The sequence below is a fragment of the Erwinia sp. PME.40.26/001 genome, from assembly GCF_055556675.1.
The window spans coordinates 57,446-107,163 of record NZ_JBVHNP010000012.1; the positions used below are offsets into that span (position 1 = coordinate 57,446).

A 49,718-nucleotide genomic window follows, 5' to 3' on the forward strand; every position below is an offset into this window, starting at 1 on the left:
GGCACCGTTAAACAGCGGCTCAACCCAGAAATCGCCGCCAAACTGCTGGATACCGGCAATCCCGATGGCGAGAATAGCAATGCCCACCACGGTGCCCCAGACGTTCACGCGGCCCGGGCGGATAGTGGTACTGCCGAGGAACGCCCCGACCAGCGCAGGCAGCAGGTAATCCATACCGACGCTCGCCTGGCCGACGCCCTGCTCGGCGGCGATCAGTACGCCGCTGAAACCGGTAAGCACGCTGGAGGCGATAAACGCGCCGATGGTAAATTTATTAACGGCAATGCCGTTCAGTCTTGCTGCCGCCGGGTTACCGCCCACCGCATACATGCAGCGGCCAAGCGGAGTGTGTTCGGTGATCAGCCACAGGACGATGGCCACGGCCAGTACGTAGAATGCGCCAATCGGAATGCCGAAGATTTCGGTGTGGTGCAGGGCGATAAAGGCATCGGGCAGGTCGCCGACGATCTGGCGGCCCCCGGAGTGCCACAGCGCGACGGCGTACAGCACGGTGCCGGAGCCGAGGGTGGCCACGAAGCTGTCAATATCCGCCAGTGCCACCAGAATCCCGTTGAGCAGGCCGTAAACGGCGGAGATCGCCAGTACCGTCAGCACCGCCATCTGCCAGGAGAAGCCATACTCGACCTGTAAGGTGATGGCGAGGATATGCCACAGCACGATGCCAAAGCCGACGTTCAGGTCGATTTTGCCGACGATCATGGGAATGGTGGCGGCCAGCGCCAGCAGGGCAATTTTGGCCTTACTGGCGAGGATCGCCTGTAGTGTCAGCATGCTGGCGAACGAGGGCGACAGCAGTGAGAACAGGACGGTGAGCAGGACGCACAGCAGCAGCAGGCCGTAGCGGGTGACGATCTGCATCAGCCACGCGGCGGCACCGTGCTCGCCGAGGCTGACCCGCTGCTCCAGCGCGGTAGACTTCACGGATGTTTTGGACATAACAGCTTCTCCTGCCACCGTCTGACGGTGGCGTTAATGATTCAGACGGTAGCGACCGGCGTTTCCTGGCTGGCTGAAGCCAGTTCAAGCAGGTTGGCGAAGGTGACGCGTTCATTTTTCAGTTCGCCCACCACCTGACCGCGGTTAAACACTAGTGCGCGGTTGCAGATATGGGCGATCTCTTCGAAATCGTTGGAGATCACCAGCACCGCGATGCCGTCGGCCAGCGCCTTGTTCAGCAGGTGATAGATCTCTTCCCGCGCGCCGACGTCGACGCCCGCCGTGGGATCTTCAAGGATCAGCAGCGGGGCGTTGAGGTGCATCCAGCGTGCCATTACCACTTTTTGCTGATTGCCGCCTGACAGCGCACTGATGTCCAGATTGACGTCCTTAGGGCGAACATCGAACAGCTGCACCTTCCACCAGCTGGCCCCAATCTCGGCGCGGCGGCCGTAGCGTGACAGCAGGCGGTGGCCGCTGGCACAGGGATTGATAAACAGGTTTTCCCGCACGCTCATCGACATCACCAGGCTTTCCCCGGTGCGGTCACCCGCCACCAGTGAAACGCCTGCCGCCATCGCCTGCTGCGGCGACCCGGCGTGATAGGCGTTATCACGGAACTGAATGCTGCCGCCGCTGCGCTCACGCAGGCCAAACAGCAGGCGGCCAATTTCCTCCTGGCCCGCCCCGCGCAACCCGGCCAGCGCCAGCATTTCGCCGGGTTGCAGGCTGAATGAGACCGGGCCGACTTCACCGGTGCATAGCCGGTCAAGGGCCAGCACCGGGGGGCGGGCTTCCGGCAGCGGCTCGCGCCGATCGCCTTCAATGGCCTCCCCGACAATCATCTCCACCAGATCGCGCAGCTTGTACTGCGCCGTCATCCCCCCGGCCACGCGTTTACCGTCGCGCATCACGCAGACGCGGTCCGCAATCTCGATCACTTCGTCCAGGCGGTGGGTGACGTAAATCATGCCCACCTTTTTACTTTTCAGGCGGTTGATCACGCTGAACAGGTGGCGGACGTCGTTGGCGGGCAGGGACGCGGTGGGTTCATCCAGCACCAGCACCTCGGCGTTTACCGCCACGGCGCGGGCAATGGCCAGCAGGGATTTTTCGGTACGCGACAGTTCAAAGACGCGGGCATCCGGATCCAGCGCGATGCCCACCTCATCCAGGGCGGCGCGGGAACGTTCGCGCACCGCCCGCCAGTCAATCAGCCCCAGGCGGCGGGTAAATCCCATCACCAGCGCCATATTTTCCGCGACGGTCATCCACTCAATCAGCCCGAGATCCTGATGAATAAAGGCGATCGGCTGTTGCCGGGCGGTTTTTAAACTGGCGGCGGAGGCGATGCTGGCCTCGCGGAAGCGAATATCGCCTTCGTCGCGGCTGTAAACCCCGGCGAGCACTTTAATCAGCGTGGATTTTCCGGCGCCGTTTTCCCCTAACAGGGCGACCACTTCGCCCGGAAAAACGTCCAGGCTGACATCGTTGACGGCGATATTGCCGCCAAAGCGTTTGGTGATGTGGCTCAGCGTAAGAACCGGTGTACCGGGTGTATGCTGCATGGCAGCCTCCTGCAACTCCTGGTGAGCATCAACAGCGGTGAAGCCAGAAAAATCACCGCAATATTTCAATATGCGAAATCAAGTTTCAAAAATACTATTCTCACTTGGAGCGGAAAGCAAAGGAGCGAGGGTTTTATTTATCATTTAAAAACAATAAGTTATTTTTGTTGTTATGGAATTGTGATGGACAGCTCACTTCTGTCTCGTGGCGTTTCGGGCGATTTAAGCCGCAGAAATTACACTGAAACATCGTTCCATATTCACAGTGCGGGAAGCATGGGGTAACATCGGGCACCGCCCCGCGAGGGGGCGAAGGAAACCAAGAGGAAGCGTGGATGAGCGTAAAAGCGGATAGCGTGAAGGACGATAAGAAAGACAAACCGCTGGGGACGCAGAGCCTGTTCCGTGGCCTTCAGTTGATTGAACTCTTAAGCAACTACCCGAACGGTTGCCCGCTGGCCCATCTGTCTGAACTGTCCGGGATGAACAAAAGTACGGTGCACCGTCTGCTGCAGGGGCTTCACAGCAGCGGCTATGTTACCCAGGCACCGTCACCGGGCAGCTACCGTCTGACCACGAAATTTATCTCCGTCGGGCAGAAGGCGCTCTCATCGCTGAACGTGATCCACGTGGCGGCACCGCATCTGGAGAAGCTGAATCTGGAGGTGGGGGAGACGGTCAACTTTTCCAGCCGGGAAGATGACCATGTGATCCTGATCTACAAGCTGGAACCGACCACCGGCATGATGCGTACCCGCGCTTACATCGGCCAGCATATGCCACTGTACTGCTCCGCCATGGGTAAAATCTTTATGGCCTGGGGCAGCGAAGAGTACCCGGCGCAGTACTGGCAGAGCCATCAGGAGACCATCCAGCCCCTGACCAAAAATACCATCACCACGCTGCCGGAAATGCTGGAAGAGTTGAAGAGCATTCGCCAGCAGCGTACCGCCATGGATCGGGAAGAGAACGAACTGGGCGTCTCCTGCATTGCTGCCCCGGTGTTTGATATTCAGCAGCGGGTGCCGTATGCGGTATCCGTGTCACTGCCAACGGCGAAACTCCAGCAGATTGGGGTGAAAAAGCTGATGGCCCCTGTGGTAGCCACCGCCAAAGCGATCTCCGCCGAGCTGGGTTTTCACGGGTAACCTGCGGGCTGACCGAACAGGAAGGTCAGCCGCGTCAGTTTTTCAGCGGCTCCGTGGGGTGGCTTTGCACCGGGGCGATCATCTTTTGCGATTGCCTCACTCATCCAATCCTCAACGTCTCCAGCGCACTCAACAGCGCATCGACCTTCGGCGTGAGCTGCTTTCTGCGCGGCCAGACCACGTACAGCGGCAGGCCCGGCACCGTCAGTTCCGGCAGGAAGGGCACCAGTTCACCGCGTGTCAGCTGTTCTTCCATCAGCCATGTCGCCATCTGTGCCACACCCAGCCCGGCCATGACTGCGGAGCGCTGCGCTTCGCCATCCCCCAGCGCCATCCGGTGCGGTACGGTACGCGTGGTGATGCGGCCATCCGGCGAGGTGACATGCCACGGGCTGGTGCTGCCGTCGATGCGGTCATAGACAATCGCCCGGTGCTGTTCCAGCGCCGCTAACGACTGCGGGATGCCGTGCTGTGCCAGGTAGTCAGGTGAGGCGCAGAAGATCAGCTGTTCGCAGCCGAGATAGCGCACCGCCAGAGAAGGGGGATAGCTGCCTGGCCCACCGATGCGCACCGCAACGTCGATGCCCTCTTCAAACAGATCGACAAAGCGGTCCGAGAACGACAGATTAAGCTGCATATCCGGGTGCTGCCGGCAGAACTGATTGAGCAGCGGCATCACATGCAGGCGACCAAAGGTATGGGGGACGGCCACGCGCAGGCGGCCGACCGGAATGGTGCGCTGGGCCGCCAGCACCGATTCCGCTTCGCTCAGCTCCCCCAGCACGCGGGTGCAGGTGTCGTAATAGGCCTGCCCGGCATCGGTCAGTGCCAGACTGCGGGTGGTGCGCTCAAACAGCCGTGATCCGAGGCGTGCTTCCAGTCGCGCCATGCTTTTACTCACGGCAGAGCTGGTCAGATGCAGCCGTTCGGCGGCGGCGGTAAAGCTGCCGCTCTCCACTGTAGCGACAAAGGCAGTGATCCCTTTCAGACGATCTTCAGAGACGGCCATTCATTCCTCCTGTTCATTAATACTGTGAATTTATACCTGAGATGGGAATTTAATTCTCTATTAAGCTGAAGGAATTCACTGAACAGGAGAGAAATTATGCAGCAACGAGCTTTGATTGTGGGCGTCAGCGGCGTCACCGGAAGTGCCCTGGCCGAACGCCTGCTGGCAGAAGGCTGGCAGGTTAATGGCCTGTCACGCGGACGTACCCCGGTGATCGGCGGAGTGACATCGCTGACTGCCGACCTGACCGATGCGGAATCTGTACAGGCCGCCCTGAAGGATGTGGTGGTGGATAAGGTGTTCTTCAGCGCCTGGGCTCGCCAGGAAAACGAAAAAGAGAACATCCGCGTCAACGGAGCGATGGTGCGTAACGTACTGGACGCGCTGGGAGACTCGCTGAAAGGGGGCCACGTGGCGCTGATCACCGGCCTGAAGCACTACCTTGGCCCGTTTGACGCCTACGGCAAGGGCGCGGTGCCGGTCACGCCGTTTCGCGAAGAGCAGGGCCGCCAGCCAGTAGAGAATTTCTACTATGCCCAGGAAGACGAAGTGTTTGCCGCCGCAAAAAAATATGGCTGTACCTGGAGCGTGCATCGCCCGCATACGGTGATTGGCTTCGCCGTCGGTAACGCGATGAACATGGGGCAGACGCTGGCGGTGTACGCCACGCTGTGCAAACAGACCGGGCAGCCGTTTGTCTTCCCGGGATCCAAAGCACAGTGGGAAGGGGTGACCGACATGACCGACGCCCGCCTGCTGGCCGACCAGCTGCTCTGGGCCGCCACCACGCCTTCTGCGCAAAACCAGGATTACAACGTGGTCAACGGTGACGTGTTCCGCTGGCAGTGGATGTGGGGCGAAATTGCCGCGTACTTCGGCATTGAAGCGGCCCCTTTCGCTGGCGAGCAGCCGCTGGAAGGGCGGATGAACGATGCCGCGCAGCAGTGGCAGAAGATTGCCAGTGAAGCCGGCCTCAAAGAGCCGGATGTCAGCAAGCTGGCGTCATGGTGGCACACCGATGCTGACCTCGGTCGTCCGATGGAAGTGTTTACCGACGTCAGTAAAAGCCGGAAAGCCGGATTTACGGGCTATCAGCCGACGCGTGAGGCCTTTTTTGAGCTGTTTGACCGCTTAAAAGCAGCACAGTTAATCCCGCGCTGACCGGCAACGGTTGTTTCCTGTGGGAAACAATCGTGGCTTTATAGTGTTTATTGTTGCGCTAAAAACTGGCTGTGGCAGGATGGTTTCAACGGGTGATGACCCACTTTACTTTGAACCGAATCCGAACGAAAGGTGCTGCTATGAACGATAAAGTTGTTAACTGGAATGGTGGCTTACAGCCAGAAGCCGTGAAGATCCTGTCTGCGGAAGGCGGCATGATCGTCTGCCCGACCAAAGTGGGCTACATCATCATGACGTCTGACGCCAAAGGTCTGGAGCGCAAGTTTGACGCCAAGCAGCGTAACCGTAACAAGCCGGGCGTAGTGCTGTGCGGTTCTCTGGAACAGCTGAAAGAGCTGGCCCAGCTGAACCCGGAAATTGAAGCGCTGTATCAGCAGCACTGGGACAAAGACGTGCTGCTGGGCTGCATCCTGCCGTGGAAAGAAGAGGCGGTAGCGCGTATCCCGGATGACGGCTCTAAAGAGCTGATGATGGACCGCCGTCAGACCAGCTGTTTCGTCATCAAATTTGGCGTACCCGGTGAGAACCTGGCGAAAGAGCTGTGGGAAAACCACGGTAAGTTCTCCTTCGCCAGCTCGGCTAACCCGTCAGGCAAAGGCAACCGTGGCCTGGTCGAAGGTATCGGCGACCGTATTGAACAGCACGCAGATCTGATTATTGCCGCTAACGACTATGTGAAGTCTATCCAGCCAAACGAGTCAGAAAAGACCCGTTACGAGCAGGGTGTAATGGTAGCGATGGTTGACGATAACGGTAAGCTGGTGCCCGAGCAGAAAGGCGAACGTAATATCACGCCGTGCCCGGTGCTGATCCGTAAAGGCCTGGATGTTGATAAGATTATGTCGATGATGTCGGATATCTTTACGACCTGGGATTACCGTCACGGCAACTACTATTAATTTTACCCGTCATACTTGACGCTACAACGGCGTTGGCTTCATGTGCTCACCCCGGTCACTTACTCAGGTAAGCTCCCGGGGATTCACCCCTTTGCCGCCTTGCTGTAACGCCCATTATTTAGGGTAATTTTACCCGTCATACTTGACGCGACAACGGCGTTGGCTTCATGTGCTCACCCCGGTCACTTACTCAGGTAAGCTCCCGGGGATTCACTCCTTTGCCGCCTATGCTGTAACGCCCATTATTTAGGGTGAAATCGTTTCCGCGCTAAACCGTAGTGGCCGACCTTATATTCCCTGTCGGCCAGTTCTTACCTTTTCTCCATTCCCTTTCCGGTCGCCAGGGTTATTTTTTTAACGCCTTCTGCAACTCTTCAATAAATAACCGTACGCGCGGTGAAATGAAATTATCACTTTTCACCAGAACGTAGGATTTATAAATGTCCATTTCCCATTCTGGGAGGATCTGTACCAGATCCCCGCGAGTCACCGCCTCCTGAGCAATATAATTCGGCAGATAGGCAATACCGGTCTGTGCTACGGCCGAATTTAACAGGGCAATACTGTTGTTGGCGCGGAAGCGGCTGCGGACTTCAATATCCTTTTTCTGTTTCTCTTTACGGAACGGTAATGAAATGGTGTGGGCCGGGCCGCGAAACAGAATATAGTCCTGGCGCGGCAGGTCATCCGGGCTGGCTATCGCACCGATGTTGTGCATATACGCCGGGGCGGCATACAGCCCCCAGGCGATATCGGACAGCGGACGATAGTGGCGGTGTTCCGGCAGTTCGCGGGTAATGGCGATGGCGATATCAAAGCCATCCTCTTCCAGATTGACCGCGCGATCGGTCAGATCCAGATCGACGCTGACGTGGATATTGCTGGCGACAAAGCGGTTAAGCACCGGAACAATACACTGGCAGCCAAAGGAAACCGGTGCCACCACACGCAGGCTGCCGGTAGGCTCTTCGTGAAACTGGCGGATAAACAGGTCGGCACTTTTCACCTCATGCAGTATCCGGTAACAGTAGTGGTAATAGGTCATCCCGACTTCTGTCACCTGAATGCGCCGGGTGGTGCGCTGCAGCAGTTTTGCCCCCAGGCGCACTTCCAGCGCCGTGATCTCTTTACTCACCGAGGATTTTGCCAGCCCGAGTGCCTTCGCCGCTTCGGTATAGCTCAGGGTTTCCACCACTTTGGCAAAAATAATCATGCCGTGCAGGTTTTCAAAATCGCTCATTATGATCCCGGATTGTTTTTAGAGGGAAACAATCCACGATATTAGCATATTCCGCGTTTACCCGGCAGTGAAAAGCGGTAAGGTAAATAAAGTTTATTCACTTCATTGGCCGGAATAATACACAGAGATAAATAAATATGGGTCAGACAATCAGTCAGAAAATACTCGCGCGTGCCAGCGGGAGGGATACCGTCATGCCTGGAGAAATAGTCTGGGCGAAAGTGGATATATTAATGTCGCACGACCCCTGTACGCCTGGCGTCGCCAGCGTATTTAAAAAAGAGTTTGGTGCGCAGGCAAAAGTCTGGGACGCCGGACGTTTTATTATGATCCCGGACCATTTTGTCTATTCTGCCGACCCTCAGGCCAATCAGAATATCCGTGTTATGCGGGAGTTTGCCAAAGAGCAGAAGATTACCTATTTCTATGACGTGGGCACACCACAGTATAAAGGCGTCTGCCATATCGGCCTGGCCGAAGGCGGCCATACCCGGCCCGGAGAGGTGCTGCTGGGCACTGACTCTCATACCGTCACCGCCGGGGCCTTTGGTTGTTTCGCGATTGGCTTAGGCATCACGGATGCGGCCTACGCGCTGGGGACGGGGGAAATCCCGCTGAAAGTTCCGACCACTATCCGCGTCAATTATCACGGCATTCTGCCCACTCATGTCCAGGCCAAAGATTTGATTCTGCTGCTGCTGGCGGAGCTGACGGTCGAGGGGGCAACCTATGAAGCGATTGAGTTTGGTGGCAGCGTGATTGACGCCCTGTCGGTCGAAGAGCGTATGACGATATGCAATATGGTGGTGGAGTGCGGGGCGAAGAACGGCATTATGGTGCCGAACCAGGCCACGCTTGACTACCTGGCGGCACGCACCGATGTGCCGTTCAGCCTGGTGACCGCAGATGCCGATGCGGTCTATAGCCGCGTGGTCGATTTTGACGTCACGGGGATGCAGCCGCAGGTGGCAAAACCTCACTCGCCCGATAATGTGGTGGCCATTGATACCCTGAAAAATGTCGCCATCTCGCAGGCCTATATCGGTTCCTGCACCGGGGGTAAGCTGGCCGACTTTATTGCCGCCGCACAGGTGATGAAAGGGCGCAAAGTCACCATCCCCACCTTCGCCGTTCCGGCCACCAAAGAGGTGTTTCACCACCTTATCACCACACAAATCGGGGGCGTATCGGTCTATCAAATCCTGACCGATGCGGGCGTACAGCTATCGTCAGAAGCAGGCTGTGCTGCCTGCTGCGGTGGCCCGCCAGATACCTTTGGCCGTGTGCATCAGCCGATATCGGTGATCGCCACCACCAACCGCAATTTTGTTGGCCGTATGGGACATAAGCGCGCCAGCATTTATCTGGCATCGCCTTATGCGGTCGCGGCCGCGGCGATCACCGGCATGATAACCAATCCTGCAGAACTCGGAGTATGAGTATGGAACCGATCATCAGCGGCACGGTGTACGTGCTGGGCGACAACATTGATACTGACCAGATCCTCACCGCAGAGTATCTCAAGGTGAATCCTTCCCTGCCGGAGGGTTACGCCCAGCTGGCTTCCCTGGCGATGTGTGGTTTACCGGAAGGGGCACTGCCGTTTATTGATGCTGGCAGCGGACGTGCGGCTTACCCGATTATTGTGGCGGGTAAAAACTTTGGCTGCGGATCCTCGCGGGAGCATGCTGTGATGGCGCTGGGGGCATCCGGGGTAAAAGCGGTGCTGGCCCCGTCATTTGCGCGTATTTTCTTCCGCAACTGCGTGGCGACCGGGGAACTGCTGCCGGTGATCTGCTCTGGCGCACTGCATCAGCGGCTGCGTACCGGGGATTATGTGACGATAGATCCCCGCAGCCAGACGGTAACACTGCTGGAAACGGGGGAAATACTGAAGACCGACCCGGTGGGCGAGCTGGCGAGGATAATCGAGGCCGGAGGGCTGTTTGCTTATGCGCGCGCCAGCGGGCGCATAAGCCAGGCCGGATAGCTTATTTGGCTGAAACCGCCAGCGCACCGCCGGCGAAGACAAACAGGCTGCCGGTGGAGCGGTTCAGAATGCGCAGGCGGCGGGCATTAGAGAAAACCCCCGACAGGCGGCGTCCGGCGCAGGCATAGCTGAACATAATGCTGAGATCCAGGACTGCCCAGGTGATGGCCAGCGTGGCAAACTGCATGGCGTGCGGCTGGCTGGCATCGACAAAGTTCGGGAACAGCGCCGCGAAGAACAGCAGATCTTTCGGGTTGCTGATGCCGACCGTAAAGCCTTTACGGAACAGGCGCCAGGCTCCGGGCGTGTCTCCGGCCTCGACGGTATTCACGGCGGTGGGTTCGCTGTTATCTCGCCAGGCGGCAATCCCCAGCCAGATCAGGTACGCCGCACCGACCACTTTCAGTACGGTAAAGGCAGTGGTCGAAGCGGCAAGGATCGCCCCCAGGCCAAGCGCGGAGGCCGTCATCAGCATCATCGCGGCCAGTACGCCACCGGTCACCGTCGCCAGGGCCTGTTTGCGGCCGTAGCGCAGGCCGTGGGTCATGCTGATCAGGGCCGACGGGCCGGGTATGGCAATCAGGGCGGCAATCACGCCGGTATAAGCCAGCCAGAGTTGAAGCGTCATACATCATCCTTTCTGCTCCCCCTCAGCCTGAGGGGAAAATCTGTTTGATTCGGTTCGTTGAGTCACGAAGGGGCCGTAGTTTATTTTCCCAACAGTGAGAAGTAAATCACAGTGGGCAAATATTCTTCCTTATGCCCGGTATCTGCCACCGGCGTTCTCCCCCTGAGGGTATCGTTGGCGATCCCCGGCGATAAAAATGGCCCGCTGCGGTCTCAGTATTGTCCGAATCAGGGGGGCGGCGGCCTCTTTTTTACCCTTGCCTCCTTCTGCAGCAGCAGGGCTTTTTCCCTGCCATTCCCCCTTACAGGCTTCCGTCACCGGCTGAAACTGGCTAACCACTTGTTAGCAATAAAAAATACTGGATAAGAATGACAATAATGCGGCATTTAGCCTTTTTCTGATTATTCAGGCTAAGATGCTGTAATTCATTAATAAAATAACCGTTTTATTTAAAGAGGTTCGTAGTTTATTCTGTCGGCATACCTCCCTGTATTTTTATTTATGTCAGTAAATTTGGCTTATTTTTCCTGTCGTTTATTTTTTGAAATATTCAGTCATTAAGCGTAATGGAAACATCGGGTTGCACGTTGAGACTGGGGTACTATAATAAGCCCCTTATTACTTAAAAATATTTTTCACCAGACGACTTTGCCAACGTATTTTTTCGGCATCAGGAGGTTCTTATCACTTTTAACCAAAACGAAGCGATGATTGACGTCAACCCTGCTGAATATGAAGCCTGGTATAACGATTATGAGGCTGGCCCGGAATCGGCAGTTGAGCCACAGCCGGAGCCAATCCGCGGCCTGCCTGCGCCCGATATCCTCACGCCATCAGACCGCTATCAGGATCTGTTTGAAGCCGTGCAGATGTCGCGCATTTTTTCCGACAGTAAAACCTTCGCCGACTGTGCGCCAAAGTTTGAGCCAGAGCGTATTCTCTACCGCTATTATCTGGCCCGTGAGCGGGACGATTTCAACCTGCTGGAATTTGTGCTGGAAAACTTTGAGCTGCCGCACGTCCACGACAGCCGTTATGTCGCCGATCCGAACAACAGCATTGAGCAGCATATTGATGCGCTATGGCCGGTATTAACCCGCCAGCCGGAAAAGCACTGCGAATTTTCCTCACTGCTGCCACTGCCTAAACCCTACGTGGTGCCGGGCGGCCGTTTCGGTGAAACCTATTACTGGGACTCTTATTTCAGCATGCTGGGCTTTGCCTCCGCTGGCCGCTGTGACCTGATGCGGAATATGGCCGACAACTTTGCGTGGATGATCGATAAGTACGGCCATATCCCCAATGGTAACCGGACGTATTACCTCAGCCGTTCGCAGCCGCCGGTGTTTGCGATGATGGTCGAGCTGTTTGAAAAAAATGATATTCATGAAGCGCAGCACTATCTGCCGCAGCTGAAAAGTGAATACGAATTCTGGATGGACGGGCAGGGGGAGCTCTCCCCGAATCAGGCGTATCGCCACGTGGTCATGCTGCCAGACGGATCGGTGCTTAACCGCTACTGGGATGACCGCGACACGCCGCGTGACGAATCGTACCTGGAAGACGTGGAAACGGCACGCGACTCTGCGCGTCCGTCAAGCGAAGTGTACCGCGACCTGCGTGCAGGGGCTGCCTCCGGCTGGGACTTTACCTCCCGCTGGCTGGCCGAGCCTGGCCGGCTGGCGAGTATCCAGACCACCAGCATTGTGCCGATAGACCTGAATGCGTTCCTCTACAAGCTGGAAACCACCATTGCCCGCCTGTCGGCCAGCAAAGGTGAGCAGGAAGTTGCTGACCGCTTCCAGCAGCTGGCGCTGCGCCGCCGTGAGGTGGTCGACAAGTATCTGTGGGAAGAGGAAACTGGCCTGTACCGCGATTACAACTGGCGGGAAGGGGAAAAAGCCCTGTTCAGCGCTGCAGCGGTCACCCCGGTGTATGTCGGTATGGCCAGCCTGGATCAGGCCACGCGCACGGCAAAAGCCGTACGTGACTACCTTCTTGCGCCGGGCGGTATGCTCTGCACGATGGAAGTCACCGGCGAGCAGTGGGACAGCCCGAACGGCTGGGCACCGATGCAGTGGCTGGCGGTCAAAGGCTTTAACAGCTACGGCGATGAGCTGCTGGCGCAGGAGATCGCCCGGCGCTGGCTGAATACGGTCGACAGCACCTGGCAGCAGCACCATAAGCTGGTGGAAAAATATAACATCAGCGGCGATGCCGCCCTGCTCGGTGGTGGCGGGGAATATCCGCTGCAGGATGGTTTTGGCTGGACCAACGGCGTGACGCGCCGTCTGCTGGAAATGTACCCCTCGCGTTAATCCTCCAGGAGGTGGCCGCCCGGCCACCTCTGAGACCAGACTCCGCATTATAAAAATGGCTTATTAATCCCCGCCTGCCATAAGACAAAAGCCTTATTTCTCCATGAAAAATCATGCTATTACTTGATGCTAACCCGCATGATGATTCGGAGTACGTGAGATGAAAAAACTGACCCTGACCGCGCTGGCGTTGCTGGCGGGGTTTAGCGCTTCCGCCCTGGCGGCAGAAGAGCTGCGCTTCGGCGTTGACCCGACGTTTCCGCCGTTCGAATCCAAAGCCGCCGATGGCTCACTCCAGGGCTTTGATATTGATATGGGCAACGCTATCTGTCAGCAGATGCAGGTCAAATGCGTCTGGGTGCAGACCGGCTATGACGGCATCATCCCGGCCTTACACGCGCGTAAGTTTGATGCCATCCTCTCGGCGATGGCGATGACCGACAAGCGCCGCCAGCAGGTGGCGTTTACCGATATGCTCTATAACACCCCCAGCGCGCTGCTGACGCGTAAAGACAGCAAACTGCTGCCGGAGCTGGCCTCGCTGAAAGGCAAAACGATCGGCGTGGCGCAGGGCACGACCCAGGAGGGCTTTGCTCAGACCCTGTGGGGTAGCAAGGGCGTTCAGGTCGTGAGCTATCCCAACCAGTCAGAAATTTACCCGGACCTGGCGTCAGGCCGCCTGGATGCGACCTTTACCAATGCCGCTGCGGCGGAATCGGGCTTCCTGAAAACGCCGCAGGGCGCGGATTACCATATTGCCGGGAAACCGCTGTATGACCCGAAATACTTCGGTGAGGGCGTGGGTATTGGCCTGCGTAAAGACGACGGTGCCCGCATCGCCAGGATTAACGAGGCGATGGCGGAACTGCATAAAAACGGCACTTACGACAGGCTGGCGAAGCAATACTTCAGCTTTGATGTTTATCACCGCCCGGAGTAAGTCATGACGGAGATCACACTGCCTGATTTTCAAACCCAGCGCGCCCGCTTTCTCGCGGCGGCTGGCAAGCGGGGTGGCGCGGTCACCTGCTATCCGCACCCGCTGAGCGGCCCGCAGGGCGAAGCGCTCTTCACCGATGTGGCGGTAATAGGGCGTGCCGATGCGCCGCAGGTGATGCTGGTGGTGTCCGGCACCCACGGCGTTGAGGGCTACTACGGTTCCGACAGCCAGATCGCCTGGCTGGAGGAGCTGGATGGCAGTACGCTGCCGCAGGATGTGGCGCTGGTGCTGGTCCATCTGATTAACCCGTGGGGCACGGCGCATCTGCGGCGGGTGAATGAAGACAATGCCGATCTGAATCGTAACTTCGTTGATTTCAGCGCTGAAGTGCCGCACAACGCCGCCTACCCGGCGCTGCACAGTCTTTACACCTGTCGCGATCTTGACGGGGTAGAGCGGGCAGAGGCCGATGTGCAGATGGCGCTGAAGTGTGCCGACATCGGCTGGAACGGCGTGAAGCGTATCGTAGAAGCCGGACAGTATCAGTTTGCCGATGGCATTTTCTATGGCGGCAGTCAGGCCAGCTGGTCACAGCAGATCCTGCGGCAGATTATCGCCAATCATCTGCAAATGGCGCGGCGAATGATCAGCTTTGACCTGCATACCGGGGCCGGTGCCTGGGGCCATCCGATGCTGCTGGCGATTGCCGAACGTGCTTACCCGGCGCTGGATGAGGCGAAACGCCTGTTTGGCGAATGGCTGACGGTGATTATTACCGGGGCCAGCAGCGAGAGTGATACCGGCGTGACGGCCACGGCCACGGGCTACCTGTCGCAGTTTATGCTGGACCAGCTGCCTGAAACCGACCTGATCCAGCTGGTGGTAGAGTGTGGAACGTATGACGGCCGCGAGATGCACCGCCGCGTGCGTGACGACCACTGGCTGCACCTCTACGGTGACCTGAACAGCGAACAGGCGCTGCGCGTGAAACAGCAGCTGTTTGAGGGTTTCTACCCGGCCGATCCGGACTGGCGGGCGCTGACGGCGCTGCGCACCCGGCAGGTTTTCCAGCGCGGCTGGGAGGCGCTACAGCAGTCGCTTTACAGGCGTCCGTAGAAGGTCATGCGGGCGCTTTCTGACAGCGCGACATCCGGCTGAGCATTGTACGCCAGCACCACCAGCATCCGGGTGATCTCCCCTTCCGTCGGCGTGACGCGGTGCAGGGCATTACGCCCGCGAAACAGCACCAGGTCCCCTGGCTCAATCGCCAGTTTTTCCACCGCACGCTCACCGTCCAGCACGGCTGCCACGCCGCTGTAGTTCATCTCACCTGCTTCGGCATTGCGCAGATGGCTGACGTATTCAAAAACACCGCCCGCCTGCGGCTTCTGGATCAGCAGCGTGATGGCGAACGACGAGTTATCAAAATGCCAGCCCAGCTCCTGGCCGGTGTGCGCGTAGTGCAGGTTGATCGACGACAGGCGGTCGGCATAGGGAAACAGCTGCTGTTCATCCAGTACACCGCAGAGAAACGCTTTAAAGGTGGCTGAATCATACAGGGCGCGCAGGGCAGAGTCGGCGGGGATCTCTTCATCGGTAATACAGCCTTTCGATGAGAGCACCTGACGGTTACGCGGATGGTCGGCGGCAAAAGCCGCGTCGGTTTTTTGCAGATAGACGTTGTGCCGACTGCTGGCATAAAAGGCCAGATGCTGGTTGTCCTCGCCTTCCTGCTTAATGGCGGCCAGGGCGGCAGCGGTTAAAAAACCGCGCAGCACCAGGGCACCCTGCGCGGCAAGCGCCTGCTGACAGCGTGCAGTGTAAGCGGCATCGGTAATCGGGTGAGCACTCAGGTTCAGCAGCGAGGCAAGCGGGTTCATTCGGTTCTCACGGGCAGAAGGGCAGGTGATCCACTGTACGACGGCGTCCCTCCGTGCGCTACTGATTTTGCACGCTTTTTAACCATTGCACAGGCTAAAAAAGCACCGGGCGCTGCCGCCGGGTGCTTTTTTGATGTTCCGACCCTCGCGGGAGCGACAGGGAAGGTTTCCCGGTGGGAAGCGGCCGTTAAGGCGGCGTACTCAGTGCCACCAGATCGACCTGTGTCAGCAGCGATTTCAGCGGAGCGAACAGCGGCTGCGGCAGCGCAGCCGGATCGCACCAGTGCCAGCCCTCACACTTTTCCGGCTCACAGCGCTGCGGCGTGCCGCTGGCGTGATACGCCAGCATAAACAGCGTGACGTAATGCTGCTGTTCGGCCTGGAAAATATCGTTGGTAAACGGCCCGGCGATACAGTCGCCGGTCACCATGCCGCACTCTTCCAGCGCTTCACGTGCTGCACACTGCTGGGGGGTTTCCCCAAACTCCAGATGCCCGCCGGGGGCCGACCAGTCGCCGGCACCGTGGCTGCCCTGGCGTTTCCCCAGTAACAGCTTACCGTCACGGAAAATAAGAACGCCGACCCCAATACGTGGTGATGACATCATCTCTCTCTTATGACCGGATTAACGGAACAGTTTCTGCACGAATTCAGCATAGGCGGGCCGCCAGACATCCATCTCGTGGCCCAGCTTCGGCCAGGCGTGATAGTCAAACTTCACGCCTTTTTCCTCCAGGGTCTGCTTCAGCCCGGCGATATCTTTTCCGGTCACGATGTCATTTTCGCCCACCACCACGGTAAAGTTTTTCAGCTGACGGTTAATCTGCTGCGGTTTTTCCAGCTGCGCCGCCACCCGTGCGTCAGGGACGGTCGTGGTGCTGACGCCGCTCAGGGTCGCCAGCGCGCTGAAATAATCCAGGTGGCTGAGGCCGGACACCAGGGCTTGGTAACCCCCCTGTGACAGGCCCGCCAGAGCACGGCCCTCTGCATCATGACGCACGTTAAAGCGCTGGTTGATCAGCGGAATAATATCGTGGATCAGTTCGCGGTCGGCGGCCTGCGCATTACGTGGATAGAACAGTTTGCGGCGTTCCTGCGGCACATAATCTTCCGGCGTGGTGGTGGCGGTATCGGTTTCCGTATCCGGGATCACCACCAGCATCGGCTTGATTTTGCCTTCCGCCAGCAGGTTATCCATCATTTCCGGCACGCGCCCCTGGTCGATGGCCGAACGCAGGCTGTCACCGAAGCCATGATAGAAATAGAGCACTGGCAGCGGCGCGCCTTTACCGTCATAGCCCGGCGGCGTCCATACTGCCACCTGACGCTCCCGCTTCAGCTGCGGCGAGTGATAGGTCAGCGTGCGTACGTCACCGTGCGGCACGTTGCGCACATCGAGAATACTGCCCGGTACCAGGATCAGGCTGGTGTTCACCTGACGCTGCGGCTTGGCATACGCTGTTCCGGTATCAATACTGCGGAAGCCATCGACGCTAAAGAAATATTCATACAGATTAGGGGCCTGTACCGCTGAGCGGAAGCTCCAGATGCCGCTGGCATCTTTCACCATCGGGTGTGACACGTAGCTTTCCGGCGTGGCCCCGGTAAACACCGAGACCTTTTTCGCCTGTGGTGCATACAGCCGGAAGGTAATGCTGCGATCCGCGTTCACCTGGGTTACGTACTGGTTTACCGGCCGGTCCTGGGGAGGGAAGGGCGGAAAATCAGCAGGCAGCGTGGCGGAAAAGGCCGGGAGCGTAGCGCCCAGCAACAGGCCGGACAGCAGCAGTGCAACAGCAGATTTCTTCATCGGTTACGTCCTTATCGGTTAAGCACATCAGGGGCAGATTACCACCAGACTTCGGCCTGTACGCCCAGCGAAAGCTGATCGTTTTTACTGTCCTGGAAGCGGTAATCTGACAGTCCGTTGTCCAGCACGTGCAGGTACGTGCCGTAGAAACGGATCTCCGGGCGCGAGTTAAGAATGCTGGTATCCACTTTCAGCGCGTGATACAGCGTGGTTTTATAGCCGGACTCTTTCAGCGTGTCACCTGACTGGGTTTTATTGCTCTGGGTAAACCAGCCCAGCTCCACACCGGTCTGATTATAGCTGTCCCAGATCCAGGCCGGGCGTACCACGGTACGCAGGCTCTCAAAATCACTGTGTGAACCACTCTCGTAGCTGTACACATCGTTACCGCGCGAGTAGACCAGCGCATTGGCCATGATGATCTTATCGCTCAGGTACATTTCACCCTGTGAGATGGCGCGGAATGCCGTGCCGTTGGTGTGGTCGCCATAATAGTACCCGTTGTAGCTGACATTGGAACTGGCCCCGTTGTAATTGGCAAAACTGCTGGCGAAAGAGTTGTTCCCGGCCTGCAGGCTGAAGTCGTTGAAACCCTTGTTGCTCAGCTGCTGCCGCACGATGGCCGTGGCCAGCCAGGCGTCTTTCAGCGTGTAGAAGCGGTCACTGCCTTCATTGCTTTTCTGCTCATCCGTTTTATTGGCCATGGAATATTTACCCATCACCGTCAGGGTGGCGCTGTCCCACAGCGGCAGGTCTTTATAGCGTGCCTCGACGGAGTTGGTGTTCATCTGGGTTTTATTGTTGAGATCGCGCGAGTAAACGTCGATATCTTCACGCGTCAGTGACAGATCTACCTTACCCGGCCCGGCCGCCAGATTTTCGATGCCAATACCGCCGCCGACGTCCGTACGCACGCTTTTCCAGTCCAGCATCTGGATCTCATAGACCGGCAGGGTGTGTTTACCGACCCAGAAGTCCGCCTCTGGCGCGAAGGGCAGGAAGCCTTGGGTGGTCAGATAGATATCAGAAAATTGCAGCAGGTTTTCATTGCCGTTGTTATCACCAAACCAGCCGGAGCCGTACTGCTGACTGACGTTACCATCCAGTTTAACGATAGCTTCGGCACTTTTACCGTTCTGCTGATAGACCCGCTGCTTCAGCAGTAAGTCGAACCAGCCGCTGTGCTCGTTACCAAAGCGCCCGACGGAGCCGATCGCATAGGACTGCGGAGAGCCATTATTGCCGGTTGCCCAGCCGCTGCGCAGGTAGCCGGAATAGGTGAAGCCGATCTCATCTTTGACATACTGGCTGATCTCTTTCAGCGTGACTGGCTGGCTGCTTTCGCCAGCGGCTGAGGTGCTGGCCACCTCCACCGTTGAGCGGGCACTGACCGTGGCAGGCGTCGTGTCGGCCTCTGGCGTGCTGACCGCTGTCGCACGTTTTGCTATAGCCGGCTGTTCGTGCCGGGCTTTATATTCCTGAAATTCTGTTTGCGTGCGCTGCAACTCTTTTTCCAGCAATTCCAGCCGCTGCTCCAGCGTTAATTTAGCGGCAAGAAGAGGGGCCGGAAACAGAGCAGAAGTAATAAGAACGGCTATTATTGTTAATGACGATTTTTTCACTTTTTAGCTTCCCAGGTGTGGCATGATAAATAAAAGACATGCGGTTTCCCTGCCAGTCTTACCGCTAACGGGCATAAAATGGAGAGCGGGTGCGAATGCAGACGACGCTCTTTTAAATCAGAGGGTTATTTTTATCGTTTTATTTCTTTTCTCTTCATTCTCCTTATTCATTTCTGCGAAACACTTTTCTCAAAGCAAAAAAAAACCTGAATAGCTTTTCTTACCGCTTAATCAGGGTAAGAAAAACGCTTCAGGTTTTGCCTGTCACCAGTCGGCTGGTAAACAGTAACAATCCAGAGTGTCGGTTAACGAAAATTCACTTTGAAATATTTCGTAATAGAATGATTTTGTCTCAGTTGCCGACGCGGCTGCAATGATATTTTCATTCTCAGTTTACAATCTGTGATGAAACTAACACTTAGCCTTCACCGGCATGGCTATCCTCCCTGTGGGAACATCAACAGCACCTTTCAGGAGATCTGCAATGAGTCACCGTTTTATCAGCGAAGACCAGATCCGCGACCGTTTCTCTAAAGCGATGTCAGCGATGTATCAGAAGGAAGTTCCGCAATATGGCACGTTGCTGCAACTGGTGCGCGAGGTAAATCAGCAGGTACTGGCCAAAAGCCCGGATGCGCTGGATGCCGCACAGTGGCCGCAGGAGGTCAACCGCCTGAGCGTGGAGCGCCACGGCGCTATCCGCGTAGGGACGGCACAGGAGCTGTCGACCCTGCGTGAACTGTTTGCGGTGATGGGGATGTCCGCCGTGGGTTATTACGACCTTTCCACGGCCGGGGTGCCGGTACACTCCACCGCGTTCCGTCCGGTATCGGAGGCTTCATTACAGGTTAACCCGTTCCGGGTCTTTACCTCACTGCTGCGGCTGGAGCTGATTGAGGACCCGGCGCTGCGCGACAGGGTCAGTGAACTACTGGCCCGGCGCGATATTTTTACCCCCCGTCTGCGCGAACTGCTGGCTATCCACCAGCAGCAGGGGGGGCTGACGGATGAACAGGCGGACGAATTTGTGCGGGAGGCGCTGGACACCTTCCGCTGGCATCATCAGGCCTCGGTTGATCTCGGTACCTATAATGCGCTGCTGGCCCAGCATCGCCTGATTGCCGATGTGGCGTGCTTTCGCGGGCCGCATATCAACCATCTGACGCCGCGCACGCTGGATATCGATCGCGTACAGCAGCTGATGCCGGAGTATGGCATTACGCCGAAAGAGACTATTGAAGGGCCGCCGGCCAGGCGCTGCCCGATCCTGCTGCGTCAGACAAGCTTCAAGGCGCTGAATGAGGCGATCGATTTTACCGACCAGACGGCCGGCACACATACCGCGCGCTTTGGCGAAATTGAGCAGCGCGGCGTGGCGCTGACGCGCAAAGGGCGGGAGCTGTACGACCGGCTGCTGCGTGAGGCCTCGGCCGCGAAACACGGGGACAACACCAGTCACCAGCGCCACCTGAGCGCGGTGTTTGCTGCGTTCCCTGATGACGCTGACCAGCTGCGCCAGCAGCAGCTGGCGTTTTACCGTTACCGCCGCGATCCGCAGCACGCTATTACCCCAGGTGAGGATCTGGAGAGCCAGATCGCCCGGGGCGCGGTAATTGCCGAACCGATTATCTACGAAGATTTCCTGCCGGTCAGTGCGGCAGGTATTTTCCAGTCGAATCTGGGCGGCGACACGCAGCGGGTGAGCAGTGGAAACCCCAGCCAGGCAGCCTTTGAGCAGGCGCTCGGCTGCCCGGTCATTGATGAGTTTGCGCTGTATCAGCAGCGACAGCAGGACTCCCTCGATCGTCTGTTTCTGTAGAGGCTAAACTTCTGGTTCCGCAGGGGCTGACCTTTTGTTCTGGTCAGCCCGCCAGCGGTAGAATTCCCCGGTACGGGGCGGCCTTAACCCTCAAACGGCGCGCGACCGGTCAGCACGCGCTCGATCACATTCAGCGCCCCTTCCTGGTTATTGCTCTCGGTATGATAACGTGCGACCTGCTTCACGGCAGGCTGCGCGTTGGCCATGGCAAAGCCAAATCCGGCCTGGGCAACCATCTCAATATCGTTGCCACTGTCGCCGATGGCGACCACTTCATGGTCGGCAATCTGCCACTGACGCTGGAGCAGGGACAGCCCGTGGGCCTTATGGACGCCGGGGATGATCAGGTCAACAAAGCCAAAGCCGCTGGATACCGGGGCGACGATACCATCCAGAGCATGGCCAATGTGCGCCATCAGCTCCGGGATCTTCTCATCGGCCAGGTTTAGCGAGAATTTGAAGATGGTGTCATCCAGCGCGGTAAAGTCGTCGCGCAGTTCCAGACGATGATAGTGCTTCGCCATCAGCGCCCGCAGCGAGTCGGGGGCGCTCTTAAGCATATAAGCGCTGCGCGGCCCGCAGACCACGGTGTGGGCATAGGGGAGTGCGCTCAGCACCGTCAGCACTTTCTTCAGATGGTCATCGCTTAACTCACCGCAGAACAGTGTCCTGCCTGCGTCGACAATATTTGCGCCGTTTTCAGAGACAAAAGCAATCTCATCGCGGATGTCCGGGAAAAAGCTGATCAGCTGGTAGTACTGGTTGCCGCTGGCCACGACAAACTTAATATTTTTTTCTTTAAGTTGCTGATATTGCGCTAAGAATCGCGCTTTGTTATAGGTTTTATGGTCATCGAGGAAGGTGCCGTCCATATCGACAGCAATCATTTTAATCATCAGGTCCCCTGAATAAAAAGTAAAAACAGGGCCCATCATCGTTGGAATCGGTGATGGAAAAAAGAGGCAGCTTTTGCACAGGGCTTCCCCTTTTAACGGCGTTACGCCAGTGCTACGGCCCGGCAGGCAGCGCGGACTGCGCCCGAAGCCCGGTTACTGGCGTGCAGTATGGCGGAAAATAGCCGTATGCGGAAAAACCGACCTGAAAAAGAGGCACTGTTTTCCGGGGTGGCGATTGTTATCTGTCGGCGGCTTACTTAATATGAAAATGAAACGTTACGAATGAAAGCCCCTGTGGCGACAGAAGGTCACGATGAAACAACGACACCGGCGAATTCTCGATCGGGTAGAAGAGAAAGGGAAGGTCAGTATTAACGAACTGGCGCAGATCGCCGGTGTGTCTGGCGTGACGATCCGTAAAGATCTGAATGCGCTGGAAAGCCTGCACTATCTCACCCGGGCGCATGGCTATGCGGTATCGCTTAACGATCTCTCCGAGCGCGTGAGCAGTAACTTCTCCACCAAAGAGGCGATGGCAAAACGGGCGCTGTCACTGCTGTCAGAAGGCGATACGCTGTTTATCGAAGCCGGCAGCAGCAATGCGCACTTTGCCAGGGAGATCGGCCGATCCGGCCTGGATGTTACCGTGGTGACACCCTGTGTGTACGTGGCCAACGAACTGAAAAACTGCTATCAGGACGTGGTGCTCATCGGTGGCGTGCTGCAAAAACGCAGTGAGTGCCTGGTGGGACCGCTGACGCATCTGTGCATTAACAATATTAATTTCAACAAGGTCTTTATCGGCATTGACGGTTACAGCCCGGAGCAGGGGTTTACCGGGCGGGATGTCATGCGGGCGGAGAATATCCGGCTGGCCATTGAGAAGCGGGTAGAGAACTATGTGATTGCCGAGTCGGGTAAGTTTGGCAAGCTGTTCCCTTACAACGTGGCGAAACACAGCGATATTAATACCGTGATCACCGATGCCGGACTGCTGCTGACGATGGAAGATGCGCTACAGCAACAGGGGATCACGGTACTGAAAGCCTGATCCACGCCCTGGCCGCTTTCATCTGGCGGTTGTTTTGCTTCACAATCCCTCTTCGGGTGAAAGGCCTCTTTCACTCTTTATAACCCTGTCGGTGATTTTTTTATTATCTTTCTGTTTTATATGGTTTTTATTTCCTCGATTGGCATGTTTTCCCTGCGTAATTAAGCGTGATGACGATCAACTTTCAGCCGGGGGATCTCCATTATTGTTATGCGAAAGCAATGAATGTTTCATATGAAACACAGACAGGCCCTTTCCCGGAGAAAATGATGGAATTTTATTTAGATACGGCTGATGTCGCAGTAGTGAAACGCCTGGCCGCGGTGCTGCCGGTGAAAGGGGTGACCACCAACCCGAGTATTGTCGCGCGCAGCCAGCGGCCACTCAGCAGCGTGCTCCAGGAAATGGTGTCGATTCTTCCTGCTGACGCGACCCTGTTTGCCCAGGTCCTGGCGCATGAGGCGGCGGCGATGGTGGATGAAGCCTTACAGCTGCGTGAAATTGTGCCCTCGCTGGTGGTCAAGGTGCCGGTGACCCATCAGGGCCTGACGGCGATAAAGGCCCTGACTCAACAGAATATCCCCACGCTGGGGACGGCGGTGTACGGTGCGGGGCAGGGGTTTTATGCTGCGCTGGCCGGTGCCGGCTATATCGCGCCTTACGTTAACCGGGTCGATGCCCAGGGCGGTGACGGCATTGCGCTGGTGCGTGAATTGCAAACCCTGCTCGATCTGCATTGTCCGCACAGCAAAGTGCTGGCCGCCAGCTTCCGTACGCCGCGCCAGGTGCTGGACTGTATGCTCGCTGGCTGCCGGGCGATCACCGTCGATCCTGACGTCGCGGAGCTGTTCCTGCTCGATCCGGCAGTAGACAGCGCCCTGCAGCGCTTTGACCAGGACTGGTCACAGGCCTATGGCAATCTGACGCTGTCATAGCGCTGAATTTTCCAGCGTTCGCCTCATCTTTTACGTAAAGGATCCTTACCCTTTGCCGATAAATTACGCTACCAACGTGATAACCGTAGAGGGCTTTATGGGTGTGATCAGTGGAGTAACCGACAGCGTGGCAGGGAGATATGTTGCCACTACCGCAGGTGCCGCCAGCGCTGCGCCTGCAACAGAAAGCATTACCGGGAAAACCTTGCCCGCCAGCATGGTGGCGATCTCCCCGGAGGGCCGCGCGCGGCTGGCGCAGGCGACGGCCGAACCGCTGACGGCGGAGCAGCAGGAAGACAATCTGAAGGGTCTGCATGCCGGTAAATCCTCCAGCCAGACGGCGGTGATTAACCTTGGCTATGACCTGTTTAATGACCCGCAAACCAACTGGGATGCCCGCACCTTCACCCCCCTGCTGGGTATGACCCGCGATAATACTCAGGCCAGCATGGATAAGTTTGCCGCTGACCTGCATGAGGTATTAGCCCAGGGTCAGGTGGGTCACAATCAGTATGACAACTCCGATACCTCTGAAGCGATGGCGCTGTCGCTAACTCAGGCCAAACTGCATAAGCTGGTGGAAAAATATGTTGCCCCGGATCAGCAGCAGCAGGCCACAAAGATTGTCGACGGGATGACTGAGGGGAAAATTGCCGATCGTGAAGAACGCACCCTGCTGTCAGCCCAGGGGATGCTGGATATTGCCAGGCAGTACGGCACTGGTACCATGCAGTCTGAAGCACGCCAATACCTTGAGCAGGTGAAAAGCGGGACCGCCCGGCCGCAGGTTGAACTGACCACGATGCTGGCGGCAACGAAACTGAGCAGCAATATGGCCGAAACCTTCAGTGCGTTTGCCCGGGTGATTAATGCCACGCCGAATCCTGATAATAAGGCACAGTCCTCTATCGACGGGGCCCTGAAGCAGCTGGATGTTTATCGCCAGCAGTGGGATGACTTTATGAAAAAGCTGGCGGAATAACCCCTCAGCCCATCAGGGGCGACCTGTTTCAGGTCGCCCCGTGCCGATGACGGCAGATCCAGGCTCAGGCCTGTGCCAGCCGGATACGGCGGGCATACATTCTCACCACAAAGCTCAGGGCACCGGCCAGCGTCAGCAGGGCAACCACCCCCGGCCATCCGGCTTTTTCCAGGATCAGACTGCCCAGCGCGGAACCGATCGCCATGCCGATAAATACCCCGGTAAACATTAACGCATTCAGGCGGCTGCGGGCGGCAGGTTCGAGGCCGAAGATCAGCGTCTGGTGGGACACCAGCGTGGCCTGTACCCCAAAATCAAAACCAACCGCCGAGATAACAATCAGCGCCAGCTGGGCGGGCACCGGCAGCAGCGGCAGGAAAAACAGCGCGGCGAAAGAGAGCGTGGCCAGCGCGGTGCTGAACTGTGTCACCAGCGCCGGGCCGCGACGGTCGGCCATCATCCCTGCCAGCGGAGCGGCCATAGCGCCTGCTGCACCGGCCAGACCAAAGGCGCCCGCCGTGGCGCTGCCGAGGCCATAACGGGTGTGCAGCATCACCGCCAGGGTTGACCAGAAAGCACTGAATCCGACGGAAAGCAGCCCCTGTGCCAGTGTGGCGCGGCGCAGTTCGCCGTGGTGCAGCCACAGGTGACGCATTGATGCCAGCAGCGCCGGGTAGCCCAGCGTGGTGCTGGGGGCGATATGCGGCAGGCGACGCCACAGAACCAGCGTAATCAGCAGTACCATCACGGCGGCGAGTACAAACATCACCCGCCAGCCGAAATACTGCGCCACCAGCCCGCTCACCACCCTTGACAGCAAAATACCCAGCAGCAGTCCGGTCATCACCGTGCCCACGGTTTTGCCCCGCTGGGCCTCCGGGGACAGGCTGGCGGAGGCCGGAACAATGTCCTGCGCCATCGTCGCCGTGATGCCAATCGCCAGGCTGGCAGCCAGCAGCACCATCATGTTGCCTGCGGCCGCACTGAGTAGCAGCGCCAGCGTCAGCAGCACGCCTTTAATCGTAATAATGGTGCGCCGGTCGTGGCGATCCCCCAGCGGGGCGAGCAGTAAAATGCCGAGCGCATAGCCCATCTGGGTCAGCGTGGGCACCAGACCGCTGGTTGTCACGCTGGCATGAAGCTCGCTGGACAAAATTTCCAGCATCGGCTGGCTGTAGTAGATCGACGCCACGCTGAAGCCAGCGCCACTGGCCAGCATCAGTACGGTGGGGCCTGACAGCGGCTGGAGTGAAGAAGAAGGTTGGGTCGACATGGTCAGCACCTGTGTGTCTGTGAAGTTGACGCTATTATTATGCGTTAGCAGGCGCAGCGGTAGTCGCCTGCCTGGTAGAACTGTTATACGATAGGCGTATGAACACATCACAATTTCCCGGCGTTGACCGTATAGAACTGATGCAGACCTTTGTGCGCATCGTGGAAGCTGGCAATCTGTCGGCGGCCGCTGCACGGCTGGGCACCAGTCAGCCCACCGTCAGCCGCCGCCTGCAAACCCTGGAGAAGCTGCTGGGCCTGAAGCTGGTGCAGCGTACCACCCATGTGATGAAGCTGACGGAGGACGGCCAGCGCTGCTATGCCCACGCCAGGACACTGCTGGAAAGCTGGCAGGGGATAGAGGACGACCTGCGCGGCGTCACCGAGGAGCCGCAGGGGGTGCTGAGGGTGCTGGCTCCGCACGCCTTCGGGCAGGATCAGATGATTGTGCCGTTGCAGCACTATTTACAGCGCTACCCCCGGATGACCGTGGAGTGGATGCTGAGTGACCGCCACCCGGAGTTTATTGCCGAGGGTATCGACTGCGCGGTGCACGTCGGCCCGGTCACCGAACCGTCGGTGGTAGCCCAGCTGGTGGCTGAAGTGCCGCGCATTGTCATTGGTTCCCCTGCGCTCCTGGCGACGGATGCGGTACCGCAGCATCCGCAACAGCTCCAGAGCCTGCCGTGGCTGGCCCTTAGCACCTTCTATCGTCACAGCGTCTCGCTGACGCACCTTCCTGGTGGAGAAAACCAGCGTTTTGATATCCAGCCGCGGCTGCTGACCGACAGCCTGTACGCACTGCGCAATGCGGTGCTGGCGGGGATGGGGGTGGGGATTGCGTCATCATGGGTAGTGCAGGAGGATATTGCGCGCGGAACGTTACTGCACCTTGCGCCGCAGTGGCAGGCCGCCGCACTGCCGGTGTATCTGGTCTATCCCCACGCCCGCTACTATCCTGCGCGTCTGCGGATGTTTCTGACCATGATGCGTGAGGCGATGCCGGTACTGACGGGGACGCAGCACCCGCTGCGTTGAATAAAAAAAGGCACTCCCGCAGAGAGAGTGCCTGCAATGAGCGGGGCTCAGAAGCTGTAGCTGATGCCCGCCTGCCAGGTGCGGTCACGGCCGATCCAGCAGTTCGTGGTGTCGTAGCAGGTGAAGGTTTCTTTATTGGTCAGGTTCTGCGCGCTGGCTTTCAGCGTCACCCCGGCCAGCTGCGGAGAGACCGCCGCCATATTGTAAGACACCGCCATATCCCACAGCGTGGTACCGCCCAGCTTGCCCTGATCGTTGGCCAGGGCAATTTCCATCGGGCCGACGTAGCGCGCCCCGGCACCAACAGTCAGGCCGCGCACTGCGCCGTTGTCGAAGGTGTAGTCCCCCCACAGATTAAAGCTGTTCTCCGCCACCTGGGTCGGGCGTTTCCCCTGGTACTTATCATCTTCGGTATTCAGCGCGTGCGTATAGGCGTAGTTGGCGATCAGGCTGATATTGTCGGTCGGACGGCTGATCACCGACAGCTCTGCCCCTTTTGACTCCACTTCACCGGTCTGGCGATAGTTCAGGAAGCTGAGATCGGAGGTGAGCACGTTTTTCTGCCGGATATTAAATACCGAGGCGGTCACCGTGGTGGCGTAGTCGGCCAGCAGGTATTTCACCCCGCCTTCCAGCTGACGGCTGGTGGTCGGTTTAGCGGAGGTCAGGTTGCCCGTGGGTGAAACCGGTTTGAAGCCTTCGGAGTAGCTGATAAACGGCGCAATGCCGTTATCAAAGGTGTAGAGCGCGCCGAGGCGTTTGGTCAGGCGGTGCTGCGCCACCCACTCTTTTTGATTATTACCGAGGTAGTCGGTGTTGGTGGATCGGTAGTCATCGTAGCGCAACCCGGCGATCAGGCTCAGATTGCCGTACTCCACCTGGTCCTGGAAGTAGTAGCCGGTCTGGTTGAAGCTCAGGCGGTTAAGCTGGGCGGTATACAGGCCCAGCGCCGACTCACTGACCTGGTTGTAGTCCGGATTGCTGAGATCAAAGCCCGGTGTGCGGGTGGCGTACTGATAGTTGAAGTGAGAATCCATCCGCTGATAGTCCACGCCCGCCAGCAGGTGATGTTGCCAGTCACCCAGATCCCACTGCTTCGTCACCTGGTTATCGATATTGAAGCTTTTCAGGTCTTCATCGGTGGTGTAGGCAAACCGATCCAGCTGGCTGTTACTGACGGCCGGATTGGTCAGACCCGAGGCATAAATACTGCGCTGGTGGGTATCAACGTCAAAGTAGCGCGCCTTCTGCGCCACGCCCCAGCCGTTATCGAACTGATGCTCAAAGCTGTAACCCAGCATCCACTGGCGCTGTTTAAAGCCGCTCCAGCGGTCGCCTGCATAAGTGCGGCGCGAAGCGTCTGACGAGGTCAGCGCGGCCAGCGGCAGAGGGTCAGACGGCGTCAGGCTGGGGATGTCCTGGTACTGCGCGTCGATCGTCAGGCGGGTTTTATCCGACGGCTGCCAGGTGAGTGACGGGGCCACCAGATAGTTTTCACTGTGAGTGGTGCGCGGCTGATCGTCCCCGGCGCTGGCTTTACCAATAAAGCGATAACTCCAGTCGCTGTCGGCAATCGCGCCGGTGCTGTCGATATAGCCTTCGCGCAGCTTGCGGTTGCCACTGTTAAACCCGACTTCGGTTTTCTGCTCTTTCTCCGGCTTTTTACTCTGAATATTCACCAGGCCACCCGGCGACCCGTTGCCGTACAGCACCGAGGCCGGGCCTTTCAGGATATCCACATGGTCGATCAGAATCGGATCGATACTGGCTTTGGTGTTACCCGTGACGTTATACGGCAGCTGTAAGCCGTCATAGAAGGTGTTATCCACCGTGAAACCGCGGATTTTATACTCGCTCATATACGAGGTGGCGCCGCGGGTTTCGGTGGACACGCCGGGGGCATAGCGCAGAATTTCATTCAGCGAGCTGGCGTGACGCGCGGCAATCTCCTTGCTGCTGACGGTATTGATCACCTGAGGCGTTTTGCTTTCCGGCACCGCCGACTTGGTGGCGCTGTTGGTATAGGCGGGCAGGGCGGCGGCGCCAGAATCTGAGGCGCTGACCACCAGTGTTTTTTCATCGCTGGCTGCCGCGTGGGCAAAGGCGGTGCAGGTGCTGGCGATCAGCACGGCGAGCATGCAGGGCTTAGTGGTGAACATGGGTTTAGATGCCAATGAGAATGTGAAAGATAACGACAATTATTATCATTGGTTGTCACTATGCAATAACTTCCGACAAAAATTTCCCAATAATAAAAAACGCGCTGACCATGAGGCCAGCGCGTTAAGGGAAAAGGGCGTACCGGGCGGAGAGTTTACTGCAGATCGACCGTCAGTTCCGGGGCACCAAAGCCGATCACCGTGGCGTGGGACGCCGAAAAATAGTCACGCCAGAACGCTTCCAGCTGCTGCATGATTTTTCCTGAACGGTAGTTATTTTTCGCCTCGCTGTCGATCAGCCCGGCCCCCGCAATGTAGATCCTGCTGCCGGCAAAATCGGCCAGCAGATGCTGTTTGCTGACGCGCTGCATCTCTTTTTCCGGCACCAGCAGGCGGATCTGATTATTGCTGTAGAAGCTGCCGAAATCGCTGTTTTCCAGCATATCCGACACCAGCAGAACGGTTTTCGCCTGCGCCGGCTCTGCCTTCAGATCGTCACTGATTCGCTTCAGGCTGTCCATGATCTCGCTTTTAGCAATATTATCGCCCTGCTCCGCGAAGGCACCTGCCAGCTTTTTGCCAATCGTCTGCTCAAAAAACTGTTTCTGCTGTGTCAGGCAGCCATCCAGAGATTTCAGGCTGTCCATGCCGAGGCTGTTGCGCGCTTTCTGATCGGTGAACGGGCCTTCCAGCTTGCCGTCGAAGGTGCGCTTCATGTAGTTGTCCTGCAGCAGAGCAGAGAACTGATACAGGATGATGTGGTCGCCAGGCTGGGCGAAGCGCAGCACCTGCTGCCAGATCGACTTTTTCAGTTCGGTCGGCACTTTCACCGTCTGGTCGACAATAATCACCAGCTCGCGCCCGCTGGCGGGCGGACGTTCGGCGTCGAGCCTGGCGTAGCTGTAGCAGCTCGGAATATCGTTACGTTCGGCAGCGTACAGCGTCGTGCTCATGCCCAGCAGGATCAGCGCGATAAGGGCTTTCATGCCGTTCCTCCCTGACGTGCCTTATTCAGCAGGGCCTGCACCTGCTGGCGCTTTTGCAGCGCGGGGAGGGCTAATCCCTGATCGTCGGCAATCAGCTGCAGTTCATCGGCGCTGAACGAGGTGAGATCGCCCAGAGCATGAATGCGCTGCTTCTCCTCCGCGTCATCGGCCAGGGGGGCCGCCGGAGCCGGGGCCGTCACCGGCGCGGCAGCCGGTGCGATGGCGGCGGCTGCGACAGGCTCCGGGACGACCGCCGGGGCGACTGCAGTCGGCTGAGGCACAGGAACCGCCTGAGTCACGGCCACAGGCGGCGCTGCAGGCGGGGCTGCAGGGACGGGCTGAGGCGCGGCATACTCCTGCATCTGGAGCTGCTGTTCGGCATCCAGCCGCGCTTTATCACGCACTTTGCCGCTGGCATAGTCCTGGAAGGTGGGCAGGGTATTCAGCGCTTCGCTCTGGCTGTTGGTGCGCTTCATCATCAGGCGATTTTGCAGCGAGGTCAGTTTCTCCTGGGCGTCGCGCTCTACGCGTTCGCGGCGCATCGCATGCCAGGTGGCAAACTCTTCTGAGCCGCTGAAGTTACCGATATATTTTGAGGCCGCTTTAGACTCAATGCCGGCAAAGGAGCGGAACAGGCCCACCAGAATACCGATCAGCTGAACGCCGACGAAAATCACCGACAGAATAATAAAGGTCAGCTTGGAGGCAAACACGCGGTTATCGCTGATCTCGTGCGCGGCCTGACGGTCGGCACGGGCATTATCTTCTACGGCCGCCGCAGGCAGGTCAAACGGCGACCCGGAGGCCGCTGCCGTCTGCTGGCTGAATGGCGAGCCGTTCACGGCCTGCGTATCAATAGAGTCAATGGTGGCGGCACGAACAAAGTAAGCACCGACCGCAAAGAACAGGATCAGCGCCAGGGCAATGCCGGTAGCCCAGTACTGCGGCTTCACCTGGGCGTTGTGGGTCACGCGGTTCAGCATCTGCAGATAGTTCGGGTCGTTATCGTCCAGCCGCGTGGTTTCCAGCGAGATCTGCGTATTTTTGCTCAGGCCTTTGGCCGTCCCGCCGTGGCGCGCTTCGGCATACCAGTAGCGGATCTTTTTCAGCAGGGTGTTTTTATGCAGTTCAGAGCCCATCAGGTGGGTTGCCGGCACCAGCACCACACCGATCAGTACCGAAATCACGATGGCAGAAAACTCCGCCTGGTTGGCAGAAATATTGTTCGCGATAAACGGTGACAGTACTAAGGCAAAAATAAAGGCTTCCAGCAGGACGAGGGCCACGCTGACGCACCACAGAATAATGCCGGTCGGCTTACGGCCGCGCTCGTCGACTTTATTCAGGTAGTTGACGCAGCGCAGATAGAAGTCAGCGTCCAGGTTAGAGGTTTTGTAATACTGCCAGTACTTGGCGCAGATCGCCTCTTCTGCCGGGTACCAGGCCAGGCCCCCCGTGCCACGGCGACGCGGCTCATGGCTGCGCGACAGGCGGGTAATATAGCCAAACAGCGGCAGGCTGCTCATCAGGTTCAGGAAGAAATAGCTCACCTGATCCCACCAGCGGATGAAAATGATGATCAGCGCCATCAACCCGACCAGCGGCCAAAAAATATAACGATATAAAGAGATCGCTTCGGCAATACTTTGCAGAAATTCCATTAACTGTTCCTGAATTTAAAGGCCAACGGGGGCGTAAGACGCCTGGTATGGGCTGTGATGATTGCTGTAAAAGAGTTGTCCCTGCTGCGCTTTCTTCGATTCTTTCGGTACCAGAAGATCGATACAGGAGAGCGCCTGCTGTTGCGCATTTTGCAGATAAACGCGATACAGGATGCTGTCTTCCCCCTCCCACGCGTTGGCGACGGCGGCAAGCGGGGCATCGGCTTTGCGGTTATGCCGGGTCTGATAATCGCGGGTGATATACACCTTCGGATTTTCCGTGACCGTGGCGTTATCACTCAGTACCCGTACCGGAGAGAGGGTCACCAAATGACCGTTAACCAGCCCGGCCCATGCGCGGCCATTCATGCCCGGCAGGTATTTTTTCGTTTCGCTGGTCTCGACTGTGCGGCCGCTGGCCAGGTTTTTCGCCTGACCACCAATGCGGGCGTTATCGCTGTAACAGCTTTTCATCACGCCGCCCGCATGGGCTTCTGAAATCAGGCTAAAGCCACTGCTGCGGGGTTTCAGGCTGGCGGCCAGTGAAGCGGTACTGCTGCTGACCGGCTGGCCACCAAAGTCCACGATCGCCGCCGGGCCGGAGGTGCCGGGCCGTGAGGCGGTGGTCGCAGGTGCTGTTGCTCTGACACTCCCGGTGTCGGTGGCCGCCGGTGGCGTGCGGGGGGCGCTGCTGACGGCAGGGGCGGTTTTTGCCGGTCTGCTACGGGCAGGCGCGCGCGTACTGGCCGGTTTGGCGCTTTCGCTGGCAGTGCCGTAGCGCAGATAGGCGAGGTTGCTGCCTTCCTGTTCCAGACGCTGTTTTAACAGGGCTTCACTGGCCAGGGCGGCAATCTCTACGCGGCGGTTGGCAGCGCGACCCTCGCTGGTATCATTGTCTGCGACCGGACGTGAAGAGCCTGCGCCCTGGAAATAGAGGTTTTTACCGCTCAGGCCGGCCTGTTCCAGCACCCGGCCGACGTTCTGCGCCCGCTGTTCAGACAGGCGCTGGTTAAGCTGCGGATTACCGGTGGCATCGGTATGGCCTACTACCAGGATCACCCCTCCCTGATCGCCCTCTTTCATTGCAGCCGCCAGTTTTTTAACCTGACGCAGACCATCAGAGGAGAGCTGTGCGCTGTTGGTGTCGAACATGCCTTTGTCCTGCACCTGTGCCACCAGGCCGACGGCCTGTTTGCTGCTTTTCGCCTGCGCTTCCAGCGTCCGGGTCTGGATGGCGATATGCTCTTCCGCAGCAATTTTGGCCAGTGCTTTTTCACGATTCTGCCAGATATTCCCGGCCGCACAGCCAGCCACACCGCCAATTAATCCGCCAGCGAGGGCTTTTTTGGCATCACCGGTGAGCAGATAGGTTAACCCGCCCCCCAGCGCCGCGCCGCCAACGCAGCCGATCGCGGTACCGTAGTCCTGACCGGCCTGATGCATCGTGGCACAGCTGGACGTCAGCGTTACCACGGCCGCCACTAGGCTGATTTTCCTTAATGGATACTGTCTCATTTCACCCCGTTCTCCTGCCTGAGAATAAAAACTGTCCGCTTTTTCATTATGAAAGAACGTCTTTAATAAAAAGTGGATCTGATTTTCTTGTTGTCAGTGCTGATAATTCAGAAATTTGTCTTAAGTTAGTCTGTTATACGACCTGTGCCTTTATACAAACGAATAGCTGCCCGGATAAACGAAATTATCAGGAGAATGGCATAGGTATCGGGTAGTTAGGGAAATCTGTAAAAATCCTTCATGCCCTGACGATATTATTGTAAGAGGGTGATGAAGGCGGCAAATAGTAGAACATTTAAACTCAGGCGGTCAATAAGTCGGGCGGGTAAACCGGTGATCGTTGTTATTAACGCCGGCCTGGCTTCGGGTGTTATATTTCGCCTCTTCTTTTCATTTATTCAGGTTCAGGGAACGATGACCTCTTCTTACGCCCGTCTTCTTTTATGTTCACTGCTCTTCGCCGGCACAAGCCACGCGGATGTGTCAGTTCACTCGCCGATGGGGGGGACTCTGACATTTTCTCAGAAAACAGCGGGGGAACATTACGCCACTGCGATGTGGGGTAAAATGGTGTTCTCGAATCGTCATGGTCAGGCTGACCTTACGCAGCCTGACCGTATCTATGAGAGCACGTCGCCTGTGTCTTCCTCCGGGCGCTATCTGGTGGTCAACAGCCTTTCCGGCGGTGATCTGGTGCAGGAAGATGGTTCGGTAGCCTATACCGACCGGGCCTATTGCAGCGTGGTGGATATGCGCAACGGCTGTATTACCAGTGACTGGTCGGGTGAAGCCTGTGGTTACACCTGGGTCGGGAAGGAAGATCGTCTGGCAAGCTCTGCCAGGCCTGACGCCGAAACCTTCGACTTCCTGTCCCAGCGGCCTACTGTGAAAGCGGCAGCATCGGATTTCGCCCTGCTGGAAGCCAGTCGCGTAAGTAACCTTTTGCGCTGTGATGCCCCGGGGAAAGAGAATATCAATGACTATCAGCGGCTGGCTAACGCTAACCCGGCAGCGGCAGGAATGATTAACCGTTATCTGCTGCGGTATGTAACCCGTACTGAGACTACTGCAACGGTGAAATCGCGCTCAGTTCTGTTCACGGAGGCGGAGGATCACAGTAAGACCCGGGGGTATCTGGTGTCAGGCGATCGCGTCAGGATCATCCAGCGTACATCTGGCGGGCAATGGGTGAATATAGGCTATGTGAATGCAAAAGGCTCCCCGCTGATTGCCTGGGTAAAAACCGAAACGCTCGACTTTTAACGCGTTTATTCACCAAAAGATTCCTGTTAATTCCGGGAGTTGCTGCCACCCCCTTTTGCCACCTGAACACTGTTTTTACAGGCTTTTTTCAGGCAGTTTGGGTGCCGCAGGGGATCGGCTGCGGGTGCGAAAATGTTGCCCTTTCTCCTCCCTGCTGTGCCTCTCATCAGATCACTTTGATGGGCGCTTCCCATAAGTTTTCTTTACTACTGTTTATAATAAGCCGTTACTTTAACGTTATTGCACTGACCCTGTGCCCCCGCCTGTCGCCATGAAATGTCTTTTTTTGTTAAATAAAATCGAAACAGTTAAATCATTTTATTCAGCAACTTAACTTAAATTACAAGAAAATTCCTATATAAATCAGCGCAAAAGATCCGATTTAAACGCTTGCTCCCTGTAAAAAGATTACTTTATAGTCACCTGTGCCCACACAAGGAACGTGTGTTTATCACGCTTTCCTTGCCCATTTTTTACAGGAAAAAATATGAGCAACTCTTATCAGAACGAGATTCCAAAAGCGCGCGTTAATATCCGGCTGGATCTGCACACCGGCGGGGCGCAGAAAAAAATGGAGCTGCCGTTAAAGCTGCTGGTTGCTGGCGATTTCAGCAACGGCCAGGAGCAGCGTGCGCTGTCCGAACGGGAAAAAGTCAACGTCAACAAAAACAACTTCGACAGCGTGCTGGCGGAGTTCTCTCCGGCACTCAATATCTCCGTTGAAAACACCCTGGCCGGCGACGGCAGCGAAGAGAGCGTCAGGCTCACCTTCCGCGACATGAAGGACTTCTCCCCGGAGCAGGTCGCCCGCCAGATCCCCCAGCTCAAAGCCATGCTGGCGATGCGTAACCTGCTGCGCGACCTGAAAGCCAACCTGCTGGATAACGTTACCTTCCGCAAAGAGCTGGAAACTATCCTGAAAAACCCCGCTCTGAGCGACGAACTGCGCAGCGAGCTGTCTGCCCTGGCGCCTGAAAAAGCCTGATCCCCCCCCTCACGGAATGATAGAGAGAAAATGCTGATGTCTGTGCAAAATGAAACCTCCTCCACCGGTGGTACCACCGTGCTGGATCGCCCCGCTGTGGGCGGTGTTTACGCCTCCCTGTTTGAAAAAATCAATCTCAGCCCGGTGACGCACCTCAGCGAACTGGATAGCTGGCAGGACAGCCAGGCGATGTCCGATGCCAGCGCCGGCGAGCGCGTCACCGCCGCAATGAAGGTGCTGGTGGAGTGCCTGAGCCAGTCGGGCACCCGGATTGAAAAACTGGATAAAACCCTGCTGGACCACCATATTGCCCGCCTGGACGGGCAGATCAGCCGCCAGCTCGATGCGGTGATGCACCACGAGGCGTTCCAGCAGGTGGAATCCCTGTGGCGCGGCCTGAAGTCGCTGGTGGACAAAACCGACTTCCGCCAGAACGTGAAAATCGAAGTGCTGGACCTGTCCAAGGACGATCTGCGCCAGGACTTCGAAGACGCGCCGGAAATCATTCAGAGCGGCCTCTACGCCCACACTTACATCGCCGAGTATGACACCCCGGGCGGCGAGCCGATTGGCGCGCTGATCTCGTCTTACGAGTTCGATGCCTCGGCCCAGGACGTGGCGCTGCTGCGTAACATCTCCAAAGTCGCCGCCTCCGCGCATATGCCGTTTATCGGCTCCGCCGGTCCGCAGTTCTTCCTGAAGGACAACATGGAAGACGTGGCGGCGATCAAAGATATCGGCAACTATTTCGACCGCGCCGAATACATCAAGTGGAAGTCATTCCGCGACACCGACGACTCGCGCTATATCGGGCTGGTGATGCCGCGCGTGCTCGGCCGCCTGCCGTACGGCCCGGACACCGTGCCGGTGCGCAGCTTCAACTACGTTGAAGAAGTGAAAGGCCCGGAGCACGATAAGTACCTGTGGACTAATGCCTCGTTTGCCTTCGCCGCCAACATGGTGAAAAGCTTTATCAACAACGGCTGGTGCGTGCAGATCCGTGGCCCGCAGGCGGGCGGTGCAGTGCAGGATCTGCCGATCCACCTGTACGACCTCGGCACCGGCAACCAGGTGAAGATCCCGTCTGAAGTGATGATCCCGGAAACCCGCGAGTTTGAGTTCGCCAACCTCGGCTTTATCCCGCTGTCGTACTACAAAAACCGCGACTACTCGTGCTTCTTCTCCGCCAACTCGACGCAGAAGCCGGCGCTGTACGACACCGCCGACGCCACGGCGAACAGCCGCATCAATGCGCGCCTGCCGTACATCTTCCTGCTGTCGCGCATTGCGCACTACCTGAAGCTGATCCAGCGTGAAAACATCGGTACCACCAAGGATCGCCGCCTGCTGGAGCTGGAGCTGAACACCTGGGTGCGCGGGCTGGTGACGGAAATGACCGATCCGGGCGACGAGCTGCAGGCGTCGCACCCGCTGCGCGATGCGAAAGTGATCGTGGAGGATATCGAAGACAATCCGGGGTTCTTCCGCGTGAAGCTGTTCGCCATTCCGCACTTCCAGGTGGAAGGGATGGACATCAACCTGTCTCTGGTCTCCCAGATGCCGAAAGCGAAAGCGTAAGGCGGGTTGTCAGGGATGAAAATTTATCGTCCGTTATGGAACGAGGGGGCGTTGCTGTCTCCTCAGCAGTTCCAGCAGCAGGCCGAATGGGGTTCTTTTCGCAGTGCAGGGGTGGCGGCGCTGGCCTCCCCGTTCCCATGGGGTACGGAAAAAGTCGAACTGGATGATGCGCTGCTGTCATCGGGGCTGATCCAGGTACGACACCTGCGGCTCTGGCTTGCTGACGGTACGCTGGTCGATACGCTCAGCAGCGATCTGCCCCCGGAACCGCGTGAACTGGGCGCGATGACGGGGCAGGATGCGGTCACCGTACTGCTGGCCCTTCCTCTGATGCAGTCAGGGATCAGCAACGTGCAGATGGAAACGTCTGCCGCTGAACGTCCGCTGCGTTATCGCGAAGAGTGGGTCACCGTGGCGGATGCCTTCGGACCTGAAGAAGAGTCGATGGCCGTCGCCCGGCACAATCTTGCGCTGCGGTTCGGGCATGAAAATAACGCGTACTGGAAAACCTGCCCGGTGGCACGTCTGATCCGGGATGGCCAGGGCGGCTGGCGACAGGATCCTACATTCGTTGCCCCCCTGGCCCTGTTCTCAGCCAGCCCGGCGCTGTGTGAACGGCTGGTGCTGCTCAACCGTCAGCTACGCTCCCGCCGTCAGCGTCTGATGTCGATGCGTCGCGAAAGTAACGAACGACTGGCCGACTTTGCGGTTGCGGACGTGTCGCTTTTCTGGCTGCTTAATGCGCTGAACTCTCACGCCCGGGTGCTGACCGAATATGAACGTTTCCCGGCCCGGCACCCTGAGCAGATCTGGGCAGAGCTGGCCCGTCTTGCTGGCAGCATGCTGACGTTCTCGCTCGACCACGATCTGGACGCCATTCCTGGCTATGACCATGAGGCGCCGGGCAATACGTTCCCGTTGCTGTTTGAACTGATCGCCGGTCTGCTGGAGGCGAGTCTGCCTTCGAGAGTGGTGGCCCTGCCAATGTCGCGTCCCGATGGGCAGACCTGGAAAGCCTCGCTCCACGATCTGCGCCTGCGAGAAGAAGCGGATTTGTATCTCTCGGTGCGATCCGATATTCCCGCCTGGCAGATTGCGGAACGTTTTCCTGATCTGTGTAAAGCCGGTTCACCGGACGACGTGAATGCGATTTACGGTGCCTCGCTGAAGGGGATCCCGCTGATTGCCGTCAGTCGGGTGCCCGCCGCGCTGCCGGTTCGGCTTGAGAACCAGTATTTTGCGCTGGATATGGAAAGTGTGGCCGCTGCCAGCATGCAGGAGCAGGGCGTGTGCATGTTCTACGTGCCTTCACTGCTCGGTGCGCTGGAGCTGGAGCTGTTTGCGGTGATGCGTTCATGAGAAAAGACCTCGATATCGATCAACTGATGGAAGACACCTGGCTGACGGTCACCCTGCTGCGCCAGGGGGCTGCGACGCCGGACGGCGACGCACTTTACAGGAACTGCTGTCAGCAGGTGGACAACGTGCGAAAAACGCTGCAAAGCGCGGGTTACGACGAGGCGAGTATTGGACATATTTCGTATGCCCAGTGTGCGCTGCTGGATGAAACCGTGATGAGCCGTAAGCCTGAGGATGCCGGGGGAGGGAAAGAGGCCGTTCTGGATGAGGGGCAGCGTGCCTGGCGCACGGCTCCGCTGCAGGCGAAGTATTTTGGATCTTTACACGCCGGGGAGGCCATCTGGGATCGTATCGCTGAAGTATTGCATCAGCCTGCCCCCGTTGAGGCCGTACTGGTGTGTTATCACCGTATTCTCGCGCTGGGATTTCAGGGGCTCTTCAGCGTGAATACCGTCAGCCAGACGCAGCGTAATGAGACTTTCAGAGCGCTTAGCGAGCGGGTACCTGCGCTGGATGCGGGCCTGTCTCTGATCGTTCACCGTACGGGACACCGCCGCTACAGTCTGCTGCGCTCCGTCTGGTTCTGGATTGGATTCGCCGTTGTACTGACTGGCCTGGTCTGGCTGGGTGGTCATCACTGGCTGCAGACGCTGCTGTCTTCACAGTTACCCGAGCTGCGACGTTAATGCGCAGATCAGCCGTTATCGGCGGCATTTTACCGATTCTGACGGGCAGTGCCGCACTGCTGTGGCTGCTGTGGGGGTTCGTGCCGCTTGCGATCTGGGTTAGCGTGCTCTGTACGCTGGTGATTGCCGGGGGGGCGTGCAGGCTGCTTTGGCTGTGCTGCCGTCGCCCGGCGTTGCTGGCAGGCGACATCCCGGACAGGGTGCTACCGCTGGCCGATACCCAGGGGCCCATCGTGCTGGTCTGCGGCGATGGGCTGGATACGTTATTCCCTGACCAGCCACTGCGCAAAACGGCGCAGGGCTGCTGGGTTAAGGTGGGTGACGTTAGCGCGTTAACTGCGGTTGTTCGTTCCATTAAGTCACTTCAGCCACACCAGGTCGGGCAGCTCTGCGTAATGTATGCCTGCCTGCCGGACGGTCATCAGGACGAAGGTGTGCTGCGCGCCTCAGTTAATGCCCTGCGTCAGCAAATCGGACAGCTGCACTCCCTGACTGGGTTTGATCTGCCGGTAGTGCTAAATGGTCAGTTTTCAGGGCCACAAACGCCGTGGACCATTGTGTACAACAGCCAGGCACGGGTCTGTCCGCCGGATGAGCCGGTGCTTGCCCTGGAGGAATGGCAGCAGAAGGCAGATAACATCACGACCTTGCCGGTATTGAGGCAGGCCTTTGGTTTTCTGCTGGAGGTGCTGGTGGATGAACTGACAAAACCCGATCGCTTTTGCCCGCCACTGTCGCCGTTTGCTGTGGTACTGCGCTGTGGTGCCACAGGCTATGACCGTGACTCATTGTGGTCACAGCGACTATTTACTCGTACCCGCCTTCATCCAGAACCTGCGGTAGCGAGAGACAAGCAAAATGAACGTTTTGCAGAGGCGCTGCTCCCCCTGCTTACCCCTTTCGCGTCGCCAGTTCAGGATAGTCAGGGTTTGCGCTGCGCTGTCTGGATACTGATGTTTTGTGCACTGACGGCGATCGGTTTTTCGGTGAAGAACAATCGTGACCTGATCCACCGGGTAGGGGTAAATCTCGCCCGGTGGCATCGCATCCCGATGGAACATGCTGGTGCAAAAGGGCAGTCACTGACCTCTCTGAAGCAGGATGCGTTGTTGCTTGAACGCTGGCAGCGGCAGGGAGAACCGCTGAACTACGCGCTCGGACTCTATCCGGGGCCGCGTCTATGGCTGGCTCTGCAACAGGCGATTGATTCCTATATCCCGCCCGCAGGCCATTCGGCGGCGGCCGACCATGAAGAAAAGCGCCCGAAAACCGTCCGGCTTAACAGCCTGTCGCTGTTTGACACCGGTAAAGCGGTGCTCAACACCGGCTCGCTGAAAATGCTGGTAAACGCGCTGGTGGATATTAAAGCCCGGCCTGGATGGCTGATTGTTGTCGCCGGGCACACGGACAGTACCGGGGAGGCGCTGGCTAATCAGCAACTGTCACTTAAGCGTGCTGAAGCGCTACGCGACTGGATGCTGCAGGCGGGTGATGTCTCGCCAACCTGCTTTGCGGTTCAGGGCTATGGCGCAACGCGGCCGGTAGCCTCTAACGCAACCCCGGAAGGCCGGGCGTTAAACCGCCGGGTCGAAATCAGTCTGGTGCCGCAGGCCGATGCCTGTCTGGCCCCAGCAACCCAGACGTCATCACAGGATGATGGCAAAACAGTAAGTTCTGATAAGGAGTAACACATGGCAATTCCAGTCTATCTCTGGCTGAAAGACGACGGCGGTGCGGACATCAAAGGCTCCGTGGATGTGAAGGACCGTGAAGGCAGCATTGAGGTGGTGGCGCAGGAACACAACCTGTACATCCCGACCGACAACAACACCGGCAAGCTTACCGGTACCCGCGTACACACGCCGTTCCTGTTCACCAAGGAAATCGACGCATCCAGTCCGTACCTCTACAAGGCGGTGACCACCGGACAGACCCTGAAGTCAGCGGAGTTCAAGTGGTACCGCATTAACGACGCGGGTCAGGAAGTGGAGTATTTCAACACCAAACTGGAGAACGTCAAGCTGGTGAAAGTGGCTCCGCTGATGCACGACATCAAGGACGTGGCGAAAGAGAAGCACAACCACCTGGAGCGCATTGAGCTGCGCTACGAAAAAATCACCTGGACCTACAAAGACGGCAACATCATTCATTCCGATTCATGGAACGAACGGACCACCGCCTGAATAACCCGTCATTCTTTGCGGCGCAGGTGCGCTGGCAACGTGACCTGGCCCATCCGTGGGCTTCGCCCTGTCAGGGCCGCTGCAAACCGCCTTCAAATCTGCTCCTGCAGATTTGTCGGCAGTCCCGGTCACAGAGTTATCTGTGCTCCCGTGGGCTGGCTCACTTGCCGCGTGACGCGACCCGGTATGGGTCCCGCCCCTTCGGGGCCGGCACGAATGCTGTTCAAAAACGCAATGCGTTTATGTCCTGCGACACGAATTATTGAGGGGAACTGAACACCGGCAGGCGGTTCGCCGCCTGCCGTTTTGTTTGCTGAGCCGCTCCCCGCGTGGCGGCTCAGCAAACTCCCTGCAACGTACTGCCTTCCGACCCCATGCGCTCCGGGTTCCTGACCAGAAGGAATAGCGATGGGCGGTAGCGTGTCTGAATCTGATTAATTACGGAAGAGAGAACAACCTATGGAAAACCAGTCAGCCGTCCTGCTTCGTCGTTTAAACCCGTTCTGCGCTCGCGCACTGGAGGCCGCTGCCTCGCTGTGTCAGACCCGCGCCCACGATGAAATCCGCATTGAACACTGGTTGCTTAAGCTGCTGGAGCAGGGGGAGGGCGACATCACCGTGCTGGCCCGCCGCTACGAGTGGGATATGGACGGTATCTGGCAGGATCTTCTGGGCTGGCTCGACCACCTGCCGCGTTCGGTGCGAACCCGCCCGGGGCTGTCCGACGCGCTGCTGATCCTGATGAAACAGGCCTGGCTGATTGCCTCGCTGGAGGATGACGACGTCCACATCCGCAGCCACCATCTGCTGGCGGCGCTGATTGAGAAGCCATCGCTGATTGCCTGCGACGGGCTGTGGCCGCTGCTGAGCCTCGGCCGCGTACAGATGGAACGCCTGCGCCCGCTGCTGGACGCGCAGTCCGACGAGCGACCGGAAGTGCAGCAGGAAGAGAGCCTGAATCAGTCACCGTCAACGCTCGGCGATGCGGATGCTGACGTCAGTCCCGCCGACGGTAGCGCACTGAGCGAGGCACTGCAGGGCGCGCTCGACAGGTTCACCCTCGATATTACCGCTAAAGCGAAAGCGGGCAGCATTGACCCGGTATTCGGCCGCGACAGCGAAATCCGCCAGATGGTCGATATCCTCTCAAGACGTCGCAAGAACAACCCGATTCTGGTTGGCGAGCCGGGCGTGGGGAAAACCGCGCTGGTCGAGGGGCTGGCGCTGCGCATTGCCGGGGGCAACGTGCCGGACAGCCTGAAAACCGTCAGCGTTCGCACGTTGGATCTGGGCCTGTTACAGGCCGGGGCGGGGGTGAAGGGTGAGTTTGAGCAGCGCCTGAAGAACGTGATTGAGGCCGTGCAGCAGTCGCCAGCCCCGGTGCTGCTGTTTATCGACGAGGCGCACACCATCATTGGCGCGGGCAACCAGGCGGGCGGGGCCGACGCCGCCAATCTGCTGAAGCCTGCGCTGGCGCGCGGTGAGCTGCGCACCATCGCTGCCACGACCTGGAGCGAGTACAAGCAGTACTTCGAGAAGGACGCCGCACTGGAGCGCCGTTTCCAGATGGTGAAGGTCGATGAGCCGGACACGGATACCGCCTGCCTGATGCTCAGGGGCCTGAAGTCGCGCTACGCGCAGCACCACGGTGTACACATCACCGACGACGCGGTGAAGGCGGCGGTCAGCCTGTCGCGCCGTTACCTGACGGGCCGCCAGCTGCCGGACAAGGCAGTGGATCTGCTGGACACCGCCGCCGCCCGCGTGCGTATGAGCCTCGACACGGTGCCAGAGGCCATCACCCTGCTGAACGCGCAGCTAACCGCACTGACGCTGGAAGAGCAGGCCCTGATGGAAGATATTGCCGCGGGTAGCGGCAGGCATAGCGAGCGTTTGAGCGCCATCGCAGAGATTCGCGCAGAACGGGAAGCACAGCGCGGGCAGCAGGAAGTGCACTTTGCCGCGCAGCAGGAACTGGCGCAGCAGCTGATGGCCCACCGCCAGAATGAACGGCCGCAGGCGGAGATAGCTGCCGTCCAGCAGCGGCTGGCCGCCCTGCAGCAGCAGGACGCGCTGATCCAGGTGGACGTTGACGTCCGCACCGTCGCCAACGTGATTGCCGACTGGACCGGGGTGCCGCTCTCCTCGTTAATGAAGGACGAGCAGACCGGGCTGCTGACCCTGGAAGCGGAAATCGGCAGGCGCGTGATAGGCCAGGACACGTCGCTTAACGCTATCGCACAGCGTCTGCGTGCCGCCAAAACCGGGCTGACCAGCGAGAACGGGCCGCAGGGCGTATTTCTGCTGGTCGGGCCGAGCGGCACCGGCAAGACCGAGAGCGCGCTGGCGCTGGCCGACGTGCTGTACGGCGGCGAGAAGTCGCTGATCACCATCAACCTTTCCGAATACCAGGAGGCGCACACTGTTTCCCAGTTGAAAGGCTCGCCGCCGGGCTACGTCGGCTACGGTCAGGGCGGCATTCTGACCGAGGCGGTGCGCAAACGCCCGTACAGCGTGGTACTGCTCGACGAGGTGGAAAAAGCGCACCGCGACGTGCTGAACCTGTTCTACCAGGTGTTTGACCGCGGCTTTATGCGCGACGGCGAAGGACGCGAAATCGACTTCCGCAACACGGTGATCCTGATGACCTCCAACCTTGGCAGCGACGCCATCATGCAGCTGCTGGAAGAAAACCCGCAGGCGACGGAGGCGGATTTACAGGAGCTGCTGCGTCCGACGCTGCGCGACCACTTCCAACCCGCGCTGCTGGCCCGCTTCCAGACGGTGATTTACCGACCGCTGTCAGAGGAGGCGATGCGCACCATCGTCGGTATCAAGCTGAACCAGGTCAGCCAGCGCCTGGCGCGCCACTACGGCCTGACAACCACGATGGGCGACGCGCTGCCTGCGGCCCTGACCGCCGCCTGCCTGCTGCCGGACACCGGGGCGCGCAACGTCGACAGCCTGCTGAACCAGCAGATTCTGCCGGTACTGAGCCAGCAGCTGCTGCAGCACATGGCCGCGCAGCACAAGCCCCGGCACCTGACGATGGACTGGGATCAGGAGGAGGGGATTGTGCTGGAGTTTGATCAACATGCAGAGGGAGTCTTGCAATGAGTGATCGAGTACAAAAGGTGGGCAGCCTGATAAAACGGCTGCCGGGCCAGTCGCGCTACCGGGTTGATGTGCACGACTGCCCGCACTCTCTTGACGTGCTGAAGTTCCGCGCAGAGGAAACCCTGAGCCAGCCCTGGTGGTACCACGTCTCCGTCACCTGCGCCTCCCCGGATATCGACTGTGCCACGCTGCTGCTTAAGCCGGCTTCATTTACTTATCAGGTGCCGGAGTTTACCGGGGCGGCGGGCAATCCGCTGCGCACGATGTATGGGGTGGTGCAGTCGTTCCGCCGCGTCTCCTCCTCCGGGGAGGACACCCGTTACGCTCTGCGCATGGTGCCGCGCATCGCGCTGCTGGCGCACAGCCAGAACAGCGCCATTTTCCTCAATCAGTCAGTCACCGACGTGGTGGAGCAGGTATTGCGTAAACACGGCCTTGAGGGGCCGGACTTTGAGTTTCGTCTGTCGCGTGACTACCCGGTACGCGAACTGATCACCCAGTGGCGCGAAACCGACCTGAGTTTTGTGCAGCGCCTGCTGGCGGAAGTGGGCATCTTCTGGCGCTTTGAGATGGACGGGCGCCTGGAGCAGGACGTGGTGATATTTCAGGACACGCAGGAACAGTATCAGTTCGGCGTCACGCTGCCGCAGCGCAACCCGGCGGGCTCGGGCATGAGCGATGCCGGGCAGGAGAGCGTCTGGGACATTCATACTGCATCCCGCGTGGTCAGTGCTGGCGTGGCGACCCGCGACTATAACTATCGCGAAGCACTGATCCCGCAGGACAGCGCTGAGAGCGTCAGCAGCGCAGAGGGGATCACCACCGGAGAGGTTTACCACTACGCGGAGCCGTTCCTCTCCGCAGGTGACCCCGACAGCCCGGAGAGCGGGGCCTTCTACGCCCGCCTGCGCCATGAGCGCATCCTTAACGGGCAGCATATCGTCGGCGGGCGGTCCACCAGCCCGCAGCTGGCCCCGGGACAGGTACTGGAAACGGATCGCAGCCTGCCCGCCGTGGTGCAGGACGGCATTGTGATTACCTCGGTACGCAGCAGAGGCTCCCGCGACAGCAGCTTTGTATCCGTATTTGAAGGCATCCCCTACAGCGAGACCGTCTGCTACCGGCCGGCGCGGGTTAACCGCCCGCTGATTGCCGGTGCGCTGCCTGCACGGGTGGAGAGCACTGAGCAGGGGGATATCTATGCCTGGCTGGACGACCAGGGGCGCTACCGCGTCAGGCTGGACTTTGACCGCAGCGGCACCGGACAGGGCTACGCCTTTCTGTGGCTGCGCATGGCGAAGCCCTACGCCGGAGACACTTACGGCTGGCACGCGCCGCTGCTGGACGGCACCGAAGTGGCCGTGGCATTCGACGGCGGCGACCCGGACCGCCCTTACATTGCCCACGCCCGGCACGACTCGGCGCACCCGGACCACGTCACCAGCGATAACCACACGCGCAATATCTGGCGCACCCCGGCGCACAACGAGCTGCGGATGGAAGATTTACGCCAGAAAGAGCATATCCATCTCACTACCGAGTACGGCAAAACCCAGCTCGGCATGGGGCATCTGGTCGACGACCAGAATACGCAGCGCGGGGCAGGGTTTGAGCTGCGCACCGACGAATACGGCGCGGTACGAGCGGCAAAGGGCCTGTTCCTGACGGCGGAGCAGCAACCGAAGGCGCAGGGGGATGTGCTGGAAATGGCTCCCGCCGTCAGCCAGATAAAGCAGGCCAACGGCCAGATGCAGGCGCTGAATGACGCCGCGAAAGCGGCCGGGGCGCTGCTTACGGACATCGGCACCCAGACTCACCTTGTGAATGAGCGCATCGAGGCGCTGCGCTCGGCGGTGCTGCTGGCTAGCGCGCCGCAGGGCGTGGCCCTGACCTCGGGTGAACACCTGCAGCTGACCAGTACGCGCAACACCATGATCAACGCCGGGCAGCATCTGGATATCGGTGCGATGAAAAATCTCTCCGTGGTGGTGGAGAAAGCGCTGGGGCTGTTCGTCCATAAAGCCGGGGCGAAGCTGGTGGCCAATCAGGGCGATATCGAGATTCAGGCACAGCACAACACCCTGAATCTGTTCGCCAGACAGCAGGTGACGATCACCAGCAGCGAAGATGAAATCATCATCAGCACGCCGAAAACCCTGACGCTGAACGGCGGCGGATCGTACCTGAAGCTGAGCGGAAACGGTATCGAGCACGGTTCGAACGGGGACTATGTCGTTAAAACCTCGAACTACCTGGTACCGGGATCGGGGGCGGATCTTCCCTTTGAAACTTCTGATTTTGACCTGACAGATGTCAGTGAAGTCAACCTGGTTACAAGTAGATCATTCAATGACTGAGAAAACATTATGAACGGAATGGTATGTAGCGTTAGAAATGCTTGTATATCAATTATCTTACTTTTTTTCACAGTGTGTATGATGTTCTACAGTTCAATACCCTGCGGCTATCGTTAAAGGTTTTTATCACTCGAACTTGAATGAAGATTCAAAAGAGAGTTCAGAATTACTTAGCAAGTATGTTTCCAGTAAGCTCATTCAAAATATAACTGCCTCATCTGATGCAATCATAACTCAGATGATTAATCATCAGATTCTGAACTGGAGAAAATTTGCAGTCAGAAACGGGAGTGTAAGGATTGTAAGGGTGGTTATATTTGTAATTGGAGTGGTTTCTGGGTGGGGCAGATGTTGATTATTTTATAAAGTCACAAGATATTTATCCGTCCAGGGGAAAGGACATCAAAGCTGTAGCCATCTCACAAAGCGACAGTGAATCCGTAATTGAAGTGTCTTTAGGTACCGGCCCTGTGATGAATCTTAGAGTAAAGATGAAACTGGAGAAGGACTTATGAAAAATAATCAGCGTAATGGAATGGTAACTTAAAGGAAGGTTTTATGAATATTAAAACAGTAGTGAAAACCGTAATTTTTTTTACTGCACTGATGTTTTTTTCGGTGTCTGGCCAGTCATCTGATCGTCAAGTAATTAATAAGCCACAAAATGTGGTCATTGCGTTTTACACGGAGTATTTATCTGCGTTGAACGACCCGGATACTGAGTCAGGGTTAACAAAATCACAAAATGCGATTGATAAATACACAAATAAAAACCTGAGAAAACTACAGGATGAGAATGATTCAGGCGCGGACTACTTTTTATCAGCTCAGGAAGCATGCCCAGACTGGTTGAACCATATTACAGTTCATCAAGAAAAGATAAAAAATAATATTGCAGAACTAGAGTTAAACCTTGGGGTTGGAAATAGCCTGTCAGTTTATGATGTTCATATGGTGATGGAAAATAGTCACTGGTTAATGGACTCAGTTGAATTTAAATCAAGAAAAACAGAAGGCTGTTATCAGGATTAATGGTGGGTATTATGTTAGATATAGATAAAGCCATTTTAAAGTTAAATTCAAATGCTGCCATTATTGCCAGTGATAATGCACTGAGATTCAAAAGAAAAGAGACGACAACGCTTAAGTATGGACGGTCTCAATGTGCGCATTACGTTAAACTCGCACTTATTAATGGTGGTTTGTCCTCCAAAAATTCCGGGATAGAGTCAGCGAGAAATTATGGTCCATGGTTGACGGAAAACGGATTTAAAGCAGTAAGTGATAGCACTACTGTCCGAAGTGGTGGCGCGTACAATATTTCAGGCCAGCAGAAGGGTGATGTTGTCATCATTCAGGCCGCACCGGGCCACCAACATGGACATATAGCCATGTTTAATGGTTCTGTATGGGTATCAGATTTTTCACAGGTGAATGGCTTCTATCCTGCGAAAATATACAGAGATAACAATATACCCTACATCCTTTATCGCTATTCTGATGGTTCGGCGGCTGCGGATGAACCGACGGGTGCTAAAGGTAATAATAAAATATTTTACCCAGTAGCAAAACTGAGCGGCCAGGAGTTTACCCGGCAGGAAGAGATCCTGGCGCATCTGGAAGGGGAATCAACCGGGACCTATATGATTGGGCGCAACGGTATGTGGCACGGTGGTATTCATATCACCAATGCGACAACGCCATGGTGTGCGTTAAGCGGCAATGCCGCATCAGAGAAAATTGATTTCCCGGTTACCTATGAAGGTGAGCAGGCCGTCCGCTGCATGGTGGATGGGGAAGTCGTGGCCTACCGTATCTGTAAAGATTATCTGCAGATCCCCTGGGAAACCGGTCCGCTGCACTGTTCCGGTTCGTTCGTGCTGGTAAAGCATTACATCCAGCCGGGAAAAACGGGAAAAAGCGGGCTGCATTTCTTCACGCTGTACATGCACCTGGCACCGTATTCCGCCTATGAGAAAGAGCAGGACGATACGCTTTGGGTGGTGCAGGATAAGCTGACAGCCTATGACCCGGAATGGGTGATGGTAGCAGGTTCGGATACTGCTGCCGCCAGGAACCACTATCGCAAGGGTACCGTCCCAAAGGGCGCGATTGTTGAGTGGGATCCGGCTGACACCAACCTGCACGCGACAGCGTATAACCAGCGTGGATACGGGCTTGTTACCTTCAGGAGCCTCAGTGATGACGCGCAGAAGAAAGGTGAAAAAACCACGCTGACGCCCGGCCAGCAGTACTGGATGCTGGTGGATAAAAAGAATATCACCCAGGCCACGGCGGGTGCTGAGCGACCGTCGTGGTGGAAGAAGCTGTTACCGCCCGCTAAAGAGGTGATGCAGTTTGACCGGGTTGTCTGCCCGCCGCCGTATGCCATCAGCGCCGGAGATTCGGTCGGGCATCTGGGGTATTTCCAGGTGGCGAAAGATGGCGGCTATGAGCCGCGCTACCAGGTGCATATTGAGTGCGTCAGCATGGACGATAACCTGCCGGAGTTCCTCAATAACCCTGAGAAAGTGGGCGAGAATAATCCTCTGTGGCTGAAGTATTCTCCCGGGCTTGAACTGTATAAGAAGGATGTTAAAACCGGGAGCTTCAGTAAGGACGGCAGAACCACGGCCCGGTCAGGTATTCTGACGCTGAGCAGGGTATCTTCGGAAACCGACAAGG

Annotated in this window: 38 protein-coding genes and 1 pseudogene (1 of these 39 cut by a window edge); 24 read left to right on the top strand and 15 right to left on the bottom strand. The window is 57.7% G+C overall.

What is annotated here, in order from left to right; all coding sequences use genetic code 11:
* Both ACZ3HG_RS21210 and ACZ3HG_RS21215 read right to left on the bottom strand, forming a co-directional pair.
* Window positions 1–957, bottom strand: the 5' portion of a protein-coding gene (locus ACZ3HG_RS21210) for an ABC transporter permease (RefSeq protein ID WP_191935553.1). The gene continues 144 nt to the left of window position 1, outside the view; the window shows 957 of its 1,101 coding nt (coding positions 1–957); it begins with the start codon at window positions 955–957; the stop codon falls past the left edge of the window.
* Between the two features lie 41 nt (window positions 958–998).
* A complete protein-coding gene (locus ACZ3HG_RS21215; protein ID WP_191935554.1) occupies window positions 999–2,525 on the bottom strand; it encodes a sugar ABC transporter ATP-binding protein in 1,527 nt (508 codons plus the stop codon).
* 335 nt (window positions 2,526–2,860) lie between these two features.
* Between ACZ3HG_RS21215 and ACZ3HG_RS21220 the strand changes: the two genes are divergently transcribed.
* Entirely contained in the window at window positions 2,861–3,673 is an 813-nt protein-coding gene (locus tag ACZ3HG_RS21220; protein ID WP_191935555.1) for an IclR family transcriptional regulator, read from the top strand.
* Between the two features lie 100 nt (window positions 3,674–3,773).
* Here ACZ3HG_RS21220 and ACZ3HG_RS21225 read toward each other — a convergent pair whose 3' ends face one another.
* Window positions 3,774–4,682, bottom strand: a complete 909-nt coding sequence (locus ACZ3HG_RS21225; protein ID WP_191936034.1) for a LysR family transcriptional regulator — start codon at window positions 4,680–4,682, stop codon at window positions 3,774–3,776.
* A gap of 96 nt (window positions 4,683–4,778) precedes the next feature.
* Between ACZ3HG_RS21225 and ACZ3HG_RS21230 the strand changes: the two genes are divergently transcribed.
* Window positions 4,779–5,843 carry an SDR family oxidoreductase gene (locus tag ACZ3HG_RS21230; RefSeq protein WP_191935557.1) on the top strand — a complete coding sequence of 355 codons (1,065 nt, stop codon included), beginning with the start codon at window positions 4,779–4,781 and terminating at the stop codon, window positions 5,841–5,843.
* Window positions 5,844–5,983: 140 nt separating this feature from the next.
* The gene (locus tag ACZ3HG_RS21235) at window positions 5,984–6,763 is read left to right on the top strand and encodes an L-threonylcarbamoyladenylate synthase (protein WP_191935558.1); all 780 of its coding nucleotides are present in this window, start codon (window positions 5,984–5,986) and stop codon (window positions 6,761–6,763) included.
* A gap of 346 nt (window positions 6,764–7,109) precedes the next feature.
* Here ACZ3HG_RS21235 and ACZ3HG_RS21240 read toward each other — a convergent pair whose 3' ends face one another.
* Window positions 7,110–8,003 (bottom strand): LysR family transcriptional regulator, encoded by an 894-nt coding sequence (locus ACZ3HG_RS21240; RefSeq protein WP_191935559.1) that lies wholly within the window; start codon window positions 8,001–8,003, stop codon window positions 7,110–7,112.
* A gap of 137 nt (window positions 8,004–8,140) precedes the next feature.
* Here ACZ3HG_RS21240 and ACZ3HG_RS21245 point away from each other — a divergent pair, with 137 nt between their 5' ends.
* The gene (locus ACZ3HG_RS21245) at window positions 8,141–9,442 is read left to right on the top strand and encodes a 3-isopropylmalate dehydratase large subunit (RefSeq protein WP_465334316.1); all 1,302 of its coding nucleotides are present in this window, start codon (window positions 8,141–8,143) and stop codon (window positions 9,440–9,442) included.
* On the top strand, window positions 9,439–9,993 hold the full coding sequence (locus ACZ3HG_RS21250; protein WP_465334318.1) for a LeuD/DmdB family oxidoreductase small subunit: 555 nt from the start codon (window positions 9,439–9,441) through the stop codon (window positions 9,991–9,993). The genes ACZ3HG_RS21245 and ACZ3HG_RS21250 overlap by 4 nt, the downstream gene beginning before the upstream one ends.
* 1 nt (window position 9,994) lies before the next feature.
* Here the strand turns inward: ACZ3HG_RS21250 and ACZ3HG_RS21255 are convergent, their stop codons facing one another.
* Window positions 9,995–10,621 carry a LysE family translocator gene (locus tag ACZ3HG_RS21255; protein ID WP_191935562.1) on the bottom strand — a complete coding sequence of 209 codons (627 nt, stop codon included), beginning with the start codon at window positions 10,619–10,621 and terminating at the stop codon, window positions 9,995–9,997.
* Between the two features lie 683 nt (window positions 10,622–11,304).
* On the opposite strand from ACZ3HG_RS21255, the gene treF reads away from it, so the two are divergent.
* The 3 genes from treF (at window position 11,305) to ACZ3HG_RS21270 (ending at window position 14,995) form a co-directional block, all read left to right on the top strand.
* Window positions 11,305–12,939: an alpha,alpha-trehalase TreF gene (gene treF / locus ACZ3HG_RS21260; protein ID WP_342214499.1), complete on the top strand. Its 1,635-nt coding sequence runs from the start codon at window positions 11,305–11,307 to the stop codon at window positions 12,937–12,939.
* A gap of 160 nt (window positions 12,940–13,099) precedes the next feature.
* Entirely contained in the window at window positions 13,100–13,879 is a 780-nt protein-coding gene (locus ACZ3HG_RS21265) for an ABC transporter substrate-binding protein (protein WP_191935564.1), read from the top strand.
* A 12-nt stretch (window positions 13,880–13,891) separates the two neighbouring features.
* Complete coding sequence (locus ACZ3HG_RS21270) at window positions 13,892–14,995, top strand: DUF2817 domain-containing protein (protein ID WP_191936191.1); 1,104 nt, start codon at window positions 13,892–13,894, stop codon at window positions 14,993–14,995.
* Here ACZ3HG_RS21270 and ACZ3HG_RS21275 read toward each other — a convergent pair.
* The 4 genes from ACZ3HG_RS21275 to ACZ3HG_RS21290 form a co-directional block, all read right to left on the bottom strand.
* Window positions 14,980–15,759 carry a HalD/BesD family halogenase gene (locus tag ACZ3HG_RS21275; RefSeq protein ID WP_465334321.1) on the bottom strand — a complete coding sequence of 260 codons (780 nt, stop codon included), beginning with the start codon at window positions 15,757–15,759 and terminating at the stop codon, window positions 14,980–14,982. The two genes, ACZ3HG_RS21270 and ACZ3HG_RS21275, sit on opposite strands and share 16 nt — an antisense overlap.
* A gap of 187 nt (window positions 15,760–15,946) precedes the next feature.
* Window positions 15,947–16,366: a nucleotide triphosphate diphosphatase NUDT15 gene (locus tag ACZ3HG_RS21280; protein WP_342214496.1), complete on the bottom strand. Its 420-nt coding sequence runs from the start codon at window positions 16,364–16,366 to the stop codon at window positions 15,947–15,949.
* An 18-nt stretch (window positions 16,367–16,384) separates the two neighbouring features.
* Window positions 16,385–17,569 (bottom strand): alpha/beta hydrolase-fold protein, encoded by a 1,185-nt coding sequence (locus tag ACZ3HG_RS21285; RefSeq protein ID WP_062748014.1) that lies wholly within the window; start codon window positions 17,567–17,569, stop codon window positions 16,385–16,387.
* A 38-nt stretch (window positions 17,570–17,607) separates the two neighbouring features.
* Window positions 17,608–19,191: a carbohydrate porin gene (locus tag ACZ3HG_RS21290; protein WP_191935567.1), complete on the bottom strand. Its 1,584-nt coding sequence runs from the start codon at window positions 19,189–19,191 to the stop codon at window positions 17,608–17,610.
* 484 nt (window positions 19,192–19,675) lie between these two features.
* Between ACZ3HG_RS21290 and hglS the strand changes: the two genes are divergently transcribed.
* On the top strand, window positions 19,676–21,010 hold the full coding sequence (gene hglS, locus ACZ3HG_RS21295) for a 2-oxoadipate dioxygenase/decarboxylase HglS (RefSeq protein ID WP_191935568.1): 1,335 nt from the start codon (window positions 19,676–19,678) through the stop codon (window positions 21,008–21,010).
* A gap of 83 nt (window positions 21,011–21,093) precedes the next feature.
* Here the strand turns inward: hglS and ACZ3HG_RS21300 are convergent, their stop codons facing one another.
* On the bottom strand, window positions 21,094–21,906 hold the full coding sequence (locus ACZ3HG_RS21300) for a Cof-type HAD-IIB family hydrolase (protein ID WP_274604360.1): 813 nt from the start codon (window positions 21,904–21,906) through the stop codon (window positions 21,094–21,096).
* 313 nt (window positions 21,907–22,219) lie between these two features.
* On the opposite strand from ACZ3HG_RS21300, the gene ACZ3HG_RS21305 reads away from it, so the two are divergent.
* The 3 genes from ACZ3HG_RS21305 to ACZ3HG_RS21315 all read left to right on the top strand — a co-directional run bounded on the left by ACZ3HG_RS21305 (window position 22,220) and on the right by ACZ3HG_RS21315 (window position 24,874).
* The gene (locus ACZ3HG_RS21305) at window positions 22,220–22,957 is read left to right on the top strand and encodes a DeoR/GlpR family DNA-binding transcription regulator (protein ID WP_191935569.1); all 738 of its coding nucleotides are present in this window, start codon (window positions 22,220–22,222) and stop codon (window positions 22,955–22,957) included.
* A 269-nt stretch (window positions 22,958–23,226) separates the two neighbouring features.
* Window positions 23,227–23,892: a fructose-6-phosphate aldolase gene (gene fsa / locus ACZ3HG_RS21310; RefSeq protein ID WP_191936039.1), complete on the top strand. Its 666-nt coding sequence runs from the start codon at window positions 23,227–23,229 to the stop codon at window positions 23,890–23,892.
* Between the two features lie 52 nt (window positions 23,893–23,944).
* Complete coding sequence (locus tag ACZ3HG_RS21315; protein ID WP_465334326.1) at window positions 23,945–24,874, top strand: hypothetical protein; 930 nt, start codon at window positions 23,945–23,947, stop codon at window positions 24,872–24,874.
* 64 nt (window positions 24,875–24,938) lie between these two features.
* On the opposite strand, the gene ACZ3HG_RS21320 is transcribed toward ACZ3HG_RS21315, so the two are convergent.
* A complete protein-coding gene (locus tag ACZ3HG_RS21320) occupies window positions 24,939–26,147 on the bottom strand; it encodes an MFS transporter (RefSeq protein WP_465334328.1) in 1,209 nt (402 codons plus the stop codon).
* A gap of 98 nt (window positions 26,148–26,245) precedes the next feature.
* Between ACZ3HG_RS21320 and ACZ3HG_RS21325 the strand changes: the two genes are divergently transcribed.
* On the top strand, window positions 26,246–27,184 hold the full coding sequence (locus tag ACZ3HG_RS21325) for a LysR family transcriptional regulator (protein ID WP_244633764.1): 939 nt from the start codon (window positions 26,246–26,248) through the stop codon (window positions 27,182–27,184).
* Window positions 27,185–27,231: 47 nt separating this feature from the next.
* Here the strand turns inward: ACZ3HG_RS21325 and ACZ3HG_RS21330 are convergent, their stop codons facing one another.
* The 4 genes from ACZ3HG_RS21330 to ACZ3HG_RS21345 form a co-directional block, all read right to left on the bottom strand.
* Window positions 27,232–29,322, bottom strand: coding sequence for a TonB-dependent siderophore receptor (locus ACZ3HG_RS21330; RefSeq protein WP_191935607.1), 2,091 nt, complete (start codon window positions 29,320–29,322; stop codon window positions 27,232–27,234).
* A 176-nt stretch (window positions 29,323–29,498) separates the two neighbouring features.
* Window positions 29,499–30,329: a hypothetical protein gene (locus tag ACZ3HG_RS21335; RefSeq protein ID WP_191935570.1), complete on the bottom strand. Its 831-nt coding sequence runs from the start codon at window positions 30,327–30,329 to the stop codon at window positions 29,499–29,501.
* Window positions 30,326–31,990 carry a hypothetical protein gene (locus ACZ3HG_RS21340; protein ID WP_465334331.1) on the bottom strand — a complete coding sequence of 555 codons (1,665 nt, stop codon included), beginning with the start codon at window positions 31,988–31,990 and terminating at the stop codon, window positions 30,326–30,328. The genes ACZ3HG_RS21335 and ACZ3HG_RS21340 overlap by 4 nt, the downstream gene beginning before the upstream one ends.
* 15 nt (window positions 31,991–32,005) lie before the next feature.
* Window positions 32,006–33,472 carry an OmpA family protein gene (locus ACZ3HG_RS21345; RefSeq protein ID WP_465334333.1) on the bottom strand — a complete coding sequence of 489 codons (1,467 nt, stop codon included), beginning with the start codon at window positions 33,470–33,472 and terminating at the stop codon, window positions 32,006–32,008.
* Between the two features lie 366 nt (window positions 33,473–33,838).
* On the opposite strand from ACZ3HG_RS21345, the gene ACZ3HG_RS21350 reads away from it, so the two are divergent.
* The 11 genes and pseudogenes from ACZ3HG_RS21350 to ACZ3HG_RS21400 all read left to right on the top strand — a co-directional run.
* A complete protein-coding gene (locus ACZ3HG_RS21350) occupies window positions 33,839–34,768 on the top strand; it encodes a hypothetical protein (protein ID WP_465334335.1) in 930 nt (309 codons plus the stop codon).
* Window positions 34,769–35,255: 487 nt separating this feature from the next.
* Complete coding sequence (tssB, locus tag ACZ3HG_RS21355) at window positions 35,256–35,753, top strand: type VI secretion system contractile sheath small subunit (RefSeq protein WP_465334337.1); 498 nt, start codon at window positions 35,256–35,258, stop codon at window positions 35,751–35,753.
* Window positions 35,754–35,783: 30 nt separating this feature from the next.
* Window positions 35,784–37,331: a type VI secretion system contractile sheath large subunit gene (gene tssC / locus ACZ3HG_RS21360; RefSeq protein WP_191936042.1), complete on the top strand. Its 1,548-nt coding sequence runs from the start codon at window positions 35,784–35,786 to the stop codon at window positions 37,329–37,331.
* A gap of 15 nt (window positions 37,332–37,346) precedes the next feature.
* Entirely contained in the window at window positions 37,347–38,690 is a 1,344-nt protein-coding gene (gene tssK, locus ACZ3HG_RS21365) for a type VI secretion system baseplate subunit TssK (protein WP_465334340.1), read from the top strand.
* Complete coding sequence (tssL, locus tag ACZ3HG_RS21370; RefSeq protein WP_465334342.1) at window positions 38,687–39,376, top strand: type VI secretion system protein TssL, short form; 690 nt, start codon at window positions 38,687–38,689, stop codon at window positions 39,374–39,376. The genes tssK and tssL overlap by 4 nt, the downstream gene beginning before the upstream one ends.
* Entirely contained in the window at window positions 39,376–41,064 is a 1,689-nt protein-coding gene (locus ACZ3HG_RS21375) for an OmpA family protein (protein ID WP_465334344.1), read from the top strand. Before tssL ends, ACZ3HG_RS21375 begins: the two co-directional genes overlap by 1 nt.
* Window positions 41,065–41,067: 3 nt before the next feature.
* On the top strand, window positions 41,068–41,559 hold the full coding sequence (locus ACZ3HG_RS21380; RefSeq protein ID WP_465334346.1) for an Hcp family type VI secretion system effector: 492 nt from the start codon (window positions 41,068–41,070) through the stop codon (window positions 41,557–41,559).
* A 459-nt stretch (window positions 41,560–42,018) separates the two neighbouring features.
* A complete protein-coding gene (gene tssH, locus ACZ3HG_RS21385) occupies window positions 42,019–44,676 on the top strand; it encodes a type VI secretion system ATPase TssH (protein ID WP_465334348.1) in 2,658 nt (885 codons plus the stop codon).
* Entirely contained in the window at window positions 44,673–47,033 is a 2,361-nt protein-coding gene (locus ACZ3HG_RS21390) for a type VI secretion system Vgr family protein (protein ID WP_465334350.1), read from the top strand. Before tssH ends, ACZ3HG_RS21390 begins: the two co-directional genes overlap by 4 nt.
* A gap of 558 nt (window positions 47,034–47,591) precedes the next feature.
* The gene (locus tag ACZ3HG_RS21395; protein ID WP_465334352.1) at window positions 47,592–48,065 is read left to right on the top strand and encodes a DUF3828 domain-containing protein; all 474 of its coding nucleotides are present in this window, start codon (window positions 47,592–47,594) and stop codon (window positions 48,063–48,065) included.
* A 359-nt stretch (window positions 48,066–48,424) separates the two neighbouring features.
* Window positions 48,425–49,718 (top strand): annotated as a pseudogene (locus tag ACZ3HG_RS21400) (hypothetical protein); the annotation flags it as partial.

Excerpts from the sequence above, each read along its gene's own strand:
- tssC (WP_191936042.1), top strand. The coding sequence starts at position 35,784 with ATGCTGATGTCTGTGCAAAATGAAACCTCCTCCACCGGTGGTACCACC.
- ACZ3HG_RS21390 (WP_465334350.1), top strand. The coding sequence starts at position 44,673 with ATGAGTGATCGAGTACAAAAGGTGGGCAGCCTGATAAAACGGCTGCCG.
- ACZ3HG_RS21305 (WP_191935569.1), top strand. The coding sequence starts at position 22,220 with ATGAAACAACGACACCGGCGAATTCTCGATCGGGTAGAAGAGAAAGGG.
- ACZ3HG_RS21340 (WP_465334331.1), bottom strand. The coding sequence starts at position 31,990 with ATGGAATTTCTGCAAAGTATTGCCGAAGCGATCTCTTTATATCGTTAT.
- tssH (WP_465334348.1), top strand. The coding sequence starts at position 42,019 with ATGGAAAACCAGTCAGCCGTCCTGCTTCGTCGTTTAAACCCGTTCTGC.
- ACZ3HG_RS21320 (WP_465334328.1), bottom strand. The coding sequence starts at position 26,147 with ATGTCGACCCAACCTTCTTCTTCACTCCAGCCGCTGTCAGGCCCCACC.
- hglS (WP_191935568.1), top strand. The coding sequence starts at position 19,676 with ATGAGTCACCGTTTTATCAGCGAAGACCAGATCCGCGACCGTTTCTCT.
- ACZ3HG_RS21240 (WP_191935559.1), bottom strand. The coding sequence starts at position 8,003 with ATGAGCGATTTTGAAAACCTGCACGGCATGATTATTTTTGCCAAAGTG.
- ACZ3HG_RS21280 (WP_342214496.1), bottom strand. The coding sequence starts at position 16,366 with ATGATGTCATCACCACGTATTGGGGTCGGCGTTCTTATTTTCCGTGAC.
- ACZ3HG_RS21255 (WP_191935562.1), bottom strand. The coding sequence starts at position 10,621 with ATGACGCTTCAACTCTGGCTGGCTTATACCGGCGTGATTGCCGCCCTG.
- fsa (WP_191936039.1), top strand. The coding sequence starts at position 23,227 with ATGGAATTTTATTTAGATACGGCTGATGTCGCAGTAGTGAAACGCCTG.
- ACZ3HG_RS21265 (WP_191935564.1), top strand. The coding sequence starts at position 13,100 with ATGAAAAAACTGACCCTGACCGCGCTGGCGTTGCTGGCGGGGTTTAGC.
- ACZ3HG_RS21220 (WP_191935555.1), top strand. The coding sequence starts at position 2,861 with ATGAGCGTAAAAGCGGATAGCGTGAAGGACGATAAGAAAGACAAACCG.
- ACZ3HG_RS21325 (WP_244633764.1), top strand. The coding sequence starts at position 26,246 with ATGAACACATCACAATTTCCCGGCGTTGACCGTATAGAACTGATGCAG.
- tssL (WP_465334342.1), top strand. The coding sequence starts at position 38,687 with ATGAGAAAAGACCTCGATATCGATCAACTGATGGAAGACACCTGGCTG.
- ACZ3HG_RS21330 (WP_191935607.1), bottom strand. The coding sequence starts at position 29,322 with ATGCTCGCCGTGCTGATCGCCAGCACCTGCACCGCCTTTGCCCACGCG.
- ACZ3HG_RS21380 (WP_465334346.1), top strand. The coding sequence starts at position 41,068 with ATGGCAATTCCAGTCTATCTCTGGCTGAAAGACGACGGCGGTGCGGAC.
- ACZ3HG_RS21335 (WP_191935570.1), bottom strand. The coding sequence starts at position 30,329 with ATGAAAGCCCTTATCGCGCTGATCCTGCTGGGCATGAGCACGACGCTG.
- ACZ3HG_RS21215 (WP_191935554.1), bottom strand. The coding sequence starts at position 2,525 with ATGCAGCATACACCCGGTACACCGGTTCTTACGCTGAGCCACATCACC.
- ACZ3HG_RS21375 (WP_465334344.1), top strand. The coding sequence starts at position 39,376 with ATGCGCAGATCAGCCGTTATCGGCGGCATTTTACCGATTCTGACGGGC.
- ACZ3HG_RS21275 (WP_465334321.1), bottom strand. The coding sequence starts at position 15,759 with ATGAACCCGCTTGCCTCGCTGCTGAACCTGAGTGCTCACCCGATTACC.
- ACZ3HG_RS21250 (WP_465334318.1), top strand. The coding sequence starts at position 9,439 with ATGAGTATGGAACCGATCATCAGCGGCACGGTGTACGTGCTGGGCGAC.
- ACZ3HG_RS21300 (WP_274604360.1), bottom strand. The coding sequence starts at position 21,906 with ATGATTAAAATGATTGCTGTCGATATGGACGGCACCTTCCTCGATGAC.
- ACZ3HG_RS21285 (WP_062748014.1), bottom strand. The coding sequence starts at position 17,569 with ATGAAGAAATCTGCTGTTGCACTGCTGCTGTCCGGCCTGTTGCTGGGC.
- ACZ3HG_RS21230 (WP_191935557.1), top strand. The coding sequence starts at position 4,779 with ATGCAGCAACGAGCTTTGATTGTGGGCGTCAGCGGCGTCACCGGAAGT.
- ACZ3HG_RS21225 (WP_191936034.1), bottom strand. The coding sequence starts at position 4,682 with ATGGCCGTCTCTGAAGATCGTCTGAAAGGGATCACTGCCTTTGTCGCT.
- ACZ3HG_RS21235 (WP_191935558.1), top strand. The coding sequence starts at position 5,984 with ATGAACGATAAAGTTGTTAACTGGAATGGTGGCTTACAGCCAGAAGCC.
- ACZ3HG_RS21395 (WP_465334352.1), top strand. The coding sequence starts at position 47,592 with ATGAATATTAAAACAGTAGTGAAAACCGTAATTTTTTTTACTGCACTG.
- ACZ3HG_RS21245 (WP_465334316.1), top strand. The coding sequence starts at position 8,141 with ATGGGTCAGACAATCAGTCAGAAAATACTCGCGCGTGCCAGCGGGAGG.
- tssK (WP_465334340.1), top strand. The coding sequence starts at position 37,347 with ATGAAAATTTATCGTCCGTTATGGAACGAGGGGGCGTTGCTGTCTCCT.
- tssB (WP_465334337.1), top strand. The coding sequence starts at position 35,256 with ATGAGCAACTCTTATCAGAACGAGATTCCAAAAGCGCGCGTTAATATC.